Origin of the sequence: Streptomyces sp. NPDC050485, from assembly GCF_044458185.1 — a bacterium.
Classification (GTDB): Bacteria; Actinomycetota; Actinomycetes; order Streptomycetales; family Streptomycetaceae; genus Streptomyces.
In genome coordinates this window covers 56797-112241 of the sequence record NZ_JBITHR010000006.1, presented here as the reverse complement: position 1 = coordinate 112241, position 55445 = coordinate 56797, and the positions used below count along the sequence as shown (strand labels likewise).

Genomic DNA, 55445 nt, shown 5'->3' with positions numbered 1-55445 from the left:
ACGAACTCAGCCCCACCGTCCCCCACTTGGTGTGGTCCGCGATCACCACGACCCGCCGCGCCGACTGCACGAACCGGCGATTGGTCTCCGCCTCCGCGAGATTGGGCGTGGAAAGTCCGGCCTCCACCGAGATGCCGTGCACCCCGATGAACAGCACATCGAAGTGCAGCGAGCGGATCGCCGCGTCGGCGACCGGCCCCACCAGAGTGTCGGAGAGCGTCCGCACCCCGCCCGTCAGGACCACCGTCGCCGCCCCCGGACGCGGAGCGGACCCGGCGGGCGGCCGCTGGGCGGCGTGGAACACATCGGCGACCTGCACCGAGTTGGTCACCACCGTCAGCTCCGGAACGTCCACCAACCTCTGGGCCAGGGCGTACGCCGTCGTACCGCCCGCCAGCGCGATGGCACTGCCCGGCACGGCCATCCTGGCCGCCTCGCGGGCGATGTCCTGCTTCGCGCTCAGCTCCAGCGTCGACTTCGCCTCGAAGCCCGGCTCGTGCGCCGTGGCCTCCGCGACCGGCACCGCACCGCCGTGCACCTTCTCGATGACGCCCTGGCGCGCCAGCGCGTCCAGGTCCCGCCGGACCGTCATGTCCGACACATTCAGCTTCCGGGTGAGCTCGTTGACCCGGACCCCACCGCGCCGCCTGACCTCATCGAGGATCAGCGCGCGACGCTGCTCCGCGAGCAGATTCTGGTTGTCGCTCACTGCCGGGCTGGTCCCTTCCACATCGTCGAACACATTCGCCGGGCACATACACGCGCGCCCCCCGGTGTGCGGGAACCCCATCCTGTCACGGGGAGATTCCGTGAGGGCACTGCGCTCCGGCGTCCCGATCGGAGACCCTGATGACCCGAGCCACCCGCGCCGCCGATCCTGCCACCGCGAGGGGGAGCCGCAGAAGTGTCCCGTGCCACACCCGCCGTCCAGGCCGCTGCCGCCCCCGTCGAGGGCGGCCCGCTCGCCCTCGAACTGCTGGTCCACGGCGTCGGGGGCACCACACCGCAGAAGATGCTGGACGACCCGCGCACGGTACGCGTCACCGGCGACGACACGGCTGCCATCTACCGGCGCACCCAGGACGTCGACGCCGAGGCGCACCCCGAGCGCTACCGTGACCGGCCGGTGCCCGAGGCGTACGTCTGGTGCAACCTGACCTCCGGCAACAGTGCCCGCGCCCTGTGGCTGCTCCTGCTGCCGTTCATGGTGGTCAACCTCGCGCACTGGATGCGGCCCCCCGCCAAGGACCCGCCCTGGGCGATCCGGCTGTACGGGGTGCTGGTGCGGCTCGTCGCGCTCAGCCTCACCGTGCTGCTCGTGGCCGCCGCCTGCGAGGTCGCCCTCGACCTCACGGCCTGGCAGTGCGGCGGCTCGGCCGGCTGCTCGGGCTCATGGGACTGGCTCGGTTTCGCCTCGGTCGCCCACCACGGCTGGTGGTCCCAGCCCGGCCGCCGCCTCGCCCTCGCGGCCCTCGCCCCCGCGGGCCTGACCGCACTGCTCTGGTACCTCTCCAACCGCACCTGGAGCGCCTACGAATCCCAGCAGCCGCTGAACGCGGACCCGGCCGACGGCGCCGACCCGGCCGACGGGCCCGCCTTCGGACGGCCCGGATTCTGGTACGGCAGGCGCCTGGTGGCCCGGCTGCGCGCCGCGCACACCGCCGCCGGGTTCCTGACCGCCGCGGCGGGAGTGACGGCCGCGGCCGCCCGCCACGACCGCGCCGCCACCAGCGCCGTCTTCGAGACACTCGGCCTGCTCTTGGAGTCAACTCTCGCCATCGCCGGGGTGGTTGTGGTCTGGGTGGTGTGCCGCCGGGGACGTACCGAATCCCATCTCGACGAACAGCTCGACCGCGCCGTCACGGCCTGGCTGCCCGCGACCTCGCTCGCCCTGCTCGCCCTCGCCATGGTGTACGCGGCCTGGGACCGCTCCGACTGGGTGTCGACCGGAACGCTGCCCGGCGACCGCGCCTTCGGCTTCCTCACCTTCGCTCAGGGCGCGTTGATCGTCGCGCTCGCCGCCGTGGCCCTGCACCTGCGGCGCCGCGCGCCCGGGAAGCGCACCGCCCTGTGCGGACTCGGCGGCCCCGCCGTCGCCATGCTCGCCTGCGCCCTGGGCGGAGTGATGACCGGCGGCGTCGCCCAGCGGGTCGCGGGCTGGCTGGACCGCGGCGGCACCCCCGGCCTGAATCGCTCGGCCTTCAAAGGACCGCCACCGCTGCTGACTTGGCAGTCCTCGGTGATCCCCGCCCTGCTGTTCCTGCTCGTCCCCGTCGTGCTGTTCTTCGCCGTACGCACCTGGCGCACCGCCCGCGCCGACGCACCCCGCGTCATGGCCGACTACCCGGGCGAACGCCCCGACACCGCCCGCACCCGGCAGATCGCCGCCGCCCGGGCGATGGCCGGGCTCACCGACCGCGCGCCGGTCTTCCTCGGCATCCTCTCCGGCGCGTCGCTGCTGCTCGGCGCCGCCGCGCTCGCCGGGGCCTGGTGGACCGGCGAGGTGCCGGGCCGGGCGGCCGCCGGCGGCCCGTCGCCGATCGCCTGCGCCGCCGACACCGCCCAGTCGCTCGGCTCCTGGTGCACCGGCTTCGGATTCCTCCTCTTCGTCACCTGGGGCCGCCGCGCCTACAAGGACGCCGCGGCCCGCCGCACCATCGGCATCCTGTGGGACGTCGGCACCTTCTGGCCGCGCGCCGCACACCCCTTCGCCCCGCCCTGCTACGCCGAGCGGGCCGTGCCGGACCTCGCCTGGCGGATGAACACCTGGACCGAGCGGACCGGCGGCCGCCTCGTGATCTCCGGCCACTCGCAGGGCAGCGTGCTGGCCGCGGCCGCCGTCTGGCAACTGCCCGCCCGCACCCGGCGCCGAATCGCCCTGCTCAGCTACGGCTGCCCCGTCGAGCGGCTGTACGGACGCTGGTTCCCTGCCTGCTTCGGACCCGCGCCGCTCCAGGGACTCCACGAGGAAGTGCACTGCTGGCGGAACCTGTGGCGCGCCACCGACCCCATCGGCGGCCCGGTCCTCGCGGGCGGCGGCATCGACCGGGGCCCGCTGCTCGACCCGCTCGCCTACGGGCGCACCGCCGAACATCCGCTGCCCGCACCGATCCTGGGGCACGCCGACTACCAGGCCGACCCGGCCTTCGCCCGCGAACGGACCCTGCTGCTCGCTGAGTTGGCGACGGCCGTACCGAACCAGCGGGCGGATCAGGGCAGTTCGGGCAGATCATCCGGGTAGAGCAGGGTCAGATCGTCGGTGCTGGCATCGGCCAGCTGCGCCACCCGCCCCGCATGCCGCTCCACCATCGACTCGAACGTCTGGCGCGCGGTACGCCCGTTGCCGAACGCCGCGCCCCTGGGCAGCGCCGTGAAGTACTTCAGCAGCGACTCCGCGGTGCCGGAGCCGAGCCGGTACTCGTGCTCGTCGGCCTGCTGCTCGACGATGCGGAGCAGCTCCTCGGGGGAGTAGTCGGAGAACCTGATGGTCCGTGAGAAACGGGACGCCACACCGGGGTTGACGCTCAGGAAGTGCTCCATCTCCGCCGTGTACCCGGCGACGATGACCACCACCGCCTCACGGTGGTCCTCCATCAGCTTCACGAGCGTGTCGATGGCCTCCCGCCCGAAGTCGCGGCCCGAGTCCTCGGGGGACAGGGCGTACGCCTCGTCGATGAACAGCACCCCGCCGCGTGCCCGGTCGAAGGCCTCCTGGGTGCGGATCGCGGTGGAGCCGATGTGCTCGCCGACCAGGTCGACCCGGGACACCTCGACCAGATGGCCCCGCTCAAGCACGCCGAGGGAGGCCAGGATCTCCCCGTACAGGCGGGCCACCGTGGTCTTTCCGGTGCCGGGGGAGCCGGTGAAGACCAGATGGCGGCGGACCGAGGCCGCCTTGAGGCCGGCCTGCTGCCGCTTGCGGCCGACCTCGATCATGTCGGTGAGCGCCCGCACCTCGCGCTTGACGCTCTCCAGGCCCACCAGCGTGTCCAGTTCACCGAGCACGGCCCCCGGACCCCGCGCGGGCCCGGCCGCCGGGGCTTCGGCCGCGGGCTCGGCGGCGCGCTGGTCGGGGACGGCGGAGAGCAGCCCCATGGTCTGTGTCGCGGTCTGCACGACGGGCGGCTCGGCGGCACCGGACTTCACAGCGCTCTCGTCGCTGGTGCAGTCCTCGACGACCGCGCCGTCCTCCGAGAACTCGTAACCTCCGCGCGCACAGCGCTCGGTGCGGCAGCGCGTCAGCGTCGTACGGCAGCCGTCGATGACGTGGAAGCCGAAGCCGCCGCTGCCCGTCACCCGGCAGCCGTGGAAGGTGCCCCGGCCCTCGGCGGAGACGTAGAAACCGGCCTCGGCGGGCGAGGTGACCGTGACGCGCTCGATGCGCGGATCGGCGCCCTTGGTGACGATGACACCGGTCTGGGCGCCGTCGATGGTGCAGCCCGCGAGGGTGCCCCCGCTGCCGTGGTCGCGGAACCAGGCGCCGGTGGACGCCTCCCTGATGCGGCAGTCGTCGAGCTGCGCGGTGGCGCCGTCGCTCACCGACACCGCGGTGTTGCGCACCTGCGTGAGATCGCTGTCCACCACATCGACGCGCGAACCCCGGTCGAGCACGAAGAGCGCGTCCGGTACGTCATGGACGCGACAGCCCTCAAGGACCGCGGTCGCGCCGTCGCTGACCCACACCGCCGGATAGTCGCCCGTACTGTCGTGGATCTCGCACTGGTTGGCGTCCACCCGGGTTCCCGGGTCCCACACCGACAGGCCGTTGCGCCCGAAGCGGCGGACCTTGGTGCGGGTCAGCGTGAGCACCGAACGCGACCGCAGGTCGACCGCGTTCTCCGGGATGTCGTGGATGTCGCAGTCGGCGAGGGTGAGCACCGCGTCCGTGTCGAGGGTGATGCCGTCGGCCGAAGTCCGGTGCACCGTGCAGTCGGTGAGGTGGGCGCCGGCGCGCGAGGCGATCTGCACCCCGGCGCCCCTGATCTCGTACACCTCGCAGCCGAGCGCCTCAAGACCGCTGCCCTCGCCGCTGACGGACAGCCCGGCACCGCTGGAGTGGTGCACCCGGCAGCGTTCAAGCCGGGGATGGGCGCCGCCGTGCACCGAGACGCCGGACTGCCCGGCTGCCACGACCTCGCACTCCTCGAACACGCCGCCCGCGCCGTCGAGTACGGCGATGCCGACGCCGCCCGGATTGTCCACGGTGCAGCGCCGTACCGTGGGCCGCGCCCCGCCCCGCACCTCGATGCCGACCGCGGAGCGGGTCACCACCCGCAGATCGACGAGCTCCGGCGCGCCGTCCTCGACGAGCAGCGCGGGCGCGGCCGTGTCCTGACCCTCCAGGTACAGGTCCCGCACGGTCGCCGAGGCGCGCACGGTCAGCGGCACGCCGTCGGTCGGCGCGATCCGGACCGAGCCGACCGCGCCGTCGGGACCGCGCAGCGTCACCGAGCGGCGCAGCACCAGATTCTCCCGGTAAGTACCCGGGGCGACGGTGAGGACGTCGCCGTCGCCCGCGGCCTCCAGGGCCGCGGCCAAAGAGGCGTACTCACCCGTGCGGCGGCGCCACCTCGACGTGCCGGTGTGCGTCACCTGGACCGTGCCCTGAGCCATGGCGCTGCCGTGCCCCCACCTCGTGCCTGCGACCTCGCACACACCCCGACCGTGACCTCATATGTGCGACTGATGGTCCACCGTAGCGCGCGCGGGGCCGGTGAGTTGACCGGTCAGCTGCCCGCGCCGGTGCGGCCCCAGTCCGGACCGTACCGGGCCCATGCCCGGTCCAGTCGCTCATACCGCCGGCGTATCAGCCGCCATACGATCAGCCGCCGGACGCCCTCGATGAATCCGGCGGCCGCCGCGGCGGCGCAGATCCCCGAGAACACCGCGTGCGTATCGGCCGCGGCCCGGTCCATCGGCCGGGGCACCGGGCTCCCGTGGTCGTCGGTCCAGATCCGGAACGTGGTGCCGGCCACCGGTGCCTGCTGCGGCGACGTCAGCGTTCCCGTATGCCAACTGCCGTCGTAAGCCGTCCAGTTGGCCGCCACTCTGGCGTGGTTGACGCGGCCCAGCGAACCGTCGGGCTCGGGCACCGTCTGCCGCTGCTCGGCCGGGCGCACCACCACGGCCGAGGTCGGATGCCGGTGCAGGCGCTGCTCGGCGGCCGACTGCCGCAGCGCCGTGTCCGTGAGCGCACCGCAGAGCACACCCGCCGTCGGCGCGGCGAGCACCATGAGCAGGAGCGCCGCCAGCGCCAGCCAGGCCTCCGCGAAGTCGGTCCGACGGCGCAGTGGGTTGCGCCGCCAGCGCCACACGCCCCGTACGGCTCGCACTCGCTCCGCACCCCCTTCCGCCTCCGTGCCGGTTCCCGGCGGGACGGCAGGGGCCGAATGTCGCGAACAGAGCCCCGGTCCACCCGGCTGACCTGTCCAACGCACCCGCCACCCACAGGAGTTCCCACCCGGCGCAGAGCTATGCGAGCACCTTCATCGGGTCGCCGGTGCGGATGACGCCGGTGCGCTCCGGGACCAGCAGGACGCCGAAGGCCAGCGAGCCGCCGATGAGGCGGTGCCGGGCGAGGGTGCGCAGCGGCTCCTTGCCGCGCTCCGCGGTGTCCTGGTCGGTGGTGGTGATGACGCACCGGCCGCAGGGCTTGGTGATCCGGAAGGAGACCTCGCCGACCGAGATCCGCGACCAGGCGTCCTCGGCCCACGGCTCGGTCCCGTCGAGCACCACATTGGGCCGGAACCGGTTCATCGGCAGGGGGCCCTCGCCGGGGTCGTCGCCCTGTGCGATCAGCGAGTTGAGGGCGTCGAGCGAGGCGAGCGTGGTGACCATGAGCGGATACCCGTCGGCGAAGCTCACCGTCTCGCCGGGCAGCGCGTACTTGGGGTTGATGGGCCTGCGGCGCGCCGGGTCGTCGAGGTGCATGAGGCGTACCTCGGCGCCGAGGTACGCACTGAACCACTCGTGCGCCCGCTCGGCGGCGGCCACCGCCTTGAACTTCTTCCCGAACAGCATGACACCCACGGCCGCCATCGGCTCCGGCGGCTCGACGGCCAGATCCTCCTGGCCGGGCGCGGACAGCAGCACCCCGCCGCCCGGCAGTGTGGCGGCACTGCTCAAGGCCAGCTCGGGCCGCTCGCGTTGAGTGACGGCCGTGCCGTGTGCGTCGACCAGCATCCAGCGGCGGTCCCCGGCGAGCCCCCAAGGCTCGACCGCCGCTTGTGCTGTCGCATATCCCCCGACCGACTTGACGGGATGGATGGTGATCCCGTGTACGACCGCATCAAGTCCAGTGCTCATGCACCCATCCTGCCAGCCGCCTCGGACACCTGTCCGGGCGGCCGGATCCCGCCTTGATCAGTACCCGGTGCCCTGATACGGCCGGTTGTACGGATCCTCGTACTGCGCGGGCATCGGCCGGGGCGCGGCGGGCCGCATGGCCTCGTACCCGGTGCCGGGCATCGGGCGTTGCGGCATGGCCTGCTGCCCCTGGTACCCGCGCGGCGCGGAGGGCTGCTGCGGGATGTACGGGGCGGGCGCGTGCTGCAGCGGCATCGGCTGCTGCATCTGCTGCTGGTACCCGTACGACGAGGCGTACATGTTCTGCTGCGAGGGGGCGGCCGGCAGGGCGGGGAGTGCCGACGGAAGCGCCGGCAGATGGTGGCTGCCGGTGTCGTAGAGGGAAGGCACTCGGATCGGGGCGATCTGAGGCGTACCCCGTTCTGCGACGAGGGAGTCGTAGATGGGGGTGTCCGGGAAGAACGGCGCGGAGTAGTAACCGCCGCCATAGGTGGAGCGGGGGGAGGTCATGGCACATAAGTTAAGCCCACGATGTGGTCGTTGGGGAGCCCGATAAGAGGGTTGTTTTGCGTGTTCGGAGTGGCTGGGCATCACTAATGCGAGCGAACTTGGGAAAATCGGTCGCGCTGGGGCGTTGAGATCGTGTAAAGGGCAAGGTCGTGGGGGGTTACCGGCGGGTGGCCGGGAGAAGTGCCGGGCGGCCGACGGGGCGTTAGGTTGACGGTGCAGAAATCTTCCGGCACCGCGACGCGTGATGGGGGCGAGCATGTCCATGCTTAAAGGAGCCAATGTTCCGGTGCCGGCGCACTCGGTACGCATCGAGCTGGCCTGGCGTCCCGGGCCCGGCGTCCCGGACGTCGACGCCTCGGCGCTGCTGCTGGCCGGCGGCCGGGTCCGCTCCGACGCGGACTTCGTCTTCTACAACCAGCCCGCGCACTCCTCCGGCGCCGTACGCCACGAAGGAAAGCGGCCCGGACCCGACGCGGTGACGGACACCCTGTTCGTCGACCTCGCGCAGGTGGAACCGGTCGTCGAGCGCGTGGTGCTCGCCGCCTCCGCCGACGGCGGCACCTTCGGCCGCGTCCCGGGCCTGAACATCCGCGTCCTGGACGCGGCCACCGGGGCGGAACTCGCCCGCTTCGACAGCCAGGACGCCACCGTCGAGACCGCCTTCATCCTCGGCGAGCTCTACCGGCGCCAGGGCGCCTGGAAGTTCCGCGCGGTCGGCCAGGGCTACGACAGCGGGCTGGCGGGCCTGGCGACCGACTTCGGCATCACCGTCGACAAACCGCGGCAGACCCCCGCCGCGCCGACGGCCCGAACGACCTTCAACCCCCCGCCGGCGCCCCCCGCCCAAACCGCCTTCACCCCGCCGCCCGCGCCGACCCTCCAGGTCCCGACGCCCCCGTTGACGCCGCCATTGACACCCCCGTCACCCGTGCGCCTTTCGAAAGTCACCCTCACGAAGGATGCGCCCAGGGTCTCGCTCGCCAAACAGGGCGGCAGCTCGGGCGCGATGCGGGTGAATCTCAACTGGGAGACGCGCAAGCAATTCGGCGGCTGGGGAGCCAAGTTGGGGCGCGCCGTCGCCAACCACACCGATCTCGACCTCGACCTGTGCGCCCTGTACGAACTCGCCGACGGCCGCAAGGGCGTCGTCCAGGCCCTGGGCAACGCCTTCGGCGCGCTCCACCAGCCCCCGTACATCCACCTCGACGGCGACGACCGCACGGGCGCCGTCGAATCGGGCGAGAACCTCACCGTCAATCTCGACCAGAAGGACAAGTTCCGCCGGCTGCTGATCTTCGTCACCGTCTACGAGGGCGCCCGCAGCTTCGCCGATCTGCACGCCACGGTGACCCTCCAGCCGCAGTTCGGCGCACCGATCGAGTTCTTCCTCGACGAATGCACCGTTCCCTCCACGGTCTGCGCGCTCGCTCTCATCACCAACAACGGCGGCGACCTGGTGGTCCAGCGCGAGGCCCGCTATCTGGTGCCCGCGCGCGGGGTCAGCCCGCAGCGCACCATCGACCAGGCCTACGGCTGGGGCATGAACTGGACACCCGGCCGCAAGTGAGAGCCCGTATCCGAACCCGCTTCAATACTGGTCGGGGGCGGCCTCGGGCCGGGCGTAGGTGCGGCCCTTCCAGGCCGCGCCCCGGCCGCGGTAGTGCTGCACGGCCGAGTCCACCGTCATCAGCAGGTACAGCAGCGCGGTGAACGGCAGCGTCGGGGCGAGCGCGAGCGGTTGACGGTAGTAGCGCAGCATCGGCAGATACGTTCCCGTCATCACCAGCCAGCCGAGCCCGCCCGCCCACGCCGCGCCCGCGCTGCCGGCGGCCAGGCCCGCGATGCACGTGACCGGCGGCGCCAGATAGACGAGCGCGAGGCCCGCGACCGTGCCGAGCAGCAGCGGCGGGCTGTGCCGCAGCTGCGCGTACGCACTGCGCGAGATCATCCGCCACAGGTCCGCGAGGTGCGGATAGGGGCGCACGCTGGTCACGCCGTCCGCGAGGCCCAGCCAGACCCGCCCGCCGGACTTCCGCACCGCGCGGGCCACGGACACGTCGTCGATCACAGCCTGGCGGACCGCGTCCGGAATCCGGGCGCTTTCCGCGGCCTCCGTACGGAGGAGCACGCAACCACCCGCCGCGGCCGTCGCACGGGCCCGCCGGGCATTGATCCAGCGGAACGGATACAGCTGCGCGAAGAAGTAGACGAAAGCCGGCACGATCAGCCGCTCCCAGCCGCTCGCCACCCGCAGCCGTGCCATCTGCGAGACCAGATCGAAGCCGCCGCCGCGGGCCGCCGCGACCAGCTTCCGCAGGCTGTCCGGCTCATGCGCGATGTCGGCATCGGTCAGCAGGAGGTACTCCGGCCCGCGAGCCCGCGCGAGGGCCATGCCCTGACGCAGCGCCCACAGCTTCCCGGTCCAGCCCGCCTCCGGCTCACCGGGCGATACGACCGTCAGCGGCAGCCCCCCGTTCCGCTCCGCCAGCGACAGCGCGAGCCCGCCGGTGCCGTCCGAGCTCCCGTCGTCCACCAGGTAGATCTCCGCGCGGCCGGGATAGTCCTGGGCGAGCAGCGACGGAAGGCTCAGCGGCAGCACCTCCGCCTCGTCGCGGGCCGGCACCACGACGGCGACATCCGGCCAATGTGCGAGGTCCACATGGGGCGGCAGTCGCTGGTCGGTACGCCAGAAGAAACCCTGCCCGAGCAGTAGCCAGAGCCAGACGACCAGGGACACCAGGGCGATCCATACAAGGGCGCTCACCCGCCGCAGTCTGCCCCACCTCCCGTGCCCCGCACGGGAGCTCGGCCGGATTCGCCGAGGCCGTCGACTATGGTGACCGGATGAAGATCGCGCTCATGGACTCCGGAATCGGGCTGCTCGCCGCGGCCGCCGCAGTGCGCCGGCTGCGCCCCGACGCCGAGCTCGTGATCTCGTCCGACCCGGACGGCATGCCCTGGGGCCCGCGTACGCCCGACAGCGTCACCGAGCGCGCGCTCGCCGTGGCCAGGGCGGCGGCCTCCCTGGAGCCGGACGCCCTGATCATCGCCTGCAACACCGCCTCGGTACACGCGCTGCCCGCGATCCGCGCCGCCCTGGAACCGGCGATTCCGGTGATCGGCACCGTCCCCGCGATCAAGCCGGCCGCGGCCACCGGCGGCCCCTTCGCCATCTGGGCGACCCCCGCCACCACGGGCAGCCCCTACCAGCGCGGGCTCATCCGCGAATTCGCCGACGGCGTGCCCGTCACCGAGGTGCCCTGCCCGGGCCTCGCCGAAGCCGTGGAGCACGCCGACGACACCGCCATCGACCTGGCGGTCGCCGCGGCCGCTGCCCTGACCCCGCCCGAGGTAAGGACCGTCGTCCTGGGCTGCACCCATTACGAGCTGGTGGCCGAACGCATCCGCACGGCCCTGCGCCCCGACGGCGGCCCGCTCACCTTCTTCGGCAGTGCCGAACCCGTCGCCGCCCAGGGCCTGCGCCGGGCGGGAATCGCCCCGGCGCCGGACGCCGCCCAGGTCGGAGGCCTGACCGTACTGCTCAGCGGACGCCCGGGCGAACTGCCCGGCGTCGCCCTCGCCTACCCCGAAGGACGCCTGCTACAGGCTGTCAGCCCCGCTCACTGAGCGCCGAGCGGCTGCCGCCGCGGCGGAGTACGCTGCTCACCATGAGGGAACCGTCCCCGGAGTACCCCACGCCTCCCGAGTCCCGCGACGGATCCGGCACCGCCGAGCAGCCGCCCGAGGTCTGGACCGGCAGTGCCACCAACCGCGTCCAGTGGCTGCTCGCGGCCGGAGGCGCGGCCTGCATCGCCCTCGGCGTCGAGCTGGCCGTGGACTCGGAGTGGACCTCGGGCATCGCGCCGCTGCTGATGTCCGTGATCGGATGCGTGGCGGCAGGACTCCTCGTGATCTTCGGGACCCTCGCCTTCGTCCATGTGGCGGTCAAGGTCGACAGCGACTGCCTGGAAGTGCGCTGCGGCCACATCGGACTGCCGCGCCGCACCATCCCCCTCGACCATGTGGTCGGCGCCGACTTCGCACCCCGGGTCACCCCGCGCCAGTGGGGCGGCTGGGGCTATCGCTGGCGGCCCGAGATGGGCACCGCCGTGGTCGTGCGCCGAGGCGAGGGCCTGGTGCTCAGGCTCGGTGACGGACGCGTCTTCACGGTCACCGTCGACGACGCCGAAGCGGCGGTCCGCGTCATCCGCGACCGGCTGCGCCTGCTGAGCGCCGGCAAGCCGGTAGGAGCCTGACCGCACGCGGTGCACCCGGCAGTGGCGGGGGCCTGACCGCACGCGGTGCACCTGGCAGTGGCAGAGTCTGACCGTAGCGGTGCACCCGGCAGTGGCCGCAGGACCGGACTCCCCTCCGCACAGGCGGCCACCGTAGACTCCGCCGGGTGAGCACCACCGAAACCCCCACAACCGAGCCGGAACAGCTCGGACCGCAGCCTGCCGCACCCTCGCGGCTGCGGGGACTGCTGAACCGTCTCGCCCGGCCCGCGGTGGCCGCGCTCGGTGGGGTGCTCCTGTATCTGAGCTTCCCGCCCAGGCCTCTGTGGCTGCTGGCGCTGCCCGCGTTCGCCGTCTTCGGCTGGGTGCTGCGCGGCCGGAGCTGGAAGGCCGGCCTCGGTCTCGGCTACCTCTTCGGCCTTGGCTTCCTGCTCCCGCTCCTCGTATGGACCGGTGTGGAGGTCGGCCCCGGACCCTGGATCGGGCTCGCCGCGATCGAGGCCCTGTTCGTCGGCGCGGCCGGCGCGGGCATCGCCGTGGTCTCCAGGCTTCCGCTGTGGCCTGTGTGGGCGGCCACCATGTGGGTCGCGTCCGAGGCGGCCCGTGCGCGGTTCCCGTTCGGCGGCTTCCCCTGGGGCAAGGTCGCCTTCGGCCAGGCCGACGGAACCTTCCTCCCGCTCGCCGCCCTGGGCGGCACGCCCGTCCTCGGCCTCGCCGTGGTGCTGTGCGGTTTCGGACTGTACGAGTGCGTCCGGCAGGCGGTCCGTCAGCGGCGTACCGGGGTCGTCCGCAGGGGTGCGGCCGCGGGCGCCCTGCTCACGGTCCTGGTGCCGGTCGGCGCCTCGTTCGGCGCCCGCGGCCTGGTCAGCGACTCCGCCGAGGACGGCACCGCCACCGTCGCCGTGATCCAGGGCAATGTGCCCCGCCTCGGCCTCGACTTCAACTCCCAGCGCCGGGCCGTGCTCGACTACCACGTACGGGAGACGCTGCGGCTCGCCGACAAGGTGAGGGCCGGCCAGGAGCCCCAGCCCGACCTCGTGCTGTGGCCGGAGAACTCCTCCGACGTCGACCCCTTCGTGGACGACGACGCACGCGCCGCCATCGACCACGCCGCGAAGACCATCGGCGCACCGATCTCGGTCGGCGCGGTCGTCGGCGGCTACGGCACGAAGCTGTACAACGAGCAGGTCCAGTGGGACCCGAAGCTGGGGCCCGTGGCTACGTACGACAAGCGGCAGATCCAGCCGTTCGGCGAGTACATCCCGCTGCGCGGATTCATCGCCGCCTTCGCCCCCGGCTACACCTCCATGGTCCGCGAGGACTTCAACCGCGGGACCAAGCCGGGCCTGTTCACCATGGGCGGCACCAAGGTCGGCCTCGCCACCTGCTACGAAGCCGCCTTCGACTGGGCCGTGCGCGACACCGTCACCGCGGGCGCCCAGCTGATCTCCGTGCCGAGCAACAACGCCACCTTCGACCGCAGCGAGATGACCTACCAGCAGCTCGCCATGTCACGGGTACGCGCGGTGGAGCACAGCAGGACGGTGGCCGTCCCCGTCACCAGCGGGGTCAGCGCCGTGATCATGCCCGATGGCAAGGTCGTGAAGAAGACCGCGATGTTCACCCCGGACTCACTCGTCGCCAAGGTGCCGCTGCGCTCCTCGCAGACCCCCGCGACCCGGCTCGGCACGCTGCCCGAGTGGGCGCTCGTCGCGGCCGCCGCCGGGGGCCTGGCCTGGGCGATCACCCGGTCCGTGCGGGCCCGGCGCGGAACTGAGAACTGAACGGCCGGTTCCGGACTGGCCGTTAGGGTCGGAGCATGGCAACTCCTGACTTCATTCGAGACATCCGGGCCGCCGCCGGGCACCAACTGCTCCTGCTGCCGGGTGTGAGCGCGATCGTCTTCGACGACGAGGGCCGGGTCCTGCTCGGCCGACGGGCTGACAACGGCCAGTGGTCGACCATCGGCGGCATCCCCGAGCCGGGGGAGGAGCCCGCCGACACCGCGGTCCGCGAGGTGTACGAGGAGACCGGCGTACGGTGTGTCGCCGAGCGGGTGGTGCTGGTCGAAGCCGCGCGCCAGAGCATCACCTACCCCAACGGCGACGTGTGCCAATACATGGACATCACCTTCCGTTGCCGGGCCACCGGCGGCGAGGCCCGCGTCAACGACGACGAGTCGCTCGAAGTGGGCTGGTTCGCCCTGGACGCCCTGCCGAAACTCAGCGAGTTCGCACTGTTCCGCATCAAGCAGGCTCAGTCGGACGGCCCCACATGGTTCCAACCCAGCACCGCCGTGTGAACCATGTGCGCTGACCATATGGGGTGGGGAGGGGCCCCGGTGGTTCTCAGCGCTGGTTGTCCGCCAGCGCGGACGGCGGCGCCTCGCGCTGGTGCGGGAACGGGGACGGCTCCGGCAACTCCTGCTGGAGGAAGACGGTCCGAGTGGGGGCGGGGATCGAGATGCCCTCCGCCAGGAACCGCCGATGCAGGCGCTTGATGAACTCGTGCTTGATCCGGTACTGGTTGCTGAACTCGCCCACGCCCAGGATCACCGTGAAGTTGATCCTGGAGTCCGCGAACGTGTGGAAGCGGACGGCGGCCTCATGTCCGGGCAGCGCCCCCGCGATGTCCGTCATCACACTGTCGACGACCTCCAGGGTCACCCGCTCGACGTGTTCCAGGTCGCTGTCGTAGCCGACCCCCACCTGCACCAGGATCGACAACTCCTGTTCCGGGCGGGTGTAGTTGGTCATGTTGGTACGGGCGAGGCGGCCATTGGGGATGATCACGAGGTTGTTCGACAGGTTGCGCACCACCGTGTTGCGCCAGTTGATGTCGACCACATAGCCCTCCTCGCCACTGCTGAGCCGGATGTAGTCACCGGGCTGCACCGTCTTCGACGCGAGGATGTGCACCCCCGCGAAGAGATTGGCGAGGGTGTCCTGGAGGGCCAGGGCAACGGCGAGACCACCCACTCCGAGCGCGGTGAGCAGCGGAGCGATGGACACGCCCACGGTCTCCAGGGCGACGAGGAGGCCCATCGCGACCACCACGACCCGCGTGATGTTCACGAAGATCGTGGCCGAACCGGCCACGCCGGTCCGGGATTGCGCCAGGGACTGTACGAGGCCGGCGACCACCCGGGCCGCGGTGAAGGTGGTGATGAGGATGAGCAGGGCGGTCAGCGAATGGTTGAGGATGCCCGCGACCCGCGTGGTGAGGGGCAGCGCCGAGGCCGCCACGGCCGTGCCCGCGATGACGGCCGCCCAGGGCGCGATGGTGCGCAGTGCGTCGACGATGATGTCGTCCCCGCTCCATCGCGTCCTGCGCGCGTGCTTGCCCAGCCAGCGCAGGAGGACGCGCAGGATCAGTCCGGCCGCGATGCCCGCTGCCACCGCGGTGGCGGCCACCAACCAGTCGTGCAGGACGAGACCCCGGTTCACCGGACACCCGCCGAGCGGCGGGGGGCCGGGGAGGGAGCGAGGGGCGCCGTCGCTCGCCCCATGTGGTGTGTCGTCACCTTGTCACCTGTCAGGTCGCTGTGCATGGAGCCTCGTTCGGGCGTGAGCACGCCCTGGAACGGGCTGCCATCCTGCCCCATCGGCACAGCGTCGTCGCAGGTGGGCCGGTATCACGCCGCCACGGCGCGCGGACTCCGGCCCGTGCCCCGGCCGCGAGCCGGAGCGCCGGGCTCAGCCTTCCGGACGGATGAGACCGCGCTCGTACGCCTTCACCAAGCGCTGCGGCACCCGGTAGACCGAGCCGTCCACGGTGATCGGCACCAGCTGGGGTGTGGTCGCCTTCCACTGGGCGCGGCGGTGGCGGGTGTTGGAGCGGGACATCTTGCGCTTGGGAACGGCCATGGGGGAAGAGACCTCCGTCGTCGGGATGAGAGAGCTATCGAGAGCAGCCTATATTGGAAATGGATTCCATTGCCAATAAGTCCCCTCTTGATCAGGGTGCGACCGTCCCGGTCGGGCGTGATCGCCCCCGGTTGAACCCGACCGCCCGGCTCGCGCGGCCACCACTCGGGCGGGGCGGGAAGTCGTCAAGAGTTGGTGATGATTTCCACCTGGGATGGTTCGAGGTATGGGTGTGACAATCGTTTTCATCTAACGTGGCGGGTGTCCCGCTCTGCCGGGCCCTGCCTCTGTGCGGGTCCACCGGTCTGTCGAGGAGTACCCCGCCATGCGTACCGCCATATCCAGCCATGCCCAGACCCGTATCCGAACTGCCGCTGGAAGTACGGCAGTTGTCGTGTTGATCGCCGCGTTGAGCGCCTGCTCCACCTCGTCGGGGACCAGTGGGACCAAGGGGGCCGCGAGCCCGGCCGACGGCAAGGGCGGCTCGGCCCCGCTCCACGTCGTCGCGGCGGAGAACTTCTGGGGCAGCATCGCCCAGCAGCTCGGCGGCACCCACGCGGATGTGAAGAGCATCATCAGCAACCCCGACGCCGACCCGCACGCCTACGAGCCGACCGCCGCCGACGGACGCACCGTCGCCACCGCCCAGTACACGATCGTCAACGGCATCGGCTACGACGCCTGGGCCGACAAGCTCCTGTCCGCCAACCCCGGCAGCGGCCGGACCGATCTGAAGGTCGGCGACCTGGTCGGCCTCAAGCCCGGCGGCAACCCGCACCGCTGGTACTCACCGGACGACGTCCACAAGGTGATCGAGAAGATCACCGGCGACTACAAGAAGCTCGACCCGGCCGACGCCGCCTACTTCGACGCGCAGAAGAAGACGTACGAGGAGCAGACCCTCGCTCCCTACAACAAGCTCGTCGCCGACATCAAGGCCAGGTACGCGGGCACGCCGATCGGCGCCTCGGAGTCCATCGTCACCCCCCTCTCCGAAGGCCTCGGCCTGCGGATGCTCACCCCGGAGTCCTTCCTCGGCGCGATCAGCGAGGGGACCGACCCGACCGCCAAGGACAAGTCGGCGATCGACGCACAGATCAAGAACAAGCAGATCAAGATCTACGTCTACAACAGCCAGAACTCCACGCCCGATGTCGCCGCCCAGGTCAAGGCGGTCAAGGCGGCGGGCATCCCGGTCGCCACGGTGACCGAGACCCTCACCCCGGCCGGCGCCTCCTTCCAGGACTGGCAGGTGCGCCAGCTGAAGGACATCGAGAAGGCACTGGCCCTGGCGACGGGCAAGTGACGGCCGTGAAGCCCGTGACGCGGGTGAGTGATGTGGTGCGCCACCACGGGGTCCCGGCACAGAGCGGGCCCGCCGAAGCCGCCCGGGCCGTGGTGTCGCTGCGCGGCGCCGGGGTCCGGCTCGGCGGCCGCACCCTGTGGTCCGGGGTCGAACTCGACATCGCGGCAGGCGAGTTCACCGCCGTACTCGGCCCGAACGGAGCCGGGAAGTCGACGCTGGTGAAGGTCCTGCTCGGGGTGCTGCCGGCCGCCGAGGGAGAGGTGCGGGTGCTCGGCCGTGCGCCCGGACGGGCCAGCCGGCACATCGGCTACCTCCCGCAACGCCGCAGCTTCGACGCCAGTCTGCGCATCCGCGGCACCGACATCGTGCGGCTCGGCCTGGACGGCGACCGCTGGGGCGTGCCGCTTCCGCTGCCCGCCCGCTTCAGCGCCCGGCGCCGCGCGGAACGGCAGCGCATCGCCGAGGTCATCGAACTCGTCGGGGCCACCGCGTACGCCCACCGGCCGATCGGCGCCTGCTCGGGAGGTGAGCAGCAGCGGCTGCTCATCGCCCAAGCGCTCGTCCGCAGACCCGAGTTGCTGCTGCTCGACGAGCCGCTGGACAGCCTGGACCTGTCCCACCAGGGGGCGGTGGCGGCCCTGATCGGCCGGATCTGCCGGGAGGAAGGAGTGAGTGTGGTGATGGTCGCCCACGACGTGAATCCGATACTGCCGTGGCTCGACCGGGTCGTGTACATCGCCGAGGGCGGCGCGGTGGCGGGCCGCCCCCACGAGGTGATCACCACAGGGACCCTCTCGCGCCTGTACGGCGCACCCGTGGAGGTGCTCCACACCAGTGACGGACGCCTGGTGGTGGTCGGCCAGCCGGAGGCGCCCGCCGCACACACCGATCGGCACCTGCCGTGAACTGGGCCGACGCGAACACCGGTTGGTCGTGGAACCCGGTCACCGACCTCCAGCAGATCTGGGCGTTCCCTTTCATGGTCAACGCCTTCCGGGCGGGCACGGTGGTCGCCGTACTGGCCGCCGTCATCGGCTGGTACATGGTGCTGCGCAAGCAGAGCTTCGCCGGGCACACCCTGGCCGTGATCAGCTTCCCCGGCGCGGCCTGCGCCACCCTGCTCGGAGTCGCCGCCGGATTCGGCTACTTCGCGTTCTGCGTCGGGGGCGCGCTCGCGATCGCCGCGATACCACGGGCCGGACAGGGCGGCCGGGGCCAGGAGTCGGCGCTGACCGGCACCGTACAGGCCTTCCTGCTGGCCTCAGGATTCCTCTTCGTATCCCTCTACAAGGGATTCCTCGGCGGGATCAACTCCCTGCTGTTCGGCAGCTTTCTGGGCATCACGACCGCCCAGGTGACGGTCCTCGCCGTGGTGGCGGCCGTCGCACTCGGGGTGCTCGCGGTCCTGGGACGGCCCCTGCTGTTCGCCTCCGCAGACCCCGACGTGGCCGCCGCGCGCGGAGTCCCGGTACGGGCGCTGTCGGTCGCCTTCCTGCTCCTCCTGGGGGTGGCCACCGCCGAGGCCGGCCAGATCACCGGCACCCTGCTGGTGTTCGCCCTCCTCGTCATGCCCGCCGCGACCGCCCAGCAACTGACCGCGCGGCCCGCCGCCGGCCTGCTCGTCTCGGTGCTGATCGCCGTCGTGGTGACGTGGGCCGGGCTGATCACCGCGTACTACTCCCTCTATCCGATCGGGTTCTACGTGACGACCTTCGCCTTCGCCGGCTATGTGGCGGCCCGTCTGGGCCGCGCGCTCACCGCCACCGGACGGCGCCGGCCACTGCCAGGAGGTGCCGGGTGAACGCCTTCTCCCACCCCTACTTCACCCACGCCCTCCTCGCGGGTACGGCCATCGCCCTGGCGGCCGGCCTGACGGGCCACTTCCTGGTGCTGCGCGCCCAGGTGTTCACCGGCGACGCCCTCAGCCATGTGGCCTTCGCCGGCGCGCTGGGCGCGCTCGCGATCGGCTGGGACCCGCGCCTCGGCCTGTTCGGCGCGACGGTGCTCCTCGCGGTGGTCATCGGCGCGCTCGGCGGACGCGGCCGGGCGGACGACGTGGCCATCGGCAGCGTCTTCTCCTGGATCCTCGGCCTCGGCGTCTTCTTTCTCACCCTCTACACCACCAGCCGTGGAGCGACCGACGGAACCGCCGGGGTCACAGTGCTCTTCGGCTCCGTCTTCGGCCTGTCCGCCCGGCAGGCCTGGCTCGCCGCGGCCATCGCGGCCGGCCTCGCCCTCGCCCTGCTCGTCATGGCCCGCCCCCTGCTGTTCGCGTCCGTCGACGAGGCGGTGGCCGCCGCACGACGGGTGCCGGTACGCGTCCTCGGCATCGTCTTCCTGGCCCTGGTCGGCGCCACCGCCGCCGAAGCCACCCAGGCGGTCGGCTCGCTGCTGCTGCTCGGCCTGCTCGCCGCACCCGCCGGGACCGCCCACCGCCTCACCGACCGCCCCTACCGGGCGCTCGCCCTGTCCGGCGCACTGGGTGTCGCCTATATGTGGGCGGGCCTCACCCTCAGCTATACGGTGCCTCAACTGCCGCCCAGCTTCGCCATCATGGCCGTCGCCACCGCCGGGTATGCGGCCGCGCTCGCCGCGGTACGACGTCCCCGCGCCGCCCTGTCTGTGCGCACCACAAGGGCACCGGCATGACGGCCGGATCGTCCGACGAGGTCACGCTGCTCGGCAGACGGACCACACAACGTGCCGTCGTGCTCCAGGCGTTGATCGAAGCGGGCGGCTTCGTAGGATCCCGCACCCTGCACGCCTCGCTGCGAGCCGCCGGTTCGGGCATCGGCCTGAGCACCGTCTACCGCACACTGGGTGGGCTTGCCGAGGCGGGCCGCGCCGATGTCGTACGCGACCGGGGCGGCGAACGCCTCTTCCGGCACCGCCCCACCGCCGAACACCGGCACTACCTGCTGTGCAGGCTCTGCGGCATGAGCCTGGCCGTCGACTCCGCCGCCGTCGAGAGCTGGGCCGACCGCATCGCGCGGCTCTCCGGTTTCGCCGAGGTGGAACACACCCTGGAACTCACCGGCGTCTGCCCCGACTGCCTTACTGGGTAGGGGAGTTCACCCCTGGCCCCGGGAGGTCGGCTACCCGAGGCCCGAGACCTTGAACACCGTGCGGGCCGTTTCGCGGTCCACGCGGGCCGCCATCTGCCGCAGGGCCCGCTCGCCGCAGCGGAGCACGCCCCGGTCGAGGCTGGTGCGGGCGTCCGCGTCGAGGAGGTGCCACAGCGGGGGATTGGCGACGAGGACCTTCGGGTCGATCTCGGCCCGGTTGCCCTCGACGTCCCGCAGCACGAGACGCTGGGCCACGCCGTCCGACCAGCGCACCGAGACCAGGCGGTCGGTGCGCACCTCGGTGCGCCGCAGCAGCCCGCGCGAGACGAGCCGACCCCGGCCCACCGACACCCGGGCGGGCCAGAGCACGGCGAACAGCAGGACGGCGAACGCGGTCCACAGCACGCCGCGCGGGACGGTCAGGGTCCCGGCGGCGGTGTCGATGACGTACAGCAGCGCGAGGAGCAGCGCCGCGCAACCGGCCGCCGAGCGGGCCTCGCCCGCCCATGTGGTGTCGTGCACCACCGCTTCGGCCGCCCGCACAGGTGTGGTGCCGCGTCCCGCCACGCTGCGGGTGGTCCGTCGTCCCATGGACGGGACGCTAGGGGTCCGCACCCCATGTGTCGCCGCTCCTTGATGGACCGCTGACGGACCGCCCGCCCGAATTGACGCGGGCCTTACGCCGCCCGCGCGTCCGCGGGGTCCGGAACGTGCGGGACGGCATCGGTCGCAGCAGCGACACGCCTCCCGCGCGTCCGCGTGATCAGGCCTCCCCGGGAGGTACGGCGCGGGCATCAAACCTCGGGCGTAGCGGTATATCCACCAGTGAGGAGCGTGTTCGCTCCGGCGTGCGACAGGTCGTGCGCTCCGGGAAAGGGGGAACCCGCTGGGTTCACGAGGAGTGAGGTCATGGAGGCAATGAGCGAGCGGTGCGAAGGGATTGTCCAGTACTTCGACCGTGAGAGGGGCTACGGATTCGTCGTGCCGCTCGGGCAGCACGACGCCATCCATGTGCGCCGCGAGGACATCGAGGGGGAGACCCGGACGCTCTCCGAAGGGCAGCGGGTCTCCTTCGTCATAGAGCTGGGCCGGGGCCGCTTCGAGGCGCGCGCGGTACGCCCGTGAACCGGGCCCCCGATCCGCCGGCCCCCTGTCGCCCGGCGGCGGGGCCCCGTCGTGACCCGGGGCGATCACGAGATATCTTGATGTCGAGCAATGTTGCAGACGTGGAGCGGAGCACCCGGTGACTGACTCGACCATCATCTACACCCACACTGACGAGGCGCCGGCCCTGGCGACGCATTCGTTCCTGCCAGTGATCCAGGCGTACGCCTCGACCGCCGGCGTCACTGTGGAGACCCGTGACATCTCTCTCGCGGGGCGCATCATCGCGAGCTTCCCCGAGTTCCTCGAGGAGAGCCAGCGGATCCACGACGCGCTCGCCGAGCTTGGCGAGCTGGCCAAGACGCCCGAGGCCAACATCATCAAGCTGCCGAACGTCTCGGCGTCCATTCCGCAGCTGAAGGCGGCCGTCGCCGAGCTGCAGGCGCAGGGCTACGCGCTGCCGGACTACCCGGACGACCCGAAGAGCGACCAGGACAAGGACGTCCGCGCGCGCTACGACAAGATCAAGGGCAGCGCCGTCAACCCGGTCCTGCGCGAGGGCAACTCCGACCGCCGCGCCCCCGCGTCGGTCAAGAACTACGCCAAGGCGCACCCGCACCGCATGGGCGCCTGGACCTCAGAGTCGAAGACGAACGTGGCGACCATGGGCGCCGACGACTTCCGCTCCACCGAGAAGTCCGCGGTCATCGCCGAGGCCGGTTCGCTGCGGATCGAGCTGGCGGCGGCTGACGGCACCACCACCGTGCTGCGCGAGTCCGTACCGGTCCTCGCGGGCGAGGTCGTGGACGCGTCCGTGCTGCGCGTGGCCGCGCTGCGCGAGTTCCTCTCCGCGCAGATCGCCCGTGCCAAGGCCGACGGCGTGCTGTTCTCGGTGCACCTCAAGGCGACGATGATGAAGGTCTCCGACCCCATCGTCTTCGGCCACGTGGTGCGCGCCTTCTTCCCGAAGACGTTCGACAAGTACGGTGACGTGCTGGTCGCCGCCGGCCTGTCCCCGAACGACGGCCTCGGCGCCATCCTCAAGGGCCTCGACAAGGTTCCGCACATCGGTGCCGAGATCAAGGCGGCCTTCGCAGCCGAGCTCACCGAGGGCCCGGCGCTCGCCATGGTCGACTCCGACCGCGGCATCACCAACCTGCACGTGCCGTCCGACGTCATCGTCGACGCTTCCATGCCGGCCATGATCCGCACCTCCGGCCACATGTGGGGCCCCGACGGCCAGGAGGCCGACACCCTCGCGGTCCTGCCGGACAGCAGCTACTCCGGCGTGTACCAGGTCGTCATCGACGACTGCCGTGCGCACGGCGCCTTCGACCCGGCCACCATGGGCTCCGTGCCCAACGTCGGTCTGATGGCGCAGAAGGCCGAGGAGTACGGCAGCCACGACAAGACCTTCGAGATCCACACCGCGGGCACCGTCCGCCTGGTCGACACCGCGGGCACCGTGGTGCTGGAGCAGGAGGTCGCCGAGGGCGACATCTTCCGCGCCTGCCAGACCAAGGACCTGCCCATCCAGGACTGGGTCAAGCTCGCCGTCACCCGCGCCCGCGCGACCGGCGACCCGGCCGTGTTCTGGCTGGACGAGGGCCGGGCGCACGACGCCACCCTCATCCAGAAGGTCCGCACCTACCTCGCCGAGCACGACACCGAGGGCCTGCGGATCGAGATCATGTCGCCGGTCGAGGCGACCGCGTTCTCCCTGGAGCGCATCCGCCGCGGCGAGAACACCATCTCGGTCACCGGCAACGTGCTGCGCGACTACCTGACCGACCTGTTCCCGATCCTGGAGCTGGGCACCAGCGCCAAGATGCTCTCGGTGGTCCCGCTGATGAACGGCGGCGGCCTCTTCGAGACGGGCGCCGGCGGCTCCGCGCCCAAGCACGTCCAGCAGCTGGTCAAGGAGAACTACCTGCGCTGGGACAGCCTGGGCGAGTTCCTCGCGCTCGCGGTCAGCTTCGAGCACCTGGCGACGACGACGGGCAACGCGCGCGCCCAGATCCTCGCCGACACCCTCGACCGCGCCACCGGCACCTTCCTCAACGAGGACAAGTCGCCGAGCCGCAAGCTGGGCGGCATCGACAACCGCGGCAGCCACTTCTACCTGGCGCTGTACTGGGCGCAGGAGCTGGCCAGGCAGACCGACGACGCGAAGCTCGCGGAGGCGTTCGCGGCCCTGGCCGCGGCGCTGAGCGAGCAGGAGCAGACCATCGTCGACGAGCTCATCGCGGTGCAGGGCTCGCCGGTCGACATCGGCGGCTACTACCAGCCGGACGCCGCCAAGGCGTCCGCGGTCATGCGCCCGTCGGCGACCTTCAACCAGGCCATCGCCACCCTCGCCTGACCCGGCAGAAGGCACCGAAGCCTTCCGCACCCATCGCCCCGGCCGGATCTCTCCGGCCGGGGCGGTTGCGTTGCCCGGCGCGGGCCCGACAGTGAACTCCCGCGAAGGGCAGGGCAGTTGGAGGGGTCAGACGCGGCGGGTCGGCCGGATCGTCAGCGAGTACGGGCGGGCGATCTGCTTCGGGTTCTCGTTGTCGTCGCTGACCAGGAGCAGCCGCAGCCGCCCGTCCCGGGTGCGGCCCGTGACGGCTGTGCCCTCGATGTCGTCGAGCAGCGGGTTGGGCTGCGGCTGCTCGGCCGTCGCGCCAGGCGTACTGCCCGGCGAGCCGGAAGTCACCTTTCGGGCCGCCGCGGTGCCAGGTCTGGAACCGTACGAGTGAATGTCCGGCAGTGTCCTTGCCGTCGCCCGACAGGGTCCCTCCATGGAGGCGATCAGGGTGTGGCCGCCCGGCTGGAGGGCGAGCCCCTCGAAGGTCAGGTTGACGGTGGCACGCCCGGCCGGGGCGACCCGCAGCGCGCCGGGGACCGGCAGCCGTCCCAGGAGCTTGCCGTCCAGGTCGTAGCGGCGAACCGACGGCTCCACCTCGGAGGTGATCAGACGGGTGCCGCCGCGGTCGATGACGACGGCCTCCGAGTCCAGCGGAGCGCCCTTCTCGTCGGCGAGCGGCACGACCCGCACCGGCGCCGCCGCCGGGCCCCTGCCCACCTTCAGGGCGAAGAGCTGCGAACGGTCGGACAGCGCGGCGACCGTACCGTCGGTGTCGACGGCCAGACCGGACAAATCGCCGACGACCGGGCCGCGGAACAGAGTCTTGTCCAAGGCGTCCGAGAAGCCGTCGATGGCGGTGGACGAGGAGCAGGCGTGCGAGACGCCGTTCGACGGCGGGTGGCGGCGGTCGCATCGGTGACGGTCACCGAGGCGGCGACGGCCAGTGAAGCGGTCGCGGCGGTGACGACGGTGCGCAGGCGCACGAGTTCCTCCCTGGTCGGACGGAGCCAGCCCCGGACACCCTGGATCGCCTTGTGTGACAGGCGAGTTGAGTCCCGTCATCGTCAGTGAAGACGCTCGACGGGCGGTGGAATCCATGCCCCGGCCCGGGCGCGCGGCCGGGCCGGGCCCGGCGGAGAACCGGTGGTCAGGCCCGCGGACTGCCCGTGAGCAGGGCCCCTGGCGGATCGCGAGGTGCCCTCGGCCACTTATCCTGAGCGACCCGGTCCGTACCCGGTGTCCTGGCCGTACAACTTGTCCTTGGAGTCCGCCTTGAGGGTAAATCTCCGTTCCCGAGTCACCCTGTGGCTCGGGCGCACCTACCTTGCCAGGATCCAGAAGCGCGGCATCGGACCCGGCACGATCTCGCTGCTCCCCGACGACCTGCTCATGCCGCTGCGCCGGGACGGACTCGACCCGGTGCCCGAGCTCACCGCGCGGCAGGCCGAGGAACCGGTCAGCAAGGTCCCGCTGCCCTTCGGCATGGACGCCTGGGTGGTCACCGGCCACGCCGCGGTGAAGGCGGTGCTCGGCTCCACCGACGGGTTCAGCAACGATTTCACCCATCTGGCGGGCAATGCGGGCGTCGAGGAGGAGCAGCACCCCGGCGGCCTCGGATTCAGCGACCCGCCGGTGCACACCCGGCTGCGCCGCATCCTCACGCCCGAGTTCACCATGCGCCGGCTGCGGCGGCTCGCCCCCCGCATCGACGCCATCGTCGCGGAGCGGCTCGACGCCATGGAGGCCGCGAGCGGCCCCGTCGACCTCGTGGAGGCCTTCGCACTGCCCATTCCCTCGCTGACCATCTGCGAGCTGCTCGGCGTGCCCTACGAGGACCGCCACGACTTCCAGCAGCTCGCCATGGAGCGCTTCGACCTGTTCGGCGGGGCGACCGCGCCGCTCGGCGTGATGTCCGCGTCGCTGTCCTACTTCAGGGACGTCGTCAAGAAGCAGCGCGAGAACCCGGGCGACGGACTGCTCGGCATGATCGTCAAGGAGCACGGCGACAGCGTCGGCGACGACGAACTCGCCGGTCTCGCCGACGGTGTGCTGACCGGCGGATTCGAGACCACCGCGAGCATGCTGGCGCTCGGCTCCCTCGTCCTGCTCCAGGACCCGGACGCCTTCGCGCGAATAGCGCACGACGAAGCGGCCGCCGCCACCTTCGTGGAGGAGGCGCTGCGCTACCTCACCGTGGTGCAGCTCGCCTTCCCGCGCTTCGCGCGCGAGGACGTCGAGATCGCGGGGGTGCGCATCCCCAAGGGCGACATGGTGCTGTGTTCGCTCAGCGGAGCCAACCGCGACGCCGCCTTCGCCTCGGACGACGGCCGCGTCGACCCGCACCGCAAGGCGAGCGGCCATCTCGCCTTCGGCTACGGCATTCACCGCTGCATCGGCGCCGAACTCGCCCGGATGGAACTGCGCGCCGCCTTCCCCGCCCTGGTCCGCCGCTTTCCGGAGATGCGCCTCGCCGTACCGGCCGAGGAACTCGCCTTCCGCAAGCTGTCGATCGTGTACGGGGTGGAGTCGCTCCCCGTCCACCTGCGGGGCTGAGCGGTGCCGCGGGCCGCGGCGCCCGTCCCCGGCCGGAGCCGGGGGCGGGCGCTTCGTGCTCAGCTCACCGTGAGCGCGGTGTCGTCGATGACGAACGACGTCTGGAGCTTGGAGCCCTCGGTGCCGGTGAACTTGAGGGTCACCGTCTGCCCCGCGTAGGCGCCGAGGTCGAACGTGCGCTGGGCGTAGCCGCCCGCCGCGTTCAGGTTGGAGTACGTGGCGAGGGTGGCGAGCACCGTCCCGCTGCCGTCCAGGACCTGGACCTTGAGCGTGTCGTACGCCCTGCTCCTGGTGGTCTCGGCCGTGTCGATGTGCAACTGGAAGCCGAGCGAGGCCGCGCAGCCGGCCGGGATCGTCACCGTCTGCGCGAGCGTGTCGGTGTGCGCGGTCCCCTTGCCGTCGAGCCAGGCCTTGTACGCGCCGGTGCGGGCGGGCTCGGCACTGCTGTTGTTGATGATGCCGCTGGTGGCCGTCCAGCCCGAACTGCCGGATTCGAAGCCGGGGTTGGCGAGCAGCTGGGCGCTGGTGCACGGCGTCGGGGTGCCACCGCTGCCGCCCGCTCCCGACAGCCATTCGCTGGCGTTGAGCGCGAGCGCGGCATTCGTGCCCGCCGGGTCGTCCCAGCCGTCGTACAGCTTTTTGCCCGGCTGGCCGGTGCCGTCGTCGATGGGTGAGCTGTCGCCCCAGTAGGCGACACGGCCGGTGCCGAAGGTGCTGGTGGTGAAGAAGGCGCCGGTGTTGCCCGAGTAGCCGGTGCGGTAGACCAGGCCCTTGACGGCCGGGTTGTCGGCGGGATTGAGCGTGGCGGTGGTGCCGTTGCGGATGATGCTGCCGGTCACCGTCCCGAACGAGCCGTTCAGGACCGGGTCGGCGGCATCGCTCACGGCCCTCGGGTTGTCGGTGACGATGTTGAGCGAATCCACGGCGAACCCGAACGGGTCAGTGCTGTTCACGCTGTTGTTGGTCATCAGGTCGTTGATGACCTGAACCGAGTCCGCGCCGTCGTTGTTGCGGTCCGAGCCGGCGTGGTCGGAGATGAGGAAGAGCCCGCCGCCGTTCTGGACGAACTGCATCACCGCGGTCTTCTCCGACGCGGTGAGCAGCACGTTGGGCTCCGGCAGTACGAACGTGTCGAAGTTCTTGAGGTCGAGCGGCGAGGAGGTGCCGTAGGTGATGGTGTTGCCCGAAGGCAGCGTCTTCAGGGCGTAGTTGCCGGTCTTCTGCAGTGCCACGCCCCATGAGGACAGTGCCCCGGTCCAGTCCGACTCGGCCGAGGGGGCGGGGTTTTCGGCCAGCGGGTCGGGCTGGCTGGTGCTGATGATCCAGTCGGCGTTGCCTGCGGTCTCCGCCTTGGAGTTGTCGAACAGGACGCGGTGGGGGGTGGCCGCGGTCACGGCGGGCGCGGCGGCCGCCTGGACGGCGGTGCCGGCGATCAGGGTGCCGAAGACGGCGAGGGCGCCGGTGATGCGGCGGTGGCGGAATCTGGGGCGGTGGGACCTGCTCGATCCGAGCATCCGGCGTACCTCCAGGTGAGGGGGAGAGGCGGTGCGGGCGCCAAGTCTTCGCGCGTAGACGGTCGTTCGGCGGACGTCCACGCTTCGGGTGTCTGAACGGTACATGGCAAGTGGGGGCGTCGGGCAAGCCTTGTGCGCTACGTGGGCTTCGGGAAGCCGGGGGTGGTGCAGGAGCCCGGCCCCTCGATGCCCCTGTCGCTCCTTCTGTGCCCACAGGGCTCACTGGAATTTCGCGCTCCTCGCACATCCGGGTGTTTGTAAACAGGACACTTCACTCGCCCACTCGCGCCACGATTACCGCACGGGTCTCCACGTCACCGCTTCTGCGACGGTTCTTCGGTCACCCTTGAGCGCACCCTGCTGGAATCTACGCAATTCAACAAAGCAACTGACATTGGCATTTGACCGCCGAAGGGCAGGAAACGTGAGGTGTGTCGCCGAAAGCCCGCTGGCCTGATCCGCTGGAACCTCGTCATCCTGCGGTTGCTGGCCGATCCGGTCCCTGGCCGCCCTTCATCGTCAGCAGGAGACTCGGCCTGTCCACCGGGGGGCTCAACTGTCTTCCCTCGGGGGCATGACACATCGTGCGCAGGCATCGATGTGCTCAGTCAGGTGTCCGCCAGGAGAAGGGGAAGTGCATGACCGAATCACGCTACGACATCGACATCACGATGTCGGACGCAACGGCCCTCGCGCTGGAACAGGGGAAATACCGCCTCTACGGCTTCAAGGGAGTCCAGAGTTCCACCCCCAACGGATCGCCGGTGGTGTGGCTCAACACCGACACGTACTCCACGGAAACCACGATCACGTGGGAGCGGCATTTCGCGGCATACGGCTCGACGACTGCCATCAATCCGGGCTACGAAGTCACCGGGCGGAACTCCAAGCCCATCAAGTTGGGGGAGAAGTTCACCATCATCTCCGATCTGGGGATCGGTGAGGTTTCGACGGGTGGGCAGGCCGGTCTTGTCAGCCTCATCAACACCCGCACCAAGCAGTTCACGGTCGGTGTCTCACAGGCCCAGCCCGGCCAGCCGGCTGCGCCGTTGTGCGCAGTCACACTCCACGGCCTCAACTCCGCCACCTTCATCCCCGTGGAGCGGGTCCTCCTCACCTTCGCCACCCAGCCGTTCAGGGTGGGCACGGTCATCGTGCAGATGTTCGCCCCGGGGCTGCTGATCGACATGGGCACGGAGCAGAGGAGGAGCGTCACCTTCGACGTCAACCAGGGGTGGGCCGCCTCGGGGAACCCGCCGTGGGCGGCGAACGTGGACTCGGGTGACCTGATCGCCCCGCTGCTCATGCAGTACTCCATGCAACTGGCCGCGCAGGTCGAGGAGGTGAAGATCCTGCCCTGACCGGCCCGGCAGCGGACCGCTGAGCGAGACAGGGCACATGGGCCCCGCTCCACGCCGGATCCTCTTCGGCGCGGAGCGGGGCCCGACAGGTGGAACTTCCACGGCGACGGGTCAGGCGCGCAGGTCCGGGGGCCGCTGTCCGTTCCTGCGGTCCACGACCGCCGGCAGTTTGCCGCTCGTCGGCGTGCGGAACAGCGCGGCTCCGTCGACCGTCTCGACGGTGAAGTCGAGCAGCTTCTCCGCGACCGCCGAGCGCACCTCCGGGTAGGTGGCGAGGAAGGCGTCGCGCGCCGTGTCCGGGTCGGGGGCGTGGGACCGCTCCATCCGGAGGGTGAGGCCCTCACGGGCGGGCCCGCTGGTCAGGACGGCCTGCATCTCGCCGCTGTAGCGCAGGTGCTCCTCCGCGATGGCGGCGAAGCGGCGGTAGTTCAGGAAGTACGTCGCCACGCGCATCACCTCGCCGAGCCGGCCGAGCAGTTCGAAACGCGGGGCGTGGCTGCCGCAGGGGCAGCGTCCGGGCAGGGCCCGTCCGAGGTCGCCGATGACGTACCGGTCGAGGTGTTGGCCGCGGCGGGCACGGGTGGTGAAGACGAGCCGGCCGGTCTCCCCCGGTGCCACCGGGCGGTCCGCGTCGACCTCGACGATCTCCAGGGTGTGGAGGTCGGCGTGGAGGTGGTGGACGCCGCCGGTGCTGCGCGTGCACTGGTAGCCGAGGGGGCCGAGGTCGGTGCTGCCGTAGGTGATGGAGTGGACGACCTCGATGCCGAACGTCTCGGTGAGGACACGGCGTTGTTCGTCGGTGAAGTGCTCGCCGCCGTAGTAGATCTTGCGGATGCCGCCGTAGGAGCGCAGGAGGTCGGCTTCCTCATGCAGGAGCTGCCAGAGGTAGGAGGGCATCCCGAAGAGCGTGTCCACCTCGTACGCGACGATCATCTCCGCGGTGGCCCGGTGGTCGGGGCCCGCGGCCATCGGCATCTGGACGCCGCCCAGGCGCTCCAGGATGGAGAAGAAGCTGATGAACCCGCCGTACATGCCGCCGCAGTAGAAGAGGTTGGCGGTGCGGTCACGCGCCGGGTCGTAGCCGGCGGCGAGCAGGCCGCGGGCGGCGGCCCGCATCTGCGTGTCGTAGTCCTCGTACGTGAAGAGCGACAGGGCGGGCGTGCCGGTGCTGCCTCCGCTGCGGAAGTACAGCTCGGCGTCGCCCCGGTCGACACCGAGGTTGAGGTCCCGGACGGCGGCCTTGTCAAGGAGTGGCCCGGCGGGGCGGGGGAAGGCGACCGGGCGGGCGAGGTCGTCGAGGCAGGCGGTGGTGGCGAAGCGTTCGTCGGCCTGGACGGCGACGCGGCGGCTGTAGCGCTGCAGCGCGTAGACGCCGTCGTGCGGTTCCCCGAAATAGCCGGCGGTCATGGCGCCTATGGGCGTGACCCGGGTGGCTCCGGCGGCCAGGACCAGGGTGGAGAGTTCGGCGATGTCGGTGCGGCTGCCCGCGAGGCCCGCCGTCTGGAGGTAGCGGCGCATGGGGCGCAGCGTCGCCATGAGGTGCTTGCGGGGCAGCGGCTTGACCCAGACGGTGCGGTGCAGCGGGGAGGCGGTGAGGGCCGGGCGGATGTCGGCCATGACGCGCCACGTGCCGTCGGGGGCGGCGAGGACGCGGGTGAGGCCGAGGTGTTCCTCCAGCCGGGCGAGGTGCTCGGTCGTGGTCAGTTCCGCGTACTCCGCCGGGTCGAGCTCTTGCGCGGCGGGCGCCGGCCGTGCGGCGAGGGCCGCGGCGAGCCGGTCGCAGAACGCGTGGAGTTCGCCGGTGTCCTCGGTGTCGAGGTAGACGACCTGGGGGCTGGAGCAGGCCTGCTGCTCGAAGAGGCAGACGTCCTCGGCCAGGGCGTTCAGGGTCGCCTGGTCGGCCCAGGCATCCCGGGTGAGGTAGGCGAAGGAGATCTTGTGTCCCCACTCCACGAGGCGGCAGCCGGCCGGGACATGGGCGGCGACGCCCGCCACGGCCAACTCGCCGCCCCAGACCGCGACGGCGTCGGCGGGGGCGCACATCAGGCGCAGCCAGTCCTGGCGGGAGGAGGGGAAGCGCAGCACGATGATGCGCTCGGCGAGGGCACCGGTCGGGTCCTGCGCGGCGAGTTCGGCGAGGAGGTGTGCCGCGAGGAGGGTGTCGGCGCTGCTGGTCTTGAGAACGTTCACGTTGCCGGCGAGGAGTCCCTCGATCAGGCTGAGCGGGGCAACGGTGGCGGCGTTGCCGGGGGCTATGTGGGCGACCAGGCCGACGGGCGCCCAGGCCTCGTAGACCGTCTCCTTGGCGTCGGGGCGGTTCAGCCGCTGCGGGGCGGTGCCGCCCAGTTCGCGGCGGAGTTTGCGGGTGAGGGCGCCTCGGTCGAGGAAGGCGGCGAGTTCGGCGTACAACTCCTCGGCGCCGTCCGTGGGCAGGTGGGGCGCCAGCCGGTCCCGGACGGGGTGGTCGGGGTCGCGCAGCGCTTGCGCGAGGGCGTCGCAGGCCGCCAGGACGGTCTCGGTGTCGAGGGGCTCGGCGAGCGCGGCCTCGACGGCGGCGGGCAGCGCGGCCAGCCGGTCGGCGGCCTCGTCGTCGCCGATGAAGGCGCCCTGCCAGTAGTGGTGGTTGATGGTGTCGGTCATGACATTCCCTTCATCAGTTCGGCGGCGGCCACGGCACAGCTGCGGTTGCGGCTGACTCCGGCTCGACCGTGGATGGTGAACCACGGGGTGGTCAGCTCGCAGTCGCACTCCTCGCCCGGGTGGAGCGAGGCGAGGTCGCCCATGACGACGCTCTGCGCCGGTACGGAGGTGATGTACGGGGACACCAGGTGGAGGTAGCCGCGTTCGCCGTACGGGAGGGGTTCGAGGGTGCGGGTGGAACGGATGAAGACGCGGGACCAGACGGGTGCGTGGAGGTTGTGGTGCGCGCACTCGATGTACGGGACGCAGTGCTCGACCGAGCCGAAGGTGTCCCGGATCCGCTCCGAGGGAACGCCCAACTGCTCGGTGACGCGGGCGTACAGCTCGTGCTTTCCGATCTGCCGGTCGGTGTGGCCCTTCCAGCCGCCGCCGAGGATGATCAGGGAGCCTTCCGGCAGCTCCAGCGGCGGGAGGCCCATGGCCCGCATCCGCTCCAGCGTGAACCAGAGGAACGCCGGGAAGCCGAGGATGCGGACGGGGACGTCGTCCTCGGCGAAGCGGCGCAGCGCGGCGACGCAGCCGAAGGGGTCGAATTCGTGCCCGTTGCCGGTGTCGCGCAGGGCGTACTCGACCTGCCGGGCCGGGGCGAAGTCGCACAGGTAGTTGTCGGTGAACGAGGTGCCCAGGTTGAGGTCGCGGGCGGGTTCGTAGCTGTAGAGCAGGTAGTTGACCGACTGGTTGGGGGTGATCCAGCCGTTGTGGTCGAAGATGCGGGCGACCATGCGCTGGGCGGAGCGGATCGTCCACTCGTCGAAGAACATCTGCGACTTCTGTCCGGTGGTGCCGGAGGAGGTCAGGTGCAGGTGGACGTCGTCCCGGGGGATGGAGAGGACCTCGTGGCGCTTGAAGAAGTTCGCGTGCACCAGGGGTGCTTCGTACGGCGGGCCGGGGAGGCCGGCTGCCCGGCGGCCGGCGTCCTGGAGGTCGCGGAAGAACGGGGACCGGTCCCGGTGCCAGGCGTTGATCTCCGCCATGGCCCCGGTGAACAGTTCCTCCTCCGCCAGGGCGCTGGTGTAGGGATCGCTGAGGTCGCAGAGCTGCTGCAGCCGGGCGAGGGCGGCGGCGTCGGGGACGTCGACGGGGGCGAGATGGGGGTTCGAGGGAGTCATGGAGCGACCTCACGTGAGGGCAGATGCGCCGACGCCCAGGCCGACACATAGGAATCGAGGAAGGGCTGGAGCGGCGGGTCGACGACCACGCCGCGGAAGTCGATGTGCTCGGTGGTGCGGGACATCACCACGTAGTCGTGGAAGCCGTCCCGGTCCCGGCGCATGGCCGGGTACACGGCCCCGGCGATGAAGCCCTGGGCGGCGAAGGCGGACAGCGCGGCGTGGTGTTCGAGCGGGACGAGCGCCTCGACGTAGCCGGCGCCCGCGCGGGTGAGGGTACGGGTGACCGGCTCCAGCCACCCCGCGGCGGCCGCCGGGTCGGGGTGGGCGGCGACCAGGGCGCAGTAGCCCCCGGTGCGGTTGAGGTAGGCGTACACCTCGAAGCCGCCGCCGTCGGCGGGGGTGAGGAGGATGTTCGGGGTGTGCAGCGGGTAGAACCAGCGGCCGCGGTCGGGGAAGTGCGCGTGAAAGCGGCGGCGGACGAAGGCCGGCGCGTCGATCACTTCCAGTGGCGCGGCCCCGGGCCCGGCGGGCAGCGGCAGCGGCGCCGCGGGCCGGGCGTCCGCGTAGCTGATGCCGAGGCTCGCCCCGGCGGTGCGCAGGAGCGGCGCCAGGAGGGCGGGCACCTCGGCGACGGGCACCCGGCGGTCCAGCACCCCGGGCGAGTGGCGCGCGTAGAGCGCGAGGCTTTCCCGGCTGCCGAGGTCGACCGCGTTGGGCAGGATGCCCAACGGGCGGAAGCCGTGGCGGGCCACGACCCGCTGGGGTCCGGCGCTGACCGTCCGGACGGTGGCGTACACCGAGTCGAGGGTCCCGGCGTCGAGGGTGGCGGAGCACAGCGCCTCGGTCAGCCGCCCGGCGAGCCCCGATCCGCGCTGGTCCGGGTGGACGGCGAGTCCTTCGAGGCGGCCTATGCGGGTGCCGGCCTCGCCGTGGATCGCGGCCGAACCGGCGAGGGCGCCGGTACGGGGGCAGCGGGCGACGAGCCAGAGGGTGTGCGGGTCGCGGATGAGCCGGGACATCTCGGCGGGGTCGGTGCCCAGCGCCGTGGGGTAGTGGGGTCCGTAGACGGCGTAGTACAGCTGGCGGAGGTCGGCGATGTCCGTCGGCGCGGCCTGCTCGATCACGGCGGTCATCGGCTGCCTCCGGCGGCGGGGGCGGAGGCCGGCGCCGGGTGCGCGGCGGTTTCGTCGTCGGGCTCGGCGCCGGGTCCGTCCGCCGTACGGGAATGCCCGGGCAGCAGGAGCAGGGCGAGGGCGGCGGGCACCAGGCCGGCCGCCTGGATCAGACACAGCGTCCGGGCGGAGAGGTGGTCGCCCAGCAGTCCGAACAGCAGCGAGGCGACCGGGAAGGTCGCTCCGAGCACGGCCTGCATGACAGCGAAGAAGGCGGGTTTGTCGGCGGCCGGGACCAGGCGCTGGAACAGGGCCACGAAGCGGACGCCGATCACTCCGACGCACCAGCCCGTCACCAGCAGGGCGCCGGCGATGACGGGCCGGGCGGCGATCAGGCCGGGGACGGCGAGGGCGATGGCCATCGCGCCCAGGCAGGCGGAGCCGACCACCGGGGGACGGCCGGGCACCCGGGCGCCGGTGAAGGAGCCGATGAGCGTGCCCAGGCCGAGGGACGCCTCCAGGAGGGACACGGTGGCGCCGTCGCCGTGCAGGACCGTGGCCGTGTACAGCGGCATGACGACGAAGACGGCGGTGGTGAAGAGGTTGGCCGCGGTGAAGCAGAGCAGGATGGCGCGGACGTACGGCAGCGCGCCCAGGATCTGACGCAGCGTCCGCCGCGGGGCGGTGGCGCAGTACGGGGCGGGCTCGGCCGGCGCGGTGCCGTCGGGCGGGGTGCGGAAGCGGACGGTCGTGATGAGCACCGCGGCCGTGCCGTAGGCGATGGCGCAGCCCGCCGCGAGGCCGGCCACGCCGGCCACGTCCACGACGAGGGCGCCGAGCAGGGCGCCGCCCAGGCTCGCGAGCGACTGGGTGGACAGTTCGAAGCCGGTGGCCGCCTCGATGTCCTCGTCGTCCACGAGTTCGGGCACGGAGGTGGTCAGGCACGGGTCGAAGAAGGCCTGGCAGGTCGCCAGGGCCAGAGCCGCCGCGTAGACCGCGACGACCGGCAGGTCGCTCGCGGCGGCCCAGACGGCGAGTGCCGCGGCGGCCGTTCCCGCGCCGGCGGCCGCGGCGCGCAGCAGCGAGCGGCGGGAGCGGCGGGCGATGGCGCGGGCGACGAGCGGGGCCAGGGCCACGGCGGGCAGGGTGCTGAGGGCCATGAGCAACCCGGCCGCGAGACCACCGTCGCCGGTGGCCGCGTAGCCGATGAGCCACCAGGAGGTGCCCACCTGGAACATGCGCGTCCCGGCCTGGGTGAGCACCTGGCCCAGCCATACCGTCCCGAAGGCGCGGTTGCGCAGGACGAGCGGGAGCCGGCGGCCGGGGGCCGCCGTCGGGGTACTCATGCGGTCGGCCTCTCGTCGAGGACGCGGACGAGCTTGCCGGAGCGGGAGTTGACGACGAGGTCGCGGTGACGGGTCCACTCGACGCCGACGGGGTGGACGAATCCCGTGGCGACGCTGTCGGGGTAGAGCGGCCGGGCGGTGTTCAGTCCGGTGACGACCGCCTTGGCCAGGACGTCCAGTGTGCCCGGGTCGTGCCCGGGGGCGGTGGCCAGGCGCAGTATCAGGCCGTCGCGACCCGCCCAGCGGCGTACGACGAGTTGCGTGCCCGTGACGAGGCCGTCAGTGTCGGCTTCGACGACGGCGCTCGTGGCGTCGTCCCAGTACAGCGAGACAGGCCCGACGCGTACGCCTTCCTCGGCGCGGCCCAGGATGCGGAACGCCCCGCCTTCGGTGTCGGTCCACTCGGCGCGGTCGCCGGCGGGGTAGCGGATGACGGGCATGAGGCTGCGGAAGAGCTGGGTGACGACGACCCGCCCGGGACGGCCCGCCTCGCGGATCGGCTCGCCGGTCGTCTCGTCGAGGATCTCCACGACGGTGTGCGGGGTGAACGGCCGGTGCGTGCGCGTGTCCGGGCCGTCGACGGGCCTGCCGAGCAGGCCGCCGTCGACGCTGGCGTAGCCGAGCGAACGCGGTACGGCGTTGGGGAAGCCGCCCGCGAGGAGGCGACGCTGGTCGGAGAAGAGCGCCTCGCCACCGAAGAACAGGAGCTCGACCTGCGGGAGTTGGCGGCCCGCCGACGTCAGGTGCTCGGCGAGCCGACACAGGGTGGTCGGCGTACCGGCGACGACGTGGGCGCCGAAGTCCTGGAGGGCCGAGACCGTCGACTCCAGGGGGGCTCCGCCGCCGATGGGCAGGCGTACGTTGGCCACGGGAGCGTGTGCGAGCGAGTCCAGGACGAACAGGAAGCTCGCGTAGAGCTCACCGGCGTAGAACAGATCGGCCACCCGATGACCGGGCCGCAGACCCGCGTCGACGAGGCCGGCGCCGAACGCCGTGACGAACTCGCGCCACTCCTCCCGGGTGTAGCAGGAGAAGCGCGGCGTGCCGGTGGTGCCGCCCGTCTTGAACACGACGGCTTCCGCCAGGGGGGCGGTCAGGACGCGGTTGTCGTGCAGGGTATTTGCGGCCCAGAACGCGTTCTGATCCACCACGGGCAGATCGGTGAGGCGGTTCACCTCGGGCGGCAGGTCTGCGTAGAGGTCGGCGTAGAAAGGGGAGCAGTCTCGGGCGAAACGCACGAGGTCTGAAAACCGCTGGACGGGCATGCTGCCTTTACCTGGAGATGAAAGTTGAAAGGGAAAGGAAATAGGTGGCATCCACGGCGTGACGGTCCCCCGACCTCATCTGTTGACTGGTCAACAATGCACGTGTGCCCTGCAGTTCGCAGGTGTGAGCCATGCCTGATCCCCACTCACATCATGGAACACGCGGAACGCACCACCAAATCGATGGCAAGTGCGGTCGGGCCACAGAGTGGACTTCCGGCCCGCGTGGCTGGAAGTGCGGCGCCGGGGAGATGGCGCCGAGGCTGCTCGGAGAGCCGTTCCAGCGCCTTTGGAACCCGCAAATGAAGGGCCGCGGCCATGAGGCAACTCACGGCGACGTTCTCACGGGAGGAGAACGACGGCGGGCGTGAACGAGGCCGATATCAACGCACCGCGACACTTCCCCACATCCGCGCCGCCATGGCGTGAACTAGGGGGTGTCCGGCCATGACCCGCCGGACACCCCCTGGTACTCCAGTGAGAATTCGTGTTCTGAGCTGGTTCTTCTCGTTGTCCTGTCATGGTGGTGATGGGTGAAGTCGAGTGCTGGGCAGCGGAGTTGGAGTCGGGCCCTGGTGGACCGCGAGCTCCATCTTCCCAAGTCCTGGACGACAGACCGTGAGCGGTCCAGGCAGCCAAGATCCCCGACGGCCGGGGTTTCGCCAACGAGGCGAGCTGGCCAAGGCCATGGTCCGCCGCTGTCTGGCGGCCTGCCTTCCGCCAGCCTGGGTGACCGCAGACGAGGCCTACGGACAGGACTGGTCCTTCCGCCGCCTGCTCGAACAACACAACCTCGGCTGCGTGGTGGCCGTCCCCAAGTCCCAGCAGATCAAGTGCCTGGCTGGCGTCTGGCGCATTGATGAGCTCATCGACGACGCCCCGGCCGGCGCCTGGCAGACCCTGTCCTGTGGCCAAGGCGCCAAGGGACCACGCGTCTTCGACTGGGCGGCGGCGAAGCTCCCCGTCAACATCGTCTTCGACCCGGACCCACCAACCCACCACCGCCGGGTGATGGCCCGCCGGAGCCTCTCCGACCCCAGCGAACTACTACCTCGCTTACGCGCCCGTCGATGCGGACCTGGGTCGAGAGAGCGGGTCGACGGTCGACTCAGGTGACACCTATGGACTCCGGGGGTCGCCTCAAGGTCGGCGAGCGGCTTGTCAGAGGGCGGTGCGAGGATGGCGGTGTGTTCCGGGAGGTGACCGGGGCGAGGGCGTGGGCAGGTTTCGAGTGGTCGGAGGCGGCATGGCCAAGGAATTCCAGGTGACTTACGACTGCGCCGATCCGGGCGCGCAGGCGGCGTTCTGGGCTCAGGCGCTGGGCTATCGCGTCCAGCCGCCGCCCGAGGGCTTCCCCGACTGGACGGCTGCGCTGACGGCGTGGGGGGTGCCGCCTGAGCGCCACAACGACCGGTCGGCCATCACGGATCCGGACGGCAAGGGGCCGCGGGTGTTCTTCCAGAAGGTCCCGGAGGGAAAGACGGCGAAGAACCGCTTGCACCTGGATGTGCGCGCAGCACCCGGCCTGACCGGGGACGAGCGGATGGCCACGCTGGAGGAGGAGGCCACCAGGCTGGAGGGGCTGGGAGCGAAGCGGCTGTACCGGCTTGAGCCCAATGCCCTGGACAAGGGGACCATTGTGATGACCGACCCGGAGGGGAACGAATTCTGCCTGGATTGAGGGCAGGGTGCTGGCTCCAAGAAGCTTCCGCTTACCGGTCGGCGGGCTTGATCAGTCGAACTGGGTTCTGGACCGGGTGATCGCTGCGGTGTCAGCGCATGAAGGAGGGGCCTCTTGGTAGCTCGGAGTTGCGAAGCTCAAAAGCACCGAGGAGGCCCCGTCGCCGCGGTGTTGCGTGACCACGCCCGTCGCGTCCAACTCCCGCGTGTCGCAGTGCGATTGCCTCGCTCACCGGTTCGGTGGCGTGGCGATTATCCGGACCGGGCCCGGTGTTACACCTACGACATGACCGAGGCGGAATGGCAGGAAGCCCGCCGGTCGCTGCCCGTTCCCCTCGTGGCTTCGGGGGCGGCGAGCCACCTCCGGACAGACACTTCACCCACTCGGCGTCGGTGTGCACTTCCACCGCCTTGACCAGTAGGTCCCGGGGCATGCTGTCGAAGAACTGGGAGATGTCGAACTCGACCACCCGGTCCCGTTTCCAACAGCGGTCCCGGCACTTCTCCACCGCGTCCGATGCGGACCGTCCGGGCCGGTATCCGCAGCTGTCCGGGTGGAAAACAGGACACCTGTCGCATCGGATGCCGAGCCACTGCGGTCCAGCCGACTGTGGCGAACGCGAGCGCCGCGCCAACACCGCCCACTTTGCGTCGGACAGATCTGTCGGATACCCGAGCCGCCGCACGGCCATCTCGGCCTCCACCCCATACGGGGACTGCCAACCCACCTGCCCTGAACGGGGCTTCTCGGACCTGCTGAAGAGCGTCTCGCCATGAACCGACACGACGCAGGGAGGATCAAAGATCCCAAATTGCCGCAATCCTTACATATATCTTCCTGCTGAGCAGTCAACCCAGGGCTTCACGCCCAGGTAAGAAAGGGCCAAACCATGCGCAAGTTTCAGCGCGCTGCCGTCGTTGTCGCAGCGGTCACGGGGCTGTCCGCCCTCGGTGTCGGCGTCAGCTTCGCCGACGGCTATAGCGCCTCTCCGCGGGTCGCTGCGGTGGCCAACTCACAGGCCAACGCCGTGGCCACGTGGGGCACTGCGGTGGCCAACTCGCAGGCCAACGCCGTGGCCACGTGGCGCGGCACCCCATAGACTCAACTGCCCTACGCCTCGAAGGCGACTCCTACTCCGCGCCCGAGTACGGTTCCAGGTAGATCCCTTGTGTCACGTGCTCACGGACATGAACCACGACGGAACCCGCATCCGCGCATGAGATTGCCGCGCCCGAGCGGGTCCAGGGGTGCGCCGTAACGCCCCTGGTACCACCGGCCTGGACCGGGGTGCGCTGAGATGGATGCCGGTTTCGACAGTTGCTGCATGCCCCGCTTCGCGTACGCGCCGGGGCATGCAGCGGTCATGCCCCGGCGGGTGGTGCAGCTGGTCAAGGGGCGTGAACGCGGCGGTGCTTGCCCGGGGCGTGCATGCACGTCGGTGACTGCTCCCTGAACAAGCGACAGGCCACCGCGCAAGTCCCCCTGGTGAACGGGCAGTTCAACTTGAGGAGCGCGCGACGACGGGCTGCGATACGGACCGGAGTCCTTACCAGGGAGCGGCCGGTGCCGGCAGCGCGGCGAGGGGGATTGTCACCACCGAGCGGTTGAATCCGCAGGCTGGGCTGCACGGCCGGGCGGGCGAGGGTCGCCGGCTCGGAGCGGGGCGGGGCGGTCGGTACTGTCGTCGTCGAGGAGGAATTGTGAAGCGTCATGTCGTCACTGTCTTGGCCGTTGTCGTCGCCGGGCTGATGCTGTTCGCGGTACCGGCCGCGGCTCAGGACGGCCATGGCCATGTCGAGAGCAACGACTGGAACGTCCCGCTCACCAACATCGGCCTGTTGTAGTGCCGAGTCCAACTTCGGCAGCAACGGCGATCTCCGGGCAGGCGTTCCGTACGGCTTCCAGCGCATGACGTCACCGTCAGCCTCCACAGTTCCACGCCGACAGCGAGCGGGTGGCCGTGGAGGCGACCATGGCGGCGACGCTCGCCTACGGAAACCACTCCGCCATGTCTGCCCCGCGACCAACGAGTGCAGGACGAACCACTGTGCTGCGGACATGACAGCCAGCGTGTGACCCGCTGACGGAGGGGTCAGTGCGCGTCGTGGGAGCCATGTGTGACAGGGCGGGCCGAGGCGGTATCTCCGGGGGCGGCCTGGATGGTGCGCGGCGCTTCGGGCGTGGCCGGGTCTGACGCGGACGATGCCGTCGGGGGCGTGCCGCCTTCTTCCTTCATGGCTTTGGTCTCGCTCTTGAGGATGCGCATCGACTTGCCCAGTGCCCTGGCGGCGTCCGGCAGCTTCTTCGAGCCGAACACCAGGACGAGCACGGCCACCAGGATCAGCAGATGCCACGGCTCCAGCGCATTGCGGAACATCCCGCGACCGCCTTCCTCTTCATCGAGCGGGCGCATCGGCAGTGCCGCGCCCACGGGAAAGATTGCTACATTGCGCAACTGTACAACTGTGGGGTGGGATCAAGCGTCCTCCCCCTCGTTCTTTATAGACCGCACGGACAAGGGGCACTCACATGGCAGGCAGCCATCAGGTGTCGGGTCGGCGTCGGGCTGGTAGCGGGGCCGCGGCCTCCAACAGGGGCTCGAACGTGCTGGTCGTCGGAACGGCCGCACGGACTGACGGCAACAGCGACCTGGGCGGCGGGAACAAGAATGACATCGCCCGCTCCGACACCGCCTTCCTGCCGCACACCCACGCCGACCAGAAGCACGCCGTCGCCGTGTCCATTCCACGCGACCAGGCCAGTGACCCGTCCCCGTCGCCGAGCGCCCCGGAATTCGTGTCCGGCAAGGGGATCCCAGTCGCCGTGTTCAACGCCACCACCGTCACCGGCCTGGCCACCCGCGCCGTGGACGCGCTCAAGCAGCACGGCTTCACCGTCACCGGCACCACGACGGCCCAACGCCAGGACCACCAGGTGACGGTCATCACCTACGGCCCCGGCCGCAAGGCCCGGGCCGAGACACTCGCCCGCCGCTTTCCGGGCGCGGAACTCCAGCCGTCCACCGCCCCCGGCGACACCGTGATCCTCGGCAAGACCTCCGCCGACAGGCCGCAGGCCAACCCGTCGGCGGTGCCTGCGAGTTCACCGACCCCCGACACGCTGCCCTCCAGCGTGAGGGGAAGGGCCCGTTCCGCCGACGATGACCCCTGCTCCAACCTCTCGTACGGCTGAGTACGAGTACCACCCGCCCGACGCACAAGAGGAGAACCTCACATGCCCGCCTACCCCCGGGCCGCACGACCCGGCCCGGCCACGGCCCTGGCCGGGCTGCTGCTCGCGCTGGCCGCCGTCCTCGTTCCCATACCCGCGCACGCGGCGAGCGGCACGGCTACGGTGGCCGACGCGCTCAAGAAGAGCCCCGTGTACGTCGATCCACGGGCCGAGAGCCAGCTGCCGAAGCCCGACGCCGACGCGCTCGCGAAGAAGATCAAGGACGCGGGCAGGCCGGTCTTCGTGGCCGTCCTGCCGCAGAGCACCGAATTCCCGTCGGCCAGCGTGCTCCAGGACGTGCGCTCGCTCACCGGTATCACCGGGTTGTACGCGATCCGGCTCGGCGACGGCTTCAACGCCGGAGCCGACCGGCAGGTGATGGCCAAGAACGCCGTCCAGAACCTGGTGGGCGCGGTCAAGCGGTCCTCCACACACGACGCCAAGGCAGAGCTGAACAGCTTCGTCGACCAGGCCCTCCACCAGGCCAAGGGCAAGGCTCCCGGCTCCTGGACAGGCGGGAGCGGGGACAGCTCGGCGACCATCGCGTGGCTGGCCGTCGGCGGAGTGCTCGTCGTGGGCGGCGGCGCCGGATACGCCCTGCTGAGGCGGTCGAAGAAGAAGCGCGAGGAGCGCGAGCGCGCCGAACTGGACGCCCTGCGCACCGTGGTGGACGAGGACATCACCGCGTACGCCGAAGAACTCGACCGGCTGGCCTTCACGCCGTCGGAGCCCGGCGCCACCGATGAGATGCGCAAGGACTACGAGCACGCCCTCGACGCCTATGACAAGGCGAAGGAGCAGATGGCGGCGGCCACCCGGCCGCAGGATGTGCAGCCGGTGACCGAGACCCTGGCCGACGGCCGCTTCGCGCTGGCGACCCTGGCGGCCCGCCGCAATGGCGCGCCGCTGCCCGAGCGCCGGGTGCCGTGTTTCTTCGACCCCCGCCACGGTCCTTCGGCCATCGACGTCCAGTGGGCCCCGGTCGGCGGCGCCCCGCGCCCCGTCCCCGCCTGCGCCGCCGATGTGGCACGCGTCAATTCCGGGGAGGACCCCGAGGCCCGGATGGTCCACACCGACCAGGGCCCGCAGCCGTACTGGAACGCCGGCCCCGCCTACGCCCCGTGGGCGGGCGGCTACTTCGGCGGCGCAGGCGGCATCCTCGGCGGCCTGCTCGTGGGCACGGTGCTCGGCAGCCTGATCAGCGCCCCGGACGCGTTCGCCGAACCGGGCTTCGCCGGACCCGAAAGCCTGCCCGGCGGGGGCGAGTTCAGCGGCTCCGACTTCAACCCGTCCGACTTCTCGGGCAGTTTCGGTGGCGGCGGGTCCGGCGGTGACTCGGGAGGTGACTTCGGCAGCGGCGACTGGTAGCCGTCGCCACCCGCAGCCTGGCCCCGGTGCCGCACCGGGGCCGGCTCCGTCCCTCGGTGCATCCGGTCGGCCCATGTGCTTTCGAGCGGCGGCGACCAACGCATTGCCGACGGAGGGTTGAACCGCTCCCGGCCTCAGGTCCCCACGGAACGCAGGAGTCGTTCGGGGGCCTGATGGGCGGCCCACCCGAGTTGACGCACCATCAACTGTGCGACAGCGACGATGTCCTGGTCCTCCGCGTAGTAGATCTGGCGGCGCCCTTCGCGGCGCGAGCCCACGAGGCCGGCGAGCTTCAGCTTCGCCAGGTGCTGGCTCGTCGCGGGGAGCGCGCCGCCCACCCGCTCCGCGAGCCCCGACACATCGCTCTCGCCCTGGGCCAGCGCCCACATGATGTGCAGGCGCGCGGGAGAGGCCAGCAGGCCGAACGCCGCGGCGGCGTCCGCCAGGACCTCCGCGGACGGGTCGGTGAACTCGCCGCTGCCCGCTGCCATGTCGGTCACCCTCCCGTCGCGTCCCGGTCACGTCCCGTGCCCGGGGGCGCTCTCAGTGTAGGCACCACCCCTGCCATCCACAGGCAGACGCCTTGCACACGCTCTATATAGTTACGCAACTGTGCAATAGATGTTGCCGGTCAGGCCCTCCAGCAACCTCCGGCGGCCGGGCACGCCGCGTCGGACGGTCGGCGCCCTTCGCCTGTGCGGGCGCGCATGACCAGGAGTCCGTCGGCGCCGGGGGAGCCCTGGGACCCGCCGATGCGGCGGGTCCCAGGGGTTCACTCCGCCATGCGGACACGCTCTGCTACGTGGACGTGCTCTGCATGGAGTTCGCCGGACCCGGTCACCGCCACGTAGGTGACCCGCAGTCCTTCGGTGAGGAAGGTCGCCCCCTCGATGGCTTCGCGGCGGACCAGGACCTCACGGCCGTCGTCCCCGTCGATGTACCCGTATCCCTTGGCCTGGTTGAACCAGCGGACCACTCCGCTGACCCTGTCGTTCACTCCTGTGCCTCCCCGCTGCTGTGTACTGGACTTCCATGTCTCTCTGCTGCCTGTGCCTGTGATGCCCTTTCCTCGGGGGCGCACGCTGACTGCGCCGGGTCAGTTGACGCAGGGCACACCACCGGCCTTGACCGCCGGCCCGCTCTCCCCGCTGTCCACCGAGGAAGCGGAGTCGCTGGGAGCGGGCGAGGGAGCCTTGCTGTCCGGGGGCGTGTAGTCGTGGCCCAGGGTGACGCGGACGTGTCCGGCCGGGACGGCGGAACTCTGGGTGGCCGTACCGGACTTGAGGCGGGACGCGATCTGTTGGGCGGCCTGCTGCGCGCCTGCCCCGTAGGCCACGGTGGTGTGGGCCTGGGAGGGTGCGTTGCCGGTCTGGCCTGCGGTGTAGCCGAGCGCGGTCAGGGCTGTGAGTTCGGTGTCGGCGAGGCCGCCGGTTCCGTTGCCGTTGCGGATGTCGACGGTGGCGGGCGCCGCCTTCGTGCCGGCCTTGGAGTCGCCGCCGTCGGAGGCGGGCGAGGCTGGGCTGGGAGCGAAGGTCTGCTGGACGATCGCCTTTATCTTCTCGGCGTTGACGAGATTGACCGATTCGCCCTTGCGGGTGGCGAATCCGGTGATGGGCAGGGTGTGGAACTCGACGTTGCCACCGGTGAGGTTGGGCGCTTGCTGGGCGAAGTCCAGTACCTGCCAGGCGCTGTCGAGGACCAGGTCCTTCTTCACGACGCCGAACAGTCCCTGGAGTTTGCCGAGGTCGCCGAAGATGCCTTCGTTCTTGAGCTGGTGGGTGATGCTGGAGATGAAGGCCTGTTGGCGGCGGGTGCGGTCGAGGTCGCCGTTGTCGAGGCCGTGGCGCTGGCGGACGAAGGCGAGTGCCTGTTTGGCGTCGACCTTCTGTTCTCCGGCCGGGAAGTCGGCGCCGGAGTAGCGGTCCTTGACGGGGTGTTTGAGGCAGACGGTGATGGGCTGGAGGACTTTGGCGATGTCGTAGAAGCCGAGCAGGTTGACTTCGGCGAAGTGGTCGATGGGTACGCCGGTGAACTGCTGGACGGTGGCCAGGGTGGCCTCGCGTCCGGCTTCGCGGCTCTTGCCCTCCAGGTCGGGGCCTTTGATGCCCTGTTTGGCGAGGCGTTCGCTGGCGCCGGTGTAGGCGTTGGCGTACGCCTCCTTTATCTTGTGCTCGCCCTGGGAGGAGCCGTCGCCGTTGAGGGTCTCCACGTAGTCGTCGCGGGGGATGGAGAACGCGCTGACCTTGCCACCGTCCGCCGGGATGTGCATCAGGATCAGGGTGTTGGTGTTGTAGTAGCCGATGTCGCTGGACCCGGCGTGCAGTTGGTCCTGGACGAACTGCTTGGGCAGGTCGTTGCCGTTCATGTCCTTGCGCGAATCCAGACCGATCAGCAACAGGTTCACCGAACTGTCCAGATGCTTGGGCGCGTTCTTCTTCACGGCGTCCAGGGCGTCCGACGTGGTCAGACCGTTCGTCAGTGACCGGTAGGCGAACCACGTCACGCCACAGGCGACGAGCAGGACGGCCGAGGTCACCCACACCATGGTGCGCAGCGCAAGGGCCCACCACGGTCGGCGGGTACGGCCGTTGGCCGGTGCACCTGCCGACGGCCTGCCGCGTCGGCGCCGGTTCTGCGGGCAGGAAGGCGGGTTGTCAGGCATGGTCGCGCCTCCTGGCACGCAGGGACTGGAGACCGCGTACGGCCAGCACGGCCAGTACCGTGCACTCGGCGGCCGCCATGGCGGGGAAGGCGGCTACCGCCCACCGGATCAGGTCAGTGGATGTCGACTTGCCGCCGGAGCTGGAAGAACCGGTCAGCAGGTGCACAGCCGCGGCCAGCGCGGCGACCACCAGGGCAGGCAGCGGCGCCACCCACCCCAGCGCCTTCTGCCTGGCCCCCAGCACGGCCGACGCGGCCGCACCGACAACACCGCCGACCAGCAGCCCCCACCCGGGACCGGAGCCGAGCACGCCGTCGACACAGGCACCCGCCAGCGGCGGGACGACCAGGGCCAGCCCCAGGGCAGGACGCGCGGGCCGGTGGCCGCCTGAGCGGCTGCGGGCCGGGCCGGACCGGTGCCCGGCCACCGCCCCCGGCGGCGAGGAAGCGGGCGCTTCCCACTCTCCCCGTACCGGCGTGGCACTGCCGGGGTCCCGGCGTGGCGGGTTGCCACCCGGCACGCCCGGATATCGCTGCTGCATGCGCCCGTCCTCATCAATCCGTCCGAGAGGCTCCCCCTCCCGCGATCCCAATACGGCCACCCCTCATTCCGTTGCTGCTGGGGGAGACGTACGACCCACCCCATTAGTTGCAGGCTCGCGCAACTCTGCAACTATCCAGGACGTGACGAGAGTCACAGCCCAGGCGGTTGCCCGGCGCCGAGATCGGCCTTCCGCGGCTTGCGCCCTCCCCCTGATCCGTGTCGACGGCCCTGCCGACGGGCGGTGAGGGGGCGGCTGTCCTACTCCGGACCCGGCAGTGGCGGCCCCGTGTCGTCCCCGGAGTCGTGCCCCAACTCACGGGCCCGGTCGGCGTACACGTGATGGAGCAGGCGGTGCGTCTCGCGGGCCAGTCGCAATCGCTCCTCCTCCATGCGGGAGCGCCTGCGGTTCGCACGCACCAGATGCAGGGTGCCTCCGGCCGCGATGCACGCCCCGACATCGCTCGTCACATTGGTGTAGTTGCCGCCGATCAGCTCGGTCGTCGCGCTCGGGGTGAGGATGTGCGCGAGCGGCAGCACGATCAGATAGATGCCGAGTGCGATCAGGAAGACGACATGCGTCTTGCTGGCCAGGGCGCGTGGCAGCAGAGCGAGGGCGCGGTCGAAACGCCCTTCGGGGTGGGCAATACCTGTCAGCGACTCGGCGGGTGCCGTCCCTGCTCCGGCCGTCGGGCCGCTTGCGTCCGGGGCGGACGCGCTGAACTCTGCACTCATACCGGTACCCTCCGGATTCCGCCGGGCCTGACGCGCAGTGGTTGCGTGACTACGGATGCAGGACGAACCGCAGCACCCAATGGTTCCACGCTTGCGCAACCTTTGAAGTGTTGGGGATGGGGCCCGTCATGGCGATCTTCGTCTTCGGGCCGGACGAACTGCCCGGCCACAAGGCGGGAACGGCCCGGCTGCTGAACCGGGCCGTCGCCAACTGCGCGAGGCCGGGGCTCGGCTGGCCGAGGGCCCGAGCAGCACGCGGTTGAACCATGCATGGCAACAAGGGGTGTTGGCAGAGCTTGACGGTGGCGAAATCCGTCGGCAACCGAGGATGCGGCAGCGGTTTTACGCTCGTACGGAGGACGCTGGGGGAAGAACGCCGACGGGGAGCGCGCACGGGGAAGCGCTGCGGGGCGGGATCGGGGAGGTTGTCGATGGCTACTGGTACCAGACTGCGCCCGGTGGGCGACCAGGACGTGCGACTGCGCCACCGCGTGGTGCACGGGTACCGCCGGGCGTACCGGATCGCGGGGGAAGGGCCGGCCGTGGTGCTGATCCACGGCATCGGCGACTCGTCCGCCACCTGGGCCGAACTGATCCCCGGCCTCGCCCGCCGCTCCACGGTCCTCGCGCCCGACCTGCTCGGCCACGGCGCCTCGGACAAACCGCGCGCCGACTACTCGGTGGCCGCCTACGCCAACGGCATCCGCGACCTGCTCGGCGTCCTCGGCATCGAACGGGCCACCCTCGTCGGCCACTCGCTCGGCGGCGGCGTGGCCATGCAGTTCGCCTACCAGTTCCCCGAGCACACCGAACGGCTCGTCCTGGTCGGCGCGGGAGGAGTGGGGCGCGAGGTCAACCCGGTGCTGCGCGCCGCGGCCCTGCCCGGCGCGGACCTGCTGCTCGCCACGCTCTCCTGGCCCGGCATGCGATGGCCGACCCGGCTCGCCATCGAGCTGATGCGGCTGCTCGACACCGACCTCGGCCAGGACGCGCCCGACCTGCTCAACCTCGTGGACGCGCTGCCCGACGCCACCTCCCGCAGCGCCTTCATCCGCACCCTGCGCGCCGTGGTCGACTGGCGCGGCCAAGTCGTCACCATGCTCGACCGCTGCTACCTGACCCAGGGCATGCCCACGATGCTCATCTGGGGATCGCGCGACAGCGTCGTACCCGAACTCCACGCCCACCGCGCGCACGCCGCCATGCCGGGGAGCCGTCTGGAGATCTTCGAAGGGGCCGGACACTTCCCCTTCCACGCGGACCCGGCCCGCTTCCTCGCCCTCGTGGAGGACTTCGTGGACACCACCCGGCCCGCCGACTGGAGCGCCGAGCGCTGGCGCGACCTGCTGCGCGACGGCCGCTCCGGCACCACGCTGGCCGGCCCCGACGCCGCCTACGAAGCCGTCGTGGAACGGGAGTTGAGGGCGGAGAGCGAACGGAGCGCGACCTAGACGGCGTGGCCGCCACACGGCGCTCCTCGCGGAACCGGGGCTGTAGGGAGGGAGTTTGACGCTCCCTCCCCCCAGTCACTTCTTCAGGACGGCCTCCATGACCGCCTTGGCGATCGGCGCGCCCAGCTTGCCGCCGGCGATCTCGGAGCGCTGGATGTCCATGTCCGCCGGATCGACGAACACGGCGACGGCGACCGGCGAGGTGCCGTCGCTCTGCTTGGCGTACGAGACGAACCAGGCGTACGGGCGCTCCTCGCGCACATCGGCGCCGTGCTGGGCGGTGCCGGTCTTGCCGCCGACGGTGACCCCCGCCATCTGCACCTTCTTCGCGGAGCCCTCGCTCGCGGTGAACTCCATCATCTCCTGCACCTTCTTCGCGGTGCTCTCGGAGACGGCCTGGCTGAGCACCTCGGGCCTGGCCTTCTCGATGGTCGACAGGTCCGGTCCGCGCAGCTCGTCCACCATGTACGGCTTCATCACCTTGCCGTTGTTGGCGAGCCCGGCTGTCACCATGGCCATCTGGAGCGGGGTGCTGGTCAGGCTGCCCTGGCCCATGCCGGTCAGCGCGGTCTGCGGCTTGTCCAGCTTGTCGGGGTAGCTGCTCTTCACCGACCGGACCGGCGTGAACTGCTCGTGGTTGAAGCCGAACTTCTCCGCCGTCTCACGCATCTTGTCCTTGCCGGTCTTCAGCGCGGCCTGGAGGAACACGTTGTTGCAGGACCACTGCATGCCGGTCTTCATGGACACCTTGTCGCACATCGAGTTGTCGACGTCGTTGGGGATCCGGGTGGTGCTGAGCGGCAGGGTGTAGGGCGCCGGGGCGTCCGGCATGGGGGCGTTGATGTCCGTCACGATGCCGTTCTCGATGGCGGCGGCCGCGGTGAGGATCTTGAAGGTCGACCCGGGCGGGTACACCTCGCGGATCGCCCGGTTGCTGAGCGGCTTGTCCTTGTCGGCATCCAGCTTGAGGAACTCCTCGCCGTCCTTCTTCGAGATCCCGGAGAACACCGACGGGTCGTACGAGGGCGTGCTCACCATCGCGAGGATTTTGCCGGAACGCGGGTCCAGGGCGACCACCGCGCCCTTCGCCTTGAGATCCGTCAACCCCTTGTACGCGGCCTTCTGCGCCGCCGGGTCGATGGTGGTGACCACATCGCCGCCGCGCGGGGTCTCCCCGGTGAACAGCGCCTTGGTCCGGTCGAAGAACAGCCGGTCGTCCTTGCCGTTCATCACCTTCGCGTGCACGCCCTCCAGGAAGGTCGCGCCCTGCGCCTGGGAGAGATAGCCGGTGACCGGCGCGTACATCGGGCCGTCCTGGTAGGTCCGCTTGTACGTGAAGTCGGAGCCCGGCGTCTCGACCGACCCCGTGATCGGCCGACCGCCGACCACGATGTCGCCGCGCGGCTGCGAGAACGCATCGATCCGCACCCGCCGGTTGTTCGTGTCGTTGGCCAGGCTGTCGCTCTTGGCGAACTGGACCCAGGTCGCCCGCATCAGCAGGGCGAGCACCAGCACCCCGCAGAAGACGGCTATGTGCCGCAGCGGCTTGTTCATCACGCTCCCAGAGACGTACCGAATGGTGGGTAAACCGGACATGTAGTGATCAGCAGACCAGGTCCCCCACCCCGCTGTCCAAGAGCGCCAAGCGCGTCGACGCGATAGGGATTCGCCTATCGGTGCAGGTCACGGGCGTACGGCGGGGGGTGCTCAGGGGTGCGACTGTTACGGAAGGGTCATAGAACGGGTCATCGAGCGGACGGCCGCCGCGAGCTCCGACGCCCGACCACCGCCGCCCCGACCGGCATCCGGGCCGCGTCCGGGAACCTTTCGGACAGGCAAATGCCCGACGAGGCGTCGTGTGCAATTCACCCGGCGCACATGTGGCGAGCCAATACTCACTGCGCGGAAGCCACTGCGGACACCACATAGGGACCACCCAGGGATTCGACTGTGCACCACGTCGCGGAGAACGGCACACCCATGCTCTCGATATCCACCGCGTCCACGGCCACCAGCTCCTACGTCACCTCCATCGCGGACAGCGAGGAACAGATCCGCGCCGCCCAGCGGCTGCGGTACCGCGTCTTCGGCGAGGAGCTGGGCGCCACCCTCCACACCACGCTGCCCGGCCACGACGTCGACGCATTCGACTCGCTCGCCGACCATCTGATCGTCACCGACACCTCGACCGGCGAAGTGGTCGGTACCTACCGGCTGCTGCCTCCCGGACGGGCCGAACGGTCCTACTCCGAGGGCGAGTTCGACCTCTCGGCGCTCGCCGGACTGCGCCCGACGCTGATCGAGGCGGGGCGTTCCTGTGTGCACCCCGACCACCGCTCGGGCGCCGTCATCAACCTGATGTGGTCCGCGCTCGCCCGTTATGTGCTGCTGTCCGGCCACCGTCATCTCGCGGGCTGCGCGTCCGTGCCGCTCGCCGACGGCGGCGCGGCCGCCTCCAGCGCCTGGCTGCTCGGCAACGCCAAGCACTCCTCGCCGCCCGAACTGCGCGTGCACCCCCGGCGTCCCTGGATGCCCGCCGGGCCGGTCGGCGGCCGGCCGAGCTACGCGGACCTGCCGCCGCTCCTGCGCGGCTACTTCCGGCTCGGCGCGTGGATGTGCGGGGCGCCCGCGCACGACCCGGAGTTCGACGTCGCCGACTTCTTCGTCCTGCTCGACATGGACCGCCTCAGCGACCGCCACCGCCGCTACTTCCTCGGGGACACGCCATGAACCCGTGGTCCGTGGAAGCGCCCTGCACCCCGGCATGTGTGAACGCGACCGCGCCCCGGGTGCCCCTCGCCGAGACGGCCCGCCGGTACGCGGCGCTCGCCCACACCCTCATCCGCGCGGCGTCGTCGGGGGAGCGGCTCGCCGAACCCCGGATCCTGCGCACCCAGGCCCGTGCCGTGCTCGACGCGCTGGGTGTACGTCTCGAATCCTGGCCGCCGGTGCCCGAGCACACCCCGGGCGTGCTGATAGCCGCCAACCACATCTCCTGGGTGGATGTCGTGGCGCTCCTCGCCGTAGAGCCGGTCACCGTCCTCGCCAAACGGGAGGTGGGCCAGTGGCCGCTGGTCGGCACGCTCGCCCGCCGCATCGGCACCCGCTTCATCGACCGGGCGGCCGTGCGTGAACTCCCGTACACCGTCGCCGAGTTGGCGGACACGCTGCGGTCGGGCCGGTCCGTCCTGGTCTTCCCGCAGGCGACCACCTGGTGCACCGCGTCGGGCGGGCGGTTCCGGCGGGCCGCGTTCCAGGCGGCCGTCGACGCGGGCGCGCCGGTGCGGCCGACGACCGTCGACTACCTCCAGCACGGCGAGCCCAGCACGGTCGCCGCCTTCCTCGGCGGCGACGACTTCACGACCTCGCTGCACCGGGTGGCCGCGGCCCGGCACCTGACCGTGCGGGTCACCGCGCACCCGCTGCTACGGGGCACCGACCGCCGCACCCTGGCCGCCGAGGCCCGCGCGGCCGTCGGCGGCACCAGGCCACCGGTGCACGCAGACCCGTACGCACACGTGTGAAGACCCGGGGTTCGCGCCCCACGGCGCTCTAAGCTGAGCAGCCATGTTCGCACCCCAAGGCCCCACCCTCCGTGAGCTCGCCGTCCAGGCGCTGTCGTCCGTCGAGCGCGGCTACGACCTCCTGGCCCCCAAGTTCGACCGCACCCCCTTCCGCACGCCCGATGTGATCCTCGGCTCCGTGGCGCGCGTACTGGACGGGCTCGGCCCCTTCGGGCGCGGCCTCGACCTGTGCTGCGGCACCGGCGCGGGCATCGACGTCCTGGGCACGGTGTGCCACGAGCCGGTCACCGGGGTCGACATCAGCGCGGGGATGCTCGCCGTCGCGGCCCGCTCGCACCCGGAGGCCGACTGGGTGCGGGCCGACGCGCGGGCGCTGCCGTTCCGCGCCGCATTCGATCTGGCGGTCAGCTTCGGGGCGTTCGGGCACTTCCTGCCCGGCGAACGGCCGGGCCTGTTCGCCCAGGCGTACGCCGCGCTGAGGCCGGGCGGCCGGTTCGCGTTCCCGGTGGTGGCACCGGCCAGACCCGGCAGCGTGGGGTACTTCGCCCTGCTGGGCTTCGACACGGTGATGCGGGTGCGCAACGCGCTGTGGCGCCCCCCGTTCGTCATGTACTACCGCGGGTTCCGGCTCTCCGACGTCCAGCGGGAACTCGCGGCCGTCGGCTTCGCCGTGGAGCTGTACGCGCTGCCGGAGCTCGGGCACCGCCCGGACGGCAGCCCCCGCGCCCGGCTCGTTGTCGCGACGAAGTGAGTGAGGAGCCGCGCAGCAAGTGACGAGCGCAAGTGGTGCGGTCCCGCTCGCCGCACTGCCCGAGGAGTGGGCCAGGTCCTGGAAGACCGGCGCCCCGGAGTCGTTCGGCGTCTGAGCCGGGCTGCCGCCGCGCGCGGCAGCCCCACCGCACGGGGCGGTGGGGCTCTGTCGCGACCGGCTGATGGACCGTGCGGACCGGGCGGACGACGGGCACACACGGTCCTGTTGTCGTGACTCCTCCCCCGGCTGAAGCCGGGGTACCCACGCAGGATCAGGGATGGTGTGCCGGGGCCGCGGCGGCGGTGACCGCCATGGCGATGCTCCCCGCGGAAACACCGCAGGCGAGGAGGGCCGCGGTCAGGGTCCGGCGGGTCCGTCCGGTGTGCATGACCGACTCCCTTCGTCGCTCCTGCCCCCGGTGGGGGCTCCGGTGGATCACGGCCGGGCCCCTTGGCGCGTCCCGTCCATCACACACCCGGTCCACGCGGGATGCGACCCGAGCGGCCACCGCTCAGGGTCTCCGGCCCGGCCCCACACGGACGGTATGGGGCAGGGCCGGATGTGGTCCCGCGGCTGCCCGTGTCAGGACGACTGGGTGAGGCTCAGCAGCGAGGCCACGAACTGGTCCACCTCCTCAGGGGTGTTGTACAGCGCGAAGGAGGCGCGGGCCGCGGACTCCAGGCCGTAGTGGGCCAGGGCGGGCTGCGCGCAATGGTGCCCGGCCCGGATGGCGATGCCGTCGCGGTCCAGCCACGAGGCGATCTCCGCGGGGTCCCGGCCCGCGATGGTGAACGTCAGCACCGCGATCCGGCCGGGCGCCGACCCGAGGATCTCCAGTCCCGGCACCATCGCCATCGCCTGCTGCGCATACGCCGTGAGCCCCTCCTCGTACGCCGCGACCGCCGCACGGTCGAAGGAGGTGAACCAGTTCAGCGCGGCGAGCAACCCGACCACCCCGGAGATGTGCCCGGTGCCGGCCTCCATGAGATGAGGCACCGGCGCGAAGGTGGTGCGGTCGAAGGACACCGAGTCGATCATGTTGCCGCCGCCCTGCCAGGGCCGCAGGCCCGCGAGGACCTCCGGCTTGACGTAGAGCGCGCCGATGCCCGTGGGGCCGTACAGCTTGTGCCCGGAGAAGGCGTAGAAGTCGGCGTCCAGGTCGGTCACGTCGACGGGCAGATGGGCGACCGCCTGGGCGCCGTCGACCAGCACCTTCGCCCCGTAGCGGTGCGCCAGAGCGGTCATTTCGCGCACCGGCGGCACCGTGCCGAGGACGTTCGACGCCTGGCTGATCGCCACCAGCCGGGTGCGGGAGGAGAGCAGGTCGGCGTAGGCGTCCTGGTCGATCTGCCCGTCCGCGAGCAGCGGGACCGGAACGACGCGCGCCCGGGTCTCCTTCGCGATCAACTGCCAGGGAACGATGTCCGAATGGTGCTCCAGGACCGGGACGAGGATGTCGTCGCCGGGCCCCAGATTGGCCCGTCCCCAGCTCTGCGCGACCAGGTTGACGGCCTCCGTCGTGCCCCGTACGAACACGATCGAATCGGGGGACGGCGCCCCCAGGAAGTCCGCGACGGCGGCCCGGCCCCCCTCGTACATCTCGGTGGCCTCGCGGGCCATGGTGTGCGCGCCCCGGTGGATGTTGGAGTTCGCCGCGCTGTAGTAGCCGGCCAGCGCCTCGATGACCTGGCGGGGTTTCTGTGTGGTGGCCGCGTTGTCGAGCCAGACCAGCGGGTGCCCGTTGACCGTGCGGTGCAGGATCGGGAAGTCCTTGCGCGCCGACTCCGGTGAGAACCGGCCCGGTTGACGGCCCCTGCCCGCCGTGTCCGCCGGTCCCGCAGGGCCAGGACCGGCTGTGTCTGGCGGCCCCGCAACGTCAGGTCCGGCCATGTTCTCCGACCCCGCAACGTCGGGGCCCGCCATGTCCGTCGACCCCACAACGTCAGGAGTAGTCATGGTAGTTCGACACCTCGACGTTCTGCAGCACCGCGATGGCGTCCTCGACGAGGACGGCCGTGTTGAAGTACGCGGTCATCAGATACGAGGTGATGCCCTTCTGGTCGACGCCCATGTTCCGCATGGACAGGCCGGGTTCGACCTCGTCGGGGACCCCGGCGGGACGCAGTCCGACCACACCCTGCTCGGCCTCGCCCGTGCGCATCAGCAGGATCTCCGTGGTGCCGACCATGCCGCCGCCCGAGAACCGCATCTTGTCGGAGGGCAGCAGCGGCACCCCGCGCCAGGTGAGCAGCGGGCTGCCGAACCGGGTGTCGATCACCGGCGGCACACCCCGGCGGGTACATTCGCGGCCGAACGCGGCGATCGCCCTCGGGTGGGCGACGAAGAACCCCGGCTGCTTCCACACTCGCGCAAGCAGCTCGTCGAGATCGTCGGGGGTCGGCGCGCCGGTACGGGCCTGCACGCGCTGACCGGCGGACACGCTGTTCAGCAGGCCGAACTCGGGATGGTTGAGCAGGGCCGCCTCCTGACGCTCCCGCAGCGCCTGCACGGTCAGGTTGGACTGGGCGCGGGTCTGGTCGATCGGGCCGTTGTACAGATCGGCGACCCGGGTGTGCACGCGCAACACCGTCTGCGCCAGCGTCATGTGGTACTCGCGCGGCGCGTCCTCGTAGTCCACATAGGTGCCGGGCAGTTCGACCTCGCCGACGTGTCCGGAGCTGAGGTCGACGGGCACCTCCGCGCCCGGCTTGACGCCGTCGCCCGAGGTGTACGCCTCCATCGCGGTGTGCAACTGCTCGCTGCGGTCGGCGAGTTGGGCCAGCGCGCTGCGGTCGGCA

At 71.1% G+C, this 55445-nt stretch carries 51 protein-coding genes (2 of these 51 only partly in view); 26 read left to right on the top strand and 25 right to left on the bottom strand.

From position 1 onward, the window contains the following. Positions 1–709, bottom strand: partial view of a DeoR/GlpR family DNA-binding transcription regulator gene (locus tag ACIBK6_RS14505; RefSeq protein ID WP_399051548.1) — the 5' portion only. The gene continues 140 nt to the left of window position 1, outside the view; only the first 709 of its 849 coding nucleotides appear in the window; the start codon lies at positions 707–709; its stop codon lies off the left edge, out of view. Positions 710–904: 195 nt separating this feature from the next. Here ACIBK6_RS14505 and ACIBK6_RS14500 point away from each other — a divergent pair, with 195 nt between their 5' ends. Beyond that, complete coding sequence (locus tag ACIBK6_RS14500) at positions 905–3241, top strand: hypothetical protein (protein ID WP_399051547.1); 2337 nt, start codon at positions 905–907, stop codon at positions 3239–3241. On the opposite strand, the gene ACIBK6_RS14495 is transcribed toward ACIBK6_RS14500, so the two are convergent. The 4 genes from ACIBK6_RS14495 to ACIBK6_RS14480 form a co-directional block, all read right to left on the bottom strand. Then, complete coding sequence (locus tag ACIBK6_RS14495) at positions 3211–5613, bottom strand: right-handed parallel beta-helix repeat-containing protein (RefSeq protein WP_399051546.1); 2403 nt, start codon at positions 5611–5613, stop codon at positions 3211–3213. The two genes, ACIBK6_RS14500 and ACIBK6_RS14495, sit on opposite strands and share 31 nt — an antisense overlap. Before the next feature lie 113 nt (positions 5614–5726). Further along, positions 5727–6332, bottom strand: a complete 606-nt coding sequence (locus ACIBK6_RS14490; RefSeq protein WP_399051545.1) for a hypothetical protein — start codon at positions 6330–6332, stop codon at positions 5727–5729. Between the two features lie 139 nt (positions 6333–6471). Beyond that, positions 6472–7305 carry an MOSC domain-containing protein gene (locus ACIBK6_RS14485; RefSeq protein ID WP_399051544.1) on the bottom strand — a complete coding sequence of 278 codons (834 nt, stop codon included), beginning with the start codon at positions 7303–7305 and terminating at the stop codon, positions 6472–6474. 57 nt (positions 7306–7362) lie between these two features. Further along, complete coding sequence (locus tag ACIBK6_RS14480) at positions 7363–7815, bottom strand: DUF6643 family protein (RefSeq protein WP_399051543.1); 453 nt, start codon at positions 7813–7815, stop codon at positions 7363–7365. Between the two features lie 244 nt (positions 7816–8059). On the opposite strand from ACIBK6_RS14480, the gene ACIBK6_RS14475 reads away from it, so the two are divergent. Continuing rightward, entirely contained in the window at positions 8060–9382 is a 1323-nt protein-coding gene (locus ACIBK6_RS14475; protein WP_399051542.1) for a TerD family protein, read from the top strand. Between the two features lie 21 nt (positions 9383–9403). Here the strand turns inward: ACIBK6_RS14475 and ACIBK6_RS14470 are convergent, their stop codons facing one another. Next, positions 9404–10579: a glycosyltransferase gene (locus ACIBK6_RS14470; protein WP_399051541.1), complete on the bottom strand. Its 1176-nt coding sequence runs from the start codon at positions 10577–10579 to the stop codon at positions 9404–9406. 80 nt (positions 10580–10659) lie between these two features. Here ACIBK6_RS14470 and ACIBK6_RS14465 point away from each other — a divergent pair, with 80 nt between their 5' ends. The 4 genes from ACIBK6_RS14465 (at position 10660) to ACIBK6_RS14450 (ending at position 14352) form a co-directional block, all read left to right on the top strand. Then, positions 10660–11442 carry a glutamate racemase gene (locus ACIBK6_RS14465; RefSeq protein WP_399051540.1) on the top strand — a complete coding sequence of 261 codons (783 nt, stop codon included), beginning with the start codon at positions 10660–10662 and terminating at the stop codon, positions 11440–11442. Between the two features lie 41 nt (positions 11443–11483). Continuing rightward, positions 11484–12071, top strand: a complete 588-nt coding sequence (locus tag ACIBK6_RS14460) for a hypothetical protein (protein WP_399051539.1) — start codon at positions 11484–11486, stop codon at positions 12069–12071. Positions 12072–12217: 146 nt separating this feature from the next. Next, positions 12218–13834: an apolipoprotein N-acyltransferase gene (gene lnt, locus ACIBK6_RS14455; RefSeq protein WP_399051538.1), complete on the top strand. Its 1617-nt coding sequence runs from the start codon at positions 12218–12220 to the stop codon at positions 13832–13834. A 35-nt stretch (positions 13835–13869) separates the two neighbouring features. Then, on the top strand, positions 13870–14352 hold the full coding sequence (locus ACIBK6_RS14450) for an NUDIX hydrolase (protein WP_399051537.1): 483 nt from the start codon (positions 13870–13872) through the stop codon (positions 14350–14352). Positions 14353–14398: 46 nt separating this feature from the next. Here ACIBK6_RS14450 and ACIBK6_RS14445 read toward each other — a convergent pair whose 3' ends face one another. Both ACIBK6_RS14445 and rpmF read right to left on the bottom strand, forming a co-directional pair. Beyond that, positions 14399–15496, bottom strand: coding sequence for a mechanosensitive ion channel family protein (locus tag ACIBK6_RS14445; protein WP_399051536.1), 1098 nt, complete (start codon positions 15494–15496; stop codon positions 14399–14401). Positions 15497–15745: 249 nt separating this feature from the next. Then, on the bottom strand, positions 15746–15916 hold the full coding sequence (rpmF, locus tag ACIBK6_RS14440; protein ID WP_399051535.1) for a 50S ribosomal protein L32: 171 nt from the start codon (positions 15914–15916) through the stop codon (positions 15746–15748). Between the two features lie 325 nt (positions 15917–16241). On the opposite strand from rpmF, the gene ACIBK6_RS14435 reads away from it, so the two are divergent. From ACIBK6_RS14435 to ACIBK6_RS14415, 5 genes are all read left to right on the top strand, one after another. Beyond that, positions 16242–17222 carry a metal ABC transporter solute-binding protein, Zn/Mn family gene (locus ACIBK6_RS14435; protein WP_399051534.1) on the top strand — a complete coding sequence of 327 codons (981 nt, stop codon included), beginning with the start codon at positions 16242–16244 and terminating at the stop codon, positions 17220–17222. Positions 17223–17314: 92 nt separating this feature from the next. Then, positions 17315–18127, top strand: a complete 813-nt coding sequence (locus ACIBK6_RS14430) for a metal ABC transporter ATP-binding protein (protein WP_399051855.1) — start codon at positions 17315–17317, stop codon at positions 18125–18127. After that, entirely contained in the window at positions 18124–19023 is a 900-nt protein-coding gene (locus ACIBK6_RS14425) for a metal ABC transporter permease (RefSeq protein WP_399051533.1), read from the top strand. Before ACIBK6_RS14430 ends, ACIBK6_RS14425 begins: the two co-directional genes overlap by 4 nt. Beyond that, entirely contained in the window at positions 19020–19871 is an 852-nt protein-coding gene (locus tag ACIBK6_RS14420; protein ID WP_399051532.1) for a metal ABC transporter permease, read from the top strand. Before ACIBK6_RS14425 ends, ACIBK6_RS14420 begins: the two co-directional genes overlap by 4 nt. Then, on the top strand, positions 19868–20287 hold the full coding sequence (locus ACIBK6_RS14415) for a Fur family transcriptional regulator (protein ID WP_399051531.1): 420 nt from the start codon (positions 19868–19870) through the stop codon (positions 20285–20287). The genes ACIBK6_RS14420 and ACIBK6_RS14415 overlap by 4 nt, the downstream gene beginning before the upstream one ends. A 30-nt stretch (positions 20288–20317) precedes the next feature. Here the strand turns inward: ACIBK6_RS14415 and ACIBK6_RS14410 are convergent, their stop codons facing one another. Beyond that, on the bottom strand, positions 20318–20878 hold the full coding sequence (locus ACIBK6_RS14410) for a hypothetical protein (RefSeq protein WP_399051530.1): 561 nt from the start codon (positions 20876–20878) through the stop codon (positions 20318–20320). A gap of 318 nt (positions 20879–21196) precedes the next feature. On the opposite strand from ACIBK6_RS14410, the gene ACIBK6_RS14405 reads away from it, so the two are divergent. Together ACIBK6_RS14405 and ACIBK6_RS14400 are read left to right on the top strand one after the other, a co-directional pair. Beyond that, a complete protein-coding gene (locus tag ACIBK6_RS14405) occupies positions 21197–21412 on the top strand; it encodes a cold shock domain-containing protein (RefSeq protein ID WP_399051529.1) in 216 nt (71 codons plus the stop codon). Between the two features lie 118 nt (positions 21413–21530). Continuing rightward, complete coding sequence (locus ACIBK6_RS14400; protein WP_399051528.1) at positions 21531–23753, top strand: NADP-dependent isocitrate dehydrogenase; 2223 nt, start codon at positions 21531–21533, stop codon at positions 23751–23753. Between the two features lie 126 nt (positions 23754–23879). Here the strand turns inward: ACIBK6_RS14400 and ACIBK6_RS14395 are convergent, their stop codons facing one another. Beyond that, complete coding sequence (locus ACIBK6_RS14395; RefSeq protein ID WP_399051527.1) at positions 23880–24572, bottom strand: esterase-like activity of phytase family protein; 693 nt, start codon at positions 24570–24572, stop codon at positions 23880–23882. Positions 24573–25013: 441 nt separating this feature from the next. On the opposite strand from ACIBK6_RS14395, the gene ACIBK6_RS14390 reads away from it, so the two are divergent. Next, positions 25014–26294, top strand: a complete 1281-nt coding sequence (locus ACIBK6_RS14390) for a cytochrome P450 (protein ID WP_399051526.1) — start codon at positions 25014–25016, stop codon at positions 26292–26294. Positions 26295–26353: 59 nt separating this feature from the next. Here ACIBK6_RS14390 and ACIBK6_RS14385 read toward each other — a convergent pair whose 3' ends face one another. Beyond that, a complete protein-coding gene (locus ACIBK6_RS14385; RefSeq protein WP_399051525.1) occupies positions 26354–27808 on the bottom strand; it encodes a hydrolase in 1455 nt (484 codons plus the stop codon). A 638-nt stretch (positions 27809–28446) separates the two neighbouring features. Here ACIBK6_RS14385 and ACIBK6_RS14380 point away from each other — a divergent pair. Then, positions 28447–29169: a hypothetical protein gene (locus ACIBK6_RS14380; RefSeq protein ID WP_399051524.1), complete on the top strand. Its 723-nt coding sequence runs from the start codon at positions 28447–28449 to the stop codon at positions 29167–29169. A gap of 111 nt (positions 29170–29280) precedes the next feature. On the opposite strand, the gene ACIBK6_RS14375 is transcribed toward ACIBK6_RS14380, so the two are convergent. The 5 genes from ACIBK6_RS14375 to ACIBK6_RS14355 are packed head-to-tail and all read right to left on the bottom strand — an operon-like array spanning position 29281 to position 36704. Beyond that, complete coding sequence (locus ACIBK6_RS14375) at positions 29281–31809, bottom strand: acyl-CoA reductase (RefSeq protein ID WP_399051523.1); 2529 nt, start codon at positions 31807–31809, stop codon at positions 29281–29283. Next, positions 31806–32978: an acyl-protein synthase gene (locus tag ACIBK6_RS14370; protein WP_399051522.1), complete on the bottom strand. Its 1173-nt coding sequence runs from the start codon at positions 32976–32978 to the stop codon at positions 31806–31808. The genes ACIBK6_RS14375 and ACIBK6_RS14370 overlap by 4 nt, the downstream gene beginning before the upstream one ends. Further along, the gene (locus ACIBK6_RS14365; RefSeq protein ID WP_399051521.1) at positions 32975–34114 is read right to left on the bottom strand and encodes a GNAT family N-acetyltransferase; all 1140 of its coding nucleotides are present in this window, start codon (positions 34112–34114) and stop codon (positions 32975–32977) included. The genes ACIBK6_RS14370 and ACIBK6_RS14365 overlap by 4 nt, the downstream gene beginning before the upstream one ends. Further along, on the bottom strand, positions 34111–35439 hold the full coding sequence (locus ACIBK6_RS14360; protein WP_399051520.1) for an MFS transporter: 1329 nt from the start codon (positions 35437–35439) through the stop codon (positions 34111–34113). The genes ACIBK6_RS14365 and ACIBK6_RS14360 overlap by 4 nt, the downstream gene beginning before the upstream one ends. After that, entirely contained in the window at positions 35436–36704 is a 1269-nt protein-coding gene (locus ACIBK6_RS14355; RefSeq protein WP_399051519.1) for a phenylacetate--CoA ligase family protein, read from the bottom strand. The genes ACIBK6_RS14360 and ACIBK6_RS14355 overlap by 4 nt, the downstream gene beginning before the upstream one ends. Positions 36705–37391: 687 nt before the next feature. Between ACIBK6_RS14355 and ACIBK6_RS14350 the strand changes: the two genes are divergently transcribed. From ACIBK6_RS14350 to ACIBK6_RS14335, 4 genes are all read left to right on the top strand, one after another. Further along, the gene (locus ACIBK6_RS14350) at positions 37392–37820 is read left to right on the top strand and encodes a hypothetical protein (protein ID WP_399051518.1); all 429 of its coding nucleotides are present in this window, start codon (positions 37392–37394) and stop codon (positions 37818–37820) included. Positions 37821–37950: 130 nt separating this feature from the next. Further along, on the top strand, positions 37951–38385 hold the full coding sequence (locus tag ACIBK6_RS14345; protein ID WP_399051517.1) for a VOC family protein: 435 nt from the start codon (positions 37951–37953) through the stop codon (positions 38383–38385). Positions 38386–39274: 889 nt separating this feature from the next. Further along, positions 39275–39484 carry a hypothetical protein gene (locus ACIBK6_RS14340; protein ID WP_399051516.1) on the top strand — a complete coding sequence of 70 codons (210 nt, stop codon included), beginning with the start codon at positions 39275–39277 and terminating at the stop codon, positions 39482–39484. A 601-nt stretch (positions 39485–40085) separates the two neighbouring features. Continuing rightward, on the top strand, positions 40086–40229 hold the full coding sequence (locus tag ACIBK6_RS14335) for a hypothetical protein (RefSeq protein ID WP_399051515.1): 144 nt from the start codon (positions 40086–40088) through the stop codon (positions 40227–40229). 248 nt (positions 40230–40477) lie between these two features. Here the strand turns inward: ACIBK6_RS14335 and tatA are convergent, their stop codons facing one another. Then, on the bottom strand, positions 40478–40762 hold the full coding sequence (gene tatA, locus ACIBK6_RS14330; RefSeq protein WP_399051854.1) for a Sec-independent protein translocase subunit TatA: 285 nt from the start codon (positions 40760–40762) through the stop codon (positions 40478–40480). A 227-nt stretch (positions 40763–40989) separates the two neighbouring features. On the opposite strand from tatA, the gene ACIBK6_RS14325 reads away from it, so the two are divergent. Both ACIBK6_RS14325 and ACIBK6_RS14320 read left to right on the top strand, forming a co-directional pair. Further along, positions 40990–41577: an LCP family protein gene (locus ACIBK6_RS14325; protein WP_399051514.1), complete on the top strand. Its 588-nt coding sequence runs from the start codon at positions 40990–40992 to the stop codon at positions 41575–41577. 42 nt (positions 41578–41619) lie between these two features. After that, positions 41620–42984, top strand: a complete 1365-nt coding sequence (locus ACIBK6_RS14320; RefSeq protein WP_399051513.1) for a hypothetical protein — start codon at positions 41620–41622, stop codon at positions 42982–42984. A gap of 134 nt (positions 42985–43118) precedes the next feature. Here the strand turns inward: ACIBK6_RS14320 and ACIBK6_RS14315 are convergent, their stop codons facing one another. The 5 genes from ACIBK6_RS14315 to ACIBK6_RS14295 all read right to left on the bottom strand — a co-directional run bounded on the left by ACIBK6_RS14315 (position 43119) and on the right by ACIBK6_RS14295 (position 46921). Beyond that, positions 43119–43475 (bottom strand): ArsR/SmtB family transcription factor, encoded by a 357-nt coding sequence (locus tag ACIBK6_RS14315; RefSeq protein ID WP_399051512.1) that lies wholly within the window; start codon positions 43473–43475, stop codon positions 43119–43121. Between the two features lie 281 nt (positions 43476–43756). Then, on the bottom strand, positions 43757–43981 hold the full coding sequence (locus ACIBK6_RS14310; RefSeq protein WP_399051511.1) for a cold shock domain-containing protein: 225 nt from the start codon (positions 43979–43981) through the stop codon (positions 43757–43759). Positions 43982–44080: 99 nt separating this feature from the next. Further along, on the bottom strand, positions 44081–45646 hold the full coding sequence (locus tag ACIBK6_RS14305; RefSeq protein ID WP_399051510.1) for an LCP family protein: 1566 nt from the start codon (positions 45644–45646) through the stop codon (positions 44081–44083). Beyond that, positions 45639–46187, bottom strand: coding sequence for a hypothetical protein (locus tag ACIBK6_RS14300; RefSeq protein WP_399051509.1), 549 nt, complete (start codon positions 46185–46187; stop codon positions 45639–45641). Before ACIBK6_RS14300 ends, ACIBK6_RS14305 begins: the two co-directional genes overlap by 8 nt. 260 nt (positions 46188–46447) lie before the next feature. After that, the gene (locus ACIBK6_RS14295; RefSeq protein ID WP_399051508.1) at positions 46448–46921 is read right to left on the bottom strand and encodes a hypothetical protein; all 474 of its coding nucleotides are present in this window, start codon (positions 46919–46921) and stop codon (positions 46448–46450) included. A 128-nt stretch (positions 46922–47049) separates the two neighbouring features. Here ACIBK6_RS14295 and ACIBK6_RS14290 point away from each other — a divergent pair, with 128 nt between their 5' ends. Next, entirely contained in the window at positions 47050–47184 is a 135-nt protein-coding gene (locus ACIBK6_RS14290; RefSeq protein ID WP_399051507.1) for a hypothetical protein, read from the top strand. A 168-nt stretch (positions 47185–47352) separates the two neighbouring features. Continuing rightward, positions 47353–48372 (top strand): alpha/beta fold hydrolase, encoded by a 1020-nt coding sequence (locus ACIBK6_RS14285; RefSeq protein ID WP_399051506.1) that lies wholly within the window; start codon positions 47353–47355, stop codon positions 48370–48372. 75 nt (positions 48373–48447) lie between these two features. Here the strand turns inward: ACIBK6_RS14285 and ACIBK6_RS14280 are convergent, their stop codons facing one another. After that, positions 48448–49926, bottom strand: coding sequence for a peptidoglycan D,D-transpeptidase FtsI family protein (locus tag ACIBK6_RS14280; RefSeq protein WP_399051505.1), 1479 nt, complete (start codon positions 49924–49926; stop codon positions 48448–48450). A 426-nt stretch (positions 49927–50352) separates the two neighbouring features. Here ACIBK6_RS14280 and ACIBK6_RS14275 point away from each other — a divergent pair, with 426 nt between their 5' ends. From ACIBK6_RS14275 to ACIBK6_RS14265, 3 genes are read left to right on the top strand one after another with little or no spacing between them, the layout of a single operon-like run. Continuing rightward, complete coding sequence (locus tag ACIBK6_RS14275; protein WP_399051853.1) at positions 50353–51102, top strand: GNAT family N-acetyltransferase; 750 nt, start codon at positions 50353–50355, stop codon at positions 51100–51102. Beyond that, positions 51099–51896 (top strand): lysophospholipid acyltransferase family protein, encoded by a 798-nt coding sequence (locus ACIBK6_RS14270; protein ID WP_399051504.1) that lies wholly within the window; start codon positions 51099–51101, stop codon positions 51894–51896. Before ACIBK6_RS14275 ends, ACIBK6_RS14270 begins: the two co-directional genes overlap by 4 nt. 43 nt (positions 51897–51939) lie before the next feature. Continuing rightward, on the top strand, positions 51940–52647 hold the full coding sequence (locus ACIBK6_RS14265; RefSeq protein WP_399051503.1) for a class I SAM-dependent methyltransferase: 708 nt from the start codon (positions 51940–51942) through the stop codon (positions 52645–52647). 582 nt (positions 52648–53229) lie between these two features. Here the strand turns inward: ACIBK6_RS14265 and ACIBK6_RS14260 are convergent. Next, the gene (locus ACIBK6_RS14260) at positions 53230–54603 is read right to left on the bottom strand and encodes a SufS family cysteine desulfurase (RefSeq protein ID WP_399051502.1); all 1374 of its coding nucleotides are present in this window, start codon (positions 54601–54603) and stop codon (positions 53230–53232) included. Beyond that, on the bottom strand, positions 54590–55445 hold the 3' portion of the coding sequence (locus tag ACIBK6_RS14255; RefSeq protein ID WP_399051501.1) for a family 2B encapsulin nanocompartment shell protein. 515 nt of this gene lie beyond the right edge of the window; the window shows 856 of its 1371 coding nt (coding positions 516–1371); the start codon falls outside the window, past its right edge; its stop codon occupies positions 54590–54592. Before ACIBK6_RS14255 ends, ACIBK6_RS14260 begins: the two co-directional genes overlap by 14 nt.

Excerpts from the sequence above, each read along its gene's own strand:
- ACIBK6_RS14495 (WP_399051546.1), bottom strand. The coding sequence starts at position 5,613 with ATGGCTCAGGGCACGGTCCAGGTGACGCACACCGGCACGTCGAGGTGG.
- ACIBK6_RS14485 (WP_399051544.1), bottom strand. The coding sequence starts at position 7,305 with ATGAGCACTGGACTTGATGCGGTCGTACACGGGATCACCATCCATCCC.
- ACIBK6_RS14480 (WP_399051543.1), bottom strand. The coding sequence starts at position 7,815 with ATGACCTCCCCCCGCTCCACCTATGGCGGCGGTTACTACTCCGCGCCG.
- ACIBK6_RS14475 (WP_399051542.1), top strand. The coding sequence starts at position 8,060 with ATGGGGGCGAGCATGTCCATGCTTAAAGGAGCCAATGTTCCGGTGCCG.
- ACIBK6_RS14465 (WP_399051540.1), top strand. The coding sequence starts at position 10,660 with ATGAAGATCGCGCTCATGGACTCCGGAATCGGGCTGCTCGCCGCGGCC.
- ACIBK6_RS14460 (WP_399051539.1), top strand. The coding sequence starts at position 11,484 with ATGAGGGAACCGTCCCCGGAGTACCCCACGCCTCCCGAGTCCCGCGAC.
- ACIBK6_RS14450 (WP_399051537.1), top strand. The coding sequence starts at position 13,870 with ATGGCAACTCCTGACTTCATTCGAGACATCCGGGCCGCCGCCGGGCAC.
- rpmF (WP_399051535.1), bottom strand. The coding sequence starts at position 15,916 with ATGGCCGTTCCCAAGCGCAAGATGTCCCGCTCCAACACCCGCCACCGC.
- ACIBK6_RS14435 (WP_399051534.1), top strand. The coding sequence starts at position 16,242 with ATGCGTACCGCCATATCCAGCCATGCCCAGACCCGTATCCGAACTGCC.
- ACIBK6_RS14415 (WP_399051531.1), top strand. The coding sequence starts at position 19,868 with ATGACGGCCGGATCGTCCGACGAGGTCACGCTGCTCGGCAGACGGACC.
- ACIBK6_RS14410 (WP_399051530.1), bottom strand. The coding sequence starts at position 20,878 with ATGGGACGACGGACCACCCGCAGCGTGGCGGGACGCGGCACCACACCT.
- ACIBK6_RS14405 (WP_399051529.1), top strand. The coding sequence starts at position 21,197 with ATGGAGGCAATGAGCGAGCGGTGCGAAGGGATTGTCCAGTACTTCGAC.
- ACIBK6_RS14385 (WP_399051525.1), bottom strand. The coding sequence starts at position 27,808 with ATGCTCGGATCGAGCAGGTCCCACCGCCCCAGATTCCGCCACCGCCGC.
- ACIBK6_RS14380 (WP_399051524.1), top strand. The coding sequence starts at position 28,447 with ATGACCGAATCACGCTACGACATCGACATCACGATGTCGGACGCAACG.
- ACIBK6_RS14375 (WP_399051523.1), bottom strand. The coding sequence starts at position 31,809 with ATGACCGACACCATCAACCACCACTACTGGCAGGGCGCCTTCATCGGC.
- ACIBK6_RS14370 (WP_399051522.1), bottom strand. The coding sequence starts at position 32,978 with ATGACTCCCTCGAACCCCCATCTCGCCCCCGTCGACGTCCCCGACGCC.
- ACIBK6_RS14365 (WP_399051521.1), bottom strand. The coding sequence starts at position 34,114 with ATGACCGCCGTGATCGAGCAGGCCGCGCCGACGGACATCGCCGACCTC.
- ACIBK6_RS14360 (WP_399051520.1), bottom strand. The coding sequence starts at position 35,439 with ATGAGTACCCCGACGGCGGCCCCCGGCCGCCGGCTCCCGCTCGTCCTG.
- ACIBK6_RS14355 (WP_399051519.1), bottom strand. The coding sequence starts at position 36,704 with ATGCCCGTCCAGCGGTTTTCAGACCTCGTGCGTTTCGCCCGAGACTGC.
- ACIBK6_RS14350 (WP_399051518.1), top strand. The coding sequence starts at position 37,392 with ATGGTCCGCCGCTGTCTGGCGGCCTGCCTTCCGCCAGCCTGGGTGACC.
- ACIBK6_RS14345 (WP_399051517.1), top strand. The coding sequence starts at position 37,951 with ATGGCCAAGGAATTCCAGGTGACTTACGACTGCGCCGATCCGGGCGCG.
- ACIBK6_RS14340 (WP_399051516.1), top strand. The coding sequence starts at position 39,275 with ATGCGCAAGTTTCAGCGCGCTGCCGTCGTTGTCGCAGCGGTCACGGGG.
- tatA (WP_399051854.1), bottom strand. The coding sequence starts at position 40,762 with ATGTTCCGCAATGCGCTGGAGCCGTGGCATCTGCTGATCCTGGTGGCC.
- ACIBK6_RS14320 (WP_399051513.1), top strand. The coding sequence starts at position 41,620 with ATGCCCGCCTACCCCCGGGCCGCACGACCCGGCCCGGCCACGGCCCTG.
- ACIBK6_RS14315 (WP_399051512.1), bottom strand. The coding sequence starts at position 43,475 with ATGGCAGCGGGCAGCGGCGAGTTCACCGACCCGTCCGCGGAGGTCCTG.
- ACIBK6_RS14305 (WP_399051510.1), bottom strand. The coding sequence starts at position 45,646 with ATGCCTGACAACCCGCCTTCCTGCCCGCAGAACCGGCGCCGACGCGGC.
- ACIBK6_RS14300 (WP_399051509.1), bottom strand. The coding sequence starts at position 46,187 with ATGCAGCAGCGATATCCGGGCGTGCCGGGTGGCAACCCGCCACGCCGG.
- ACIBK6_RS14295 (WP_399051508.1), bottom strand. The coding sequence starts at position 46,921 with ATGAGTGCAGAGTTCAGCGCGTCCGCCCCGGACGCAAGCGGCCCGACG.
- ACIBK6_RS14290 (WP_399051507.1), top strand. The coding sequence starts at position 47,050 with ATGGCGATCTTCGTCTTCGGGCCGGACGAACTGCCCGGCCACAAGGCG.
- ACIBK6_RS14285 (WP_399051506.1), top strand. The coding sequence starts at position 47,353 with ATGGCTACTGGTACCAGACTGCGCCCGGTGGGCGACCAGGACGTGCGA.
- ACIBK6_RS14280 (WP_399051505.1), bottom strand. The coding sequence starts at position 49,926 with ATGAACAAGCCGCTGCGGCACATAGCCGTCTTCTGCGGGGTGCTGGTG.
- ACIBK6_RS14275 (WP_399051853.1), top strand. The coding sequence starts at position 50,353 with ATGCTCTCGATATCCACCGCGTCCACGGCCACCAGCTCCTACGTCACC.
- ACIBK6_RS14270 (WP_399051504.1), top strand. The coding sequence starts at position 51,099 with ATGAACCCGTGGTCCGTGGAAGCGCCCTGCACCCCGGCATGTGTGAAC.
- ACIBK6_RS14265 (WP_399051503.1), top strand. The coding sequence starts at position 51,940 with ATGTTCGCACCCCAAGGCCCCACCCTCCGTGAGCTCGCCGTCCAGGCG.
- ACIBK6_RS14260 (WP_399051502.1), bottom strand. The coding sequence starts at position 54,603 with ATGACTACTCCTGACGTTGTGGGGTCGACGGACATGGCGGGCCCCGAC.